At 36.7% G+C, this 41,137-nt stretch carries 44 protein-coding genes (1 of these 44 running past the window's edge); 22 read left to right on the forward strand and 22 right to left on the reverse strand.

Annotation, left to right across the window (positions count from 1 at the left end):
• Positions 1-404 carry the beginning of an MATE family efflux transporter gene (locus tag ACQKEV_RS16610; RefSeq protein ID WP_427447762.1) on the reverse strand. 1,024 nt of this gene lie to the left of the window's left edge, so only the first 404 of its 1,428 coding nucleotides appear in the window; the start codon lies at positions 402-404; the stop codon falls past the left edge of the window.
• A 394-nt stretch (positions 405-798) separates the two neighbouring features.
• Between ACQKEV_RS16610 and ACQKEV_RS16615 the strand changes: the two genes are divergently transcribed.
• The 5 genes from ACQKEV_RS16615 to lgt all read left to right on the forward strand — a co-directional run bounded on the left by ACQKEV_RS16615 (position 799) and on the right by lgt (position 5,428).
• Positions 799-2,160, forward strand: coding sequence for a HAMP domain-containing sensor histidine kinase (locus tag ACQKEV_RS16615; protein ID WP_427447763.1), 1,362 nt, complete (start codon positions 799-801; stop codon positions 2,158-2,160).
• A 15-nt stretch (positions 2,161-2,175) separates the two neighbouring features.
• On the forward strand, positions 2,176-2,853 hold the full coding sequence (locus ACQKEV_RS16620; protein WP_427447764.1) for a response regulator transcription factor: 678 nt from the start codon (positions 2,176-2,178) through the stop codon (positions 2,851-2,853).
• A gap of 13 nt (positions 2,854-2,866) precedes the next feature.
• The gene (locus ACQKEV_RS16625; RefSeq protein WP_427447766.1) at positions 2,867-3,784 is read left to right on the forward strand and encodes a F510_1955 family glycosylhydrolase; all 918 of its coding nucleotides are present in this window, start codon (positions 2,867-2,869) and stop codon (positions 3,782-3,784) included.
• Positions 3,785-3,798: 14 nt separating this feature from the next.
• Positions 3,799-4,533, forward strand: coding sequence for a sulfite exporter TauE/SafE family protein (locus tag ACQKEV_RS16630; RefSeq protein ID WP_427447767.1), 735 nt, complete (start codon positions 3,799-3,801; stop codon positions 4,531-4,533).
• Positions 4,534-4,615: 82 nt separating this feature from the next.
• Positions 4,616-5,428 (forward strand): prolipoprotein diacylglyceryl transferase, encoded by an 813-nt coding sequence (gene lgt, locus ACQKEV_RS16635; protein WP_427447768.1) that lies wholly within the window; start codon positions 4,616-4,618, stop codon positions 5,426-5,428.
• Positions 5,429-5,991: 563 nt separating this feature from the next.
• Here lgt and ACQKEV_RS16640 read toward each other — a convergent pair.
• Positions 5,992-6,576 carry a YdhK family protein gene (locus ACQKEV_RS16640; protein WP_427447771.1) on the reverse strand — a complete coding sequence of 195 codons (585 nt, stop codon included), beginning with the start codon at positions 6,574-6,576 and terminating at the stop codon, positions 5,992-5,994.
• Between the two features lie 1,054 nt (positions 6,577-7,630).
• A complete protein-coding gene (locus tag ACQKEV_RS16645) occupies positions 7,631-7,831 on the reverse strand; it encodes a hypothetical protein (RefSeq protein ID WP_427447772.1) in 201 nt (66 codons plus the stop codon).
• Positions 7,832-8,040: 209 nt separating this feature from the next.
• Between ACQKEV_RS16645 and ACQKEV_RS16650 the strand changes: the two genes are divergently transcribed.
• The 3 genes from ACQKEV_RS16650 to ACQKEV_RS16660 all read left to right on the forward strand — a co-directional run bounded on the left by ACQKEV_RS16650 (position 8,041) and on the right by ACQKEV_RS16660 (position 10,407).
• The gene (locus ACQKEV_RS16650) at positions 8,041-8,370 is read left to right on the forward strand and encodes a four-helix bundle copper-binding protein (RefSeq protein ID WP_427447774.1); all 330 of its coding nucleotides are present in this window, start codon (positions 8,041-8,043) and stop codon (positions 8,368-8,370) included.
• 277 nt (positions 8,371-8,647) lie between these two features.
• Positions 8,648-9,148, forward strand: coding sequence for a C40 family peptidase (locus ACQKEV_RS16655; RefSeq protein WP_427447775.1), 501 nt, complete (start codon positions 8,648-8,650; stop codon positions 9,146-9,148).
• 896 nt (positions 9,149-10,044) lie between these two features.
• Positions 10,045-10,407 carry a hypothetical protein gene (locus ACQKEV_RS16660; protein ID WP_427447777.1) on the forward strand — a complete coding sequence of 121 codons (363 nt, stop codon included), beginning with the start codon at positions 10,045-10,047 and terminating at the stop codon, positions 10,405-10,407.
• 91 nt (positions 10,408-10,498) lie between these two features.
• Here ACQKEV_RS16660 and ACQKEV_RS16665 read toward each other — a convergent pair whose 3' ends face one another.
• From ACQKEV_RS16665 to ACQKEV_RS16675, 3 genes are all read right to left on the reverse strand, one after another.
• Positions 10,499-10,984 carry a hypothetical protein gene (locus ACQKEV_RS16665; RefSeq protein ID WP_427447779.1) on the reverse strand — a complete coding sequence of 162 codons (486 nt, stop codon included), beginning with the start codon at positions 10,982-10,984 and terminating at the stop codon, positions 10,499-10,501.
• A gap of 139 nt (positions 10,985-11,123) precedes the next feature.
• Positions 11,124-11,369 carry a hypothetical protein gene (locus tag ACQKEV_RS16670; protein ID WP_427447780.1) on the reverse strand — a complete coding sequence of 82 codons (246 nt, stop codon included), beginning with the start codon at positions 11,367-11,369 and terminating at the stop codon, positions 11,124-11,126.
• Positions 11,370-11,423: 54 nt separating this feature from the next.
• Positions 11,424-11,882 (reverse strand): JAB domain-containing protein, encoded by a 459-nt coding sequence (locus ACQKEV_RS16675; RefSeq protein WP_427447782.1) that lies wholly within the window; start codon positions 11,880-11,882, stop codon positions 11,424-11,426.
• A 627-nt stretch (positions 11,883-12,509) separates the two neighbouring features.
• On the opposite strand from ACQKEV_RS16675, the gene ACQKEV_RS16680 reads away from it, so the two are divergent.
• The 3 genes from ACQKEV_RS16680 to ACQKEV_RS16690 all read left to right on the forward strand — a co-directional run bounded on the left by ACQKEV_RS16680 (position 12,510) and on the right by ACQKEV_RS16690 (position 13,709).
• Positions 12,510-12,866, forward strand: a complete 357-nt coding sequence (locus ACQKEV_RS16680; RefSeq protein WP_427447784.1) for a hypothetical protein — start codon at positions 12,510-12,512, stop codon at positions 12,864-12,866.
• Positions 12,867-12,890: 24 nt separating this feature from the next.
• Positions 12,891-13,235, forward strand: coding sequence for a hypothetical protein (locus ACQKEV_RS16685; RefSeq protein ID WP_427447786.1), 345 nt, complete (start codon positions 12,891-12,893; stop codon positions 13,233-13,235).
• Between the two features lie 99 nt (positions 13,236-13,334).
• A complete protein-coding gene (locus ACQKEV_RS16690) occupies positions 13,335-13,709 on the forward strand; it encodes a transcriptional regulator (RefSeq protein ID WP_427447788.1) in 375 nt (124 codons plus the stop codon).
• A gap of 295 nt (positions 13,710-14,004) precedes the next feature.
• On the opposite strand, the gene ACQKEV_RS16695 is transcribed toward ACQKEV_RS16690, so the two are convergent.
• Positions 14,005-15,447 carry a flavin monoamine oxidase family protein gene (locus ACQKEV_RS16695; RefSeq protein ID WP_427447790.1) on the reverse strand — a complete coding sequence of 481 codons (1,443 nt, stop codon included), beginning with the start codon at positions 15,445-15,447 and terminating at the stop codon, positions 14,005-14,007.
• 242 nt (positions 15,448-15,689) lie between these two features.
• Between ACQKEV_RS16695 and ACQKEV_RS16700 the strand changes: the two genes are divergently transcribed.
• The 6 genes from ACQKEV_RS16700 to ACQKEV_RS16725 all read left to right on the forward strand — a co-directional run bounded on the left by ACQKEV_RS16700 (position 15,690) and on the right by ACQKEV_RS16725 (position 19,960).
• On the forward strand, positions 15,690-16,571 hold the full coding sequence (locus ACQKEV_RS16700) for an EAL domain-containing protein (protein ID WP_427447791.1): 882 nt from the start codon (positions 15,690-15,692) through the stop codon (positions 16,569-16,571).
• A 465-nt stretch (positions 16,572-17,036) separates the two neighbouring features.
• Positions 17,037-17,255 (forward strand): hypothetical protein, encoded by a 219-nt coding sequence (locus tag ACQKEV_RS16705; protein ID WP_427447793.1) that lies wholly within the window; start codon positions 17,037-17,039, stop codon positions 17,253-17,255.
• Between the two features lie 33 nt (positions 17,256-17,288).
• Complete coding sequence (locus tag ACQKEV_RS16710; RefSeq protein WP_427447829.1) at positions 17,289-17,723, forward strand: N-acetylmuramoyl-L-alanine amidase; 435 nt, start codon at positions 17,289-17,291, stop codon at positions 17,721-17,723.
• Between the two features lie 264 nt (positions 17,724-17,987).
• Positions 17,988-18,887 (forward strand): hypothetical protein, encoded by a 900-nt coding sequence (locus ACQKEV_RS16715; protein WP_427447795.1) that lies wholly within the window; start codon positions 17,988-17,990, stop codon positions 18,885-18,887.
• Between the two features lie 11 nt (positions 18,888-18,898).
• Positions 18,899-19,525 carry a hypothetical protein gene (locus ACQKEV_RS16720; RefSeq protein WP_427447797.1) on the forward strand — a complete coding sequence of 209 codons (627 nt, stop codon included), beginning with the start codon at positions 18,899-18,901 and terminating at the stop codon, positions 19,523-19,525.
• A gap of 204 nt (positions 19,526-19,729) precedes the next feature.
• Positions 19,730-19,960: a hypothetical protein gene (locus ACQKEV_RS16725; protein ID WP_427447798.1), complete on the forward strand. Its 231-nt coding sequence runs from the start codon at positions 19,730-19,732 to the stop codon at positions 19,958-19,960.
• A 43-nt stretch (positions 19,961-20,003) separates the two neighbouring features.
• On the opposite strand, the gene ACQKEV_RS16730 is transcribed toward ACQKEV_RS16725, so the two are convergent.
• From ACQKEV_RS16730 to ACQKEV_RS16745, 4 genes are all read right to left on the reverse strand, one after another.
• Entirely contained in the window at positions 20,004-20,087 is an 84-nt protein-coding gene (locus ACQKEV_RS16730; RefSeq protein WP_427447831.1) for an Ltp family lipoprotein, read from the reverse strand.
• Positions 20,088-20,706: 619 nt separating this feature from the next.
• The gene (locus tag ACQKEV_RS16735) at positions 20,707-21,798 is read right to left on the reverse strand and encodes a GGDEF domain-containing protein (protein ID WP_427457984.1); all 1,092 of its coding nucleotides are present in this window, start codon (positions 21,796-21,798) and stop codon (positions 20,707-20,709) included.
• A 371-nt stretch (positions 21,799-22,169) separates the two neighbouring features.
• Complete coding sequence (locus tag ACQKEV_RS16740) at positions 22,170-22,679, reverse strand: DUF3231 family protein (RefSeq protein WP_427447802.1); 510 nt, start codon at positions 22,677-22,679, stop codon at positions 22,170-22,172.
• Positions 22,680-22,913: 234 nt separating this feature from the next.
• Entirely contained in the window at positions 22,914-23,750 is an 837-nt protein-coding gene (locus tag ACQKEV_RS16745; RefSeq protein WP_427447803.1) for an STAS domain-containing protein, read from the reverse strand.
• Between the two features lie 233 nt (positions 23,751-23,983).
• Between ACQKEV_RS16745 and ACQKEV_RS16750 the strand changes: the two genes are divergently transcribed.
• On the forward strand, positions 23,984-24,178 hold the full coding sequence (locus tag ACQKEV_RS16750; protein ID WP_427447805.1) for a DUF378 domain-containing protein: 195 nt from the start codon (positions 23,984-23,986) through the stop codon (positions 24,176-24,178).
• A gap of 224 nt (positions 24,179-24,402) precedes the next feature.
• Here ACQKEV_RS16750 and ACQKEV_RS16755 read toward each other — a convergent pair whose 3' ends face one another.
• From ACQKEV_RS16755 to mobQ, 6 genes are all read right to left on the reverse strand, one after another.
• Positions 24,403-24,555: an aspartyl-phosphate phosphatase Spo0E family protein gene (locus ACQKEV_RS16755; RefSeq protein ID WP_427447807.1), complete on the reverse strand. Its 153-nt coding sequence runs from the start codon at positions 24,553-24,555 to the stop codon at positions 24,403-24,405.
• A 482-nt stretch (positions 24,556-25,037) separates the two neighbouring features.
• Complete coding sequence (locus ACQKEV_RS16760) at positions 25,038-27,020, reverse strand: glycosyltransferase family 4 protein (protein WP_427447809.1); 1,983 nt, start codon at positions 27,018-27,020, stop codon at positions 25,038-25,040.
• A gap of 616 nt (positions 27,021-27,636) precedes the next feature.
• Positions 27,637-29,238 carry an ArdC family protein gene (locus tag ACQKEV_RS16765; protein ID WP_427447811.1) on the reverse strand — a complete coding sequence of 534 codons (1,602 nt, stop codon included), beginning with the start codon at positions 29,236-29,238 and terminating at the stop codon, positions 27,637-27,639.
• Positions 29,228-29,452, reverse strand: coding sequence for a hypothetical protein (locus ACQKEV_RS16770; RefSeq protein WP_394189523.1), 225 nt, complete (start codon positions 29,450-29,452; stop codon positions 29,228-29,230). Before ACQKEV_RS16770 ends, ACQKEV_RS16765 begins: the two co-directional genes overlap by 11 nt.
• A 49-nt stretch (positions 29,453-29,501) precedes the next feature.
• Positions 29,502-31,487: a VirD4-like conjugal transfer protein, CD1115 family gene (locus ACQKEV_RS16775; protein ID WP_427447812.1), complete on the reverse strand. Its 1,986-nt coding sequence runs from the start codon at positions 31,485-31,487 to the stop codon at positions 29,502-29,504.
• A 15-nt stretch (positions 31,488-31,502) separates the two neighbouring features.
• Positions 31,503-33,563 carry a MobQ family relaxase gene (gene mobQ / locus ACQKEV_RS16780; protein ID WP_427447814.1) on the reverse strand — a complete coding sequence of 687 codons (2,061 nt, stop codon included), beginning with the start codon at positions 33,561-33,563 and terminating at the stop codon, positions 31,503-31,505.
• A 222-nt stretch (positions 33,564-33,785) separates the two neighbouring features.
• Between mobQ and ACQKEV_RS16785 the strand changes: the two genes are divergently transcribed.
• The 3 genes from ACQKEV_RS16785 to ACQKEV_RS16795 all read left to right on the forward strand — a co-directional run bounded on the left by ACQKEV_RS16785 (position 33,786) and on the right by ACQKEV_RS16795 (position 35,122).
• Positions 33,786-34,016 carry a hypothetical protein gene (locus ACQKEV_RS16785; RefSeq protein WP_427447815.1) on the forward strand — a complete coding sequence of 77 codons (231 nt, stop codon included), beginning with the start codon at positions 33,786-33,788 and terminating at the stop codon, positions 34,014-34,016.
• Positions 34,006-34,263 (forward strand): hypothetical protein, encoded by a 258-nt coding sequence (locus ACQKEV_RS16790; RefSeq protein WP_427447816.1) that lies wholly within the window; start codon positions 34,006-34,008, stop codon positions 34,261-34,263. The genes ACQKEV_RS16785 and ACQKEV_RS16790 overlap by 11 nt, the downstream gene beginning before the upstream one ends.
• Positions 34,264-34,393: 130 nt before the next feature.
• Complete coding sequence (locus ACQKEV_RS16795) at positions 34,394-35,122, forward strand: Fic family protein (RefSeq protein ID WP_427447818.1); 729 nt, start codon at positions 34,394-34,396, stop codon at positions 35,120-35,122.
• 274 nt (positions 35,123-35,396) lie between these two features.
• Here the strand turns inward: ACQKEV_RS16795 and ACQKEV_RS16800 are convergent, their stop codons facing one another.
• From ACQKEV_RS16800 to ACQKEV_RS16820, 5 genes are all read right to left on the reverse strand, one after another.
• Entirely contained in the window at positions 35,397-36,077 is a 681-nt protein-coding gene (locus ACQKEV_RS16800; protein WP_427457986.1) for a hypothetical protein, read from the reverse strand.
• Between the two features lie 401 nt (positions 36,078-36,478).
• Positions 36,479-36,700, reverse strand: coding sequence for a hypothetical protein (locus tag ACQKEV_RS16805; RefSeq protein ID WP_427447821.1), 222 nt, complete (start codon positions 36,698-36,700; stop codon positions 36,479-36,481).
• A gap of 382 nt (positions 36,701-37,082) precedes the next feature.
• Positions 37,083-38,360, reverse strand: coding sequence for an IS110 family transposase (locus ACQKEV_RS16810; protein ID WP_427447823.1), 1,278 nt, complete (start codon positions 38,358-38,360; stop codon positions 37,083-37,085).
• 295 nt (positions 38,361-38,655) lie between these two features.
• A complete protein-coding gene (locus ACQKEV_RS16815) occupies positions 38,656-39,150 on the reverse strand; it encodes a hypothetical protein (protein WP_427447825.1) in 495 nt (164 codons plus the stop codon).
• A gap of 64 nt (positions 39,151-39,214) precedes the next feature.
• Positions 39,215-39,898 carry a hypothetical protein gene (locus ACQKEV_RS16820; protein WP_427447826.1) on the reverse strand — a complete coding sequence of 228 codons (684 nt, stop codon included), beginning with the start codon at positions 39,896-39,898 and terminating at the stop codon, positions 39,215-39,217.
• Positions 39,899-40,736: 838 nt separating this feature from the next.
• Here ACQKEV_RS16820 and ACQKEV_RS16825 point away from each other — a divergent pair.
• Complete coding sequence (locus ACQKEV_RS16825) at positions 40,737-41,033, forward strand: hypothetical protein (protein WP_427447827.1); 297 nt, start codon at positions 40,737-40,739, stop codon at positions 41,031-41,033.
• The last annotated feature ends 104 nt before the right edge of the window (positions 41,034-41,137 follow it).

Consider the following 41,137-nt stretch of genomic DNA (forward strand, 5'->3'; position numbering starts at 1 on the left):
TCTAAAACGTTGTCTTCTATTCCCATCAACTTTAACAATGGTCCTGCAAAGACCATAGTAATGATTCCTGTCATTAAGCCAATCAAAACGGCCAATATAATTGATTGTTGAGCAATATGGCGGGCTTTTTCTGGCTGTTGTGCTCCTAGATAATTCGCAATCCTAACATTTGCTGCGACACCAACTGCCATAAACAGCGCGAAATAAATGGCAAGAACAGCATTAGTTACACCAACTGCTGAAACTTCAGCAAGGCCAATTTTCGACACAAAGTATGTATCAACAAGGCCAAGCAGTGTCTGAAAAAAATTTTCAATCACCGCCGGTATTGCTAACACTAAAATAATCTTTATCTTATTCTTTGTATTCTCTACATGCTGTATATTTCCTCCATGTCTCTCCACCTTTAATGATAAGCCCTCCTTGCATGCATAATACATATCTTCTTCATTATGCTCTTTGGAATGTGAAGGTATTCTTGCACTTCGAAAATACTATAAGGTGTTGAGTATATTCAGTTGCATAAAATACTATTAAATGAAAATTTTAATTGATTTTAGTTTTCCAACAGTTCTTGTTAGGTTAGGAGTAGGCTGCATTTGGTTTTTTAGATACAATCTAATTTTACAAACTCTATGCATTCTAAGGTTTTATCAATTAGGAGTATTGCGAAAAATGTTATTGTTATCCAAGTTGAATTGATATTACCAAACTATTAAATGATATTATTGTGTCTGCATAATTTCTTCATATTTTTCAAGTATCATTAGATTATGAACAAAGGGATGTGATTTTGTTATGAATAAAATTTCGATTAAGTTGGCTACCTATTTTATTGTGACGGTTCTGATTATGGAATCAATGCTCATGTTGTATCTTCATCAAACGATAGTACATACCAGGATCAATGAAGAATTTTCTCAGCTGATGCTAAAAGGCTCAAATCATCGGGACGTATTGGAAGACAATTTTTCGGAAGATACAATGCGTCATATTGTGTTGATGGAGGATGTTAGTGAACGGCGAGTTGCCATCACGGACGATAGGTTTAAATTAGTAATTAGTTCAGAAGGGAATAGTGCAAATCTAGAAACTTTATTGACCCGTCTATCGAAAGAGAAATTCATTGAAGATCAAATAATTGAAAAAAATTGGGATGATGAAGAGTTTATCTCGAGTATCCATCCATACAAAGTAAAAGATGGCCAATCTGGCTATGTCATTATGTTTCAGAGTACGGAAAACATTCAGTTTCTTGTAAACAAACTGAATTTCCATTTTCTTTTAGCAGGATTGGCAAGTTTAGTTACCTTGTGTATTGCATACCTCATTCTTTCGAGGTACCTAACTCGTCCTTTAATTCGGATGAAAGAAGCTACCAAGAAGTTAAGCAGAGGGGACTTTAATGTTAAACTCCCTCCACAAGGAAAAGATGAGTTGGGGGATTTATCGAACGCTATTCAAAAATTAGCCTCTGATTTAGAACGAATAAAGAAAGACCGTATCGAATTTTTGGCCTCCATTTCCCATGAATTGCGTACGCCGCTAACATATTTATCGGGCTATTCAAAGGTTGCGATGAGATCAGAATTGAATGTAGAGGAACGTCAAAAATACCTTTCAATTATTGATGAGGAATCCATACGATTGGCGGAATTGGTGACGAATCTCTTTGACATGGCCAAGATGGATGAACCTAGTTTTACGGTCTCGAAACAACCGTTCCAAGCATTTCCTTTCTTTTCCCATCTCTATGAGAGAATGCTAGCATCGTTTAACATAAAGGGCATTGAATTGGAAATGAAGTGTGAAGAAAACTTTGAAGTCTATGCGGATCCATTGCGCTTGGAACAAATCGTGATGAACTTACTAGATAATGCACTTAAGTACTCTCCCGAAGGAACAAAAACGATATTGGCCATTACACAAAATAATGAGAAAACGATAATTCAAGTAATCGACCAGGGAATTGGCATTAACGAAAAGGATTTGGAGAATATATTCGACAGATTGTTCAGAGTAGAAAAGTCCCGTTCAAGAGAGTATGGAGGATCCGGGCTGGGTCTTTCCATTGTGAAAGAACTGACAGAAGCTCATGGGGGCAGAATTGAAGTGGAAAGTGAACTAGGAAAAGGAAGCAAATTCACTATCGTCCTGTAGGAAGGAGTAATGATGATGACGACAATTTTATTGGTGGATGACGAGCAGAGAATGTTGGATTTACTTGAGTTATTTTTAATGCCAAATGACTACAAATGTCTAAAAGCCAAAAGTGGAGAAGAAGCATTAAAATTACTTGCATCAAAAGAGATTCATCTCGTTGTCCTGGATGTCATGATGCCCGGCATGGATGGATGGAAGACGTGTGAGGAAATACGAAAAAGATCCGCTGTTCCAATTCTTATGTTAACAGCGAGGACTGAAAAATCGGATGTGGTAAAAGGATTGAACGTTGGGGCTGATGATTATTTAACAAAACCTTTTGATGATCAGGAATTACTTGCCAGGGTGAATGCATTACTAAGAAGATTACCTGCGGTAAAACCCGATTTAAAAGTAATAAAATGCGATGAATATGAATTGGATACCAAGTCTTATACGTTACATTTCCGAGAAAATCAAGTTGGTCTGACCATGAAAGAATATAAAATTATTGAAGCTTTAATCAGCAATCCATTGCGTACGTATACAAGAGAACAATTACTTTTAGTCGGATGGGATTATCATTCATCTACGGATATTCGAACAGTGGATTCTCATATACGAAATTTGAGGGACAAGCTTAAGAATTCAGGTTTTCCAACTGATCAATTTTTAAATACGGTATGGGGAATCGGCTATAAATGGAAATGACGGAGGTTTAAACATGTATAAGAAAATAGGTTTGATAATAGTTGGTTTGACCTTGTTCTTAAGTGCCTGTAATTCAAAAGACCAGGAAACTTACACTTTTGAAGAAGTGAAAGATGAAAAAATTGATCATATGCACGGTCTCGGATATACGAATGGGAAAGACACGGTAGTGATTGCTACTCATGGAGGGCTATACGAATACGATGGAAAATGGAAGGCTGCGACTAGCAGAAAACATGATTACATGGGATTTTCCGCTGTTAATGAGGGGTTTTATTCCAGTGGACATCCAGAGCCAAACTCTGATTTAAAAAACCCTTTAGGGATTATTAAAAGTGAAGACAAAGGAGCCAGTTTTAAACAATTGGCTTTTTACGGGGAAGCTGATTTTCATTACATGACGGCTGGCTATAAAACGAATACGATTTATTTAATCAATGAAACGTCGAATGAGAATCTTGATTTTGGATTGCATTATTCAAAAGACGAAGGGCAAAGTTGGACAATGTCCAAGATGGAAGGGTTTAAATCCAAGTATATATCTAATCTTGCAGCACATCCAACACTTAGTTCACAACTGGTCATTGGAAGCCAAGAGGGATTGTACCTTTCCACAGACTATGGGAATACATTTACCCGTTTAGGGTCACCTACCGTAATTACGTACGTTACTTTGACTGAAAAAGCTGGGATATATGCAAGTATTGAAAAAGAAAAAGTAAAATTAATGAATTTGAATTTGGATAATAATGATTTAGAAGAAATGAATGTACCTGATTTCAGTCAGAACAATCCAATTGTCCAAATTGCCTTGAATCCGACAAATGAACAGGAAATTACAATTGCGACGTATGAAAATGATATTTATCAAACAAAAAACCAAGGGGTAACTTGGAAAATGATTGCTGAAAAAGGGACATTGCAAGAATAGGAAGGGAATTAAATATGTACAGTTTTTTGTCAAAAATCAGCTCGACATTAAGTGAACCTTTTAGCATCTTTGCTCATTCCTTTTCCGAATATCCGATTTTGGTAGCGATATTTCTTGGAATCGTGGGAGCAGTAGCCCCCTGTCAATTGACGGGGAATATAAGTGCGATTACATATTATGGAAATCGGACCATTCAACACCGAACCGAATGGCTCGATGTTCTTTCATTCATTCTCGGAAAAATTGTCGTGTTCAGCACTTTAGGTCTTCTCGTTTGGCTCTTTGGTCAATCGTTTGAAAAGAACATGATCACGTATTTTCCTTCTTTAAGAAAGATTGTAGGTCCGTTAATCGTTTTTGTAGGACTGGTATTGCTAGGAATTTTCAAGCTTAATGTGATCAATAGGATTACAAGTAGGATTCCACTTAGGCTAAGAAAAGGAAAATTGGGTTCTTTCTTGATGGGTGTCAGTTTCTCAATTGCTTTTTGTCCAACCATGTTTGTTCTTTTCTTTGTTTCGCTGATGCCTTTGGTTTTAACAACTCCTTATGGTTTGGTACTACCAGCCATCTTTGGAATCGCAACATCCTTGCCTATATTGCTTGTACTGGCAGCCATGTGGTTCCTTGAACTAGACAAACGTACATTCAATAAAAGTAAAAAAATTGGGGCAATTATTCAAAAGTACGCTGGTGTATTACTGATTATTATTGGGGTATTTGATACGATTACTTACTGGAGTATCTAACATGGGGATAAATTAACATAAAAACATACCGCTAAAGTAAGGTGCTTCTAATGCAGCTATGTGGTAATGGGAGGAAACAAACATGAATTTATTGCTAGGCGCTATCGATCCGATCGCTTTTTCTCTCGGACCAGTAGAAGTACGATGGTACGGCGTCATTATCGCTTTGGGTATTGTTATAGCTTTTATTGTGGCTCAAAAAGAGCTGGTGAAACTTGGTTTTCATCAGGATTTCTTAACCGATTTATTAGTATGGGCTGTACCGCTCGCCATCTTGGGTGCACGGTTGTACTATGTTCTGTTTAAATGGGAGTACTATATTGAAAACCCAGGTCAAATCCTTCAGGTATGGGAAGGTGGTCTGGCGATACATGGAGCATTAATTGCATCGTTCATCGTTGCGTATCTTTTTACGAGAAAGCGCAATGCATCGTTTTTAAAAGTAGCTGATATAGTTGCACCAAGTATATTAATTGGCCAAACAATTGGCCGGTGGGGAAATTTTATGAATCAAGAAGCCCATGGTGGACCAGTTTTAAGGGGCTTTCTGGAGAATATGTTTCTACCGAATTGGATTATTGAACAAATGAAAATTGATGGTGTCTATTATCATCCAACATTCTTATATGAATCGTTGTGGAACTTTACAGGTGTTGTTCTCCTGATTTTACTTCGTCGTGTGAATTTACGTCGCGGGGAAATGTTCTTAACTTATGTCATTTGGTATTCAATTGGTCGTTTCTATATTGAAGGGATGAGAACTGATAGCCTTTATTTGGTTGGAGAACTCCGTGCGGCTCAAGTCGTATCTCTCATGGCGATAGTAGTTGCAATCATATTCTTTGTGTATAGAAGGGTTATGATGAAGAAGTCTTTACGATACCAGGATGCCTAAGGTGTTATAAATGAACTGCTGTTTCCTAGTTGAGAGCAGTGTGGTAGAGAAAAAATGATAAATGTTCAATAATTGCTAAGCAATTTGAAATCTATAATGGCTGACCCGAAAACTCTAATAATTAGAGTTAGGGTTAGCTTTTTTTCTTGCCAAGCACATTAGCCATTAATAAAACAAACCGCAATTCTTCTAATACCTTTTACCATTTAGAAGTCTTGTAAGGAGAATGGGATATTAAAAATTGCAGCTGTTTCGTTATGAGGCGTCCTGTTTTCACTCATATAATTTAGTACGTATAGTTTATACTTACTGGTCTAGTTTGTATATGATTTAAAAAGTCCTTCCACTCCAGTGTACTCGTATTGTAAAACCCATTTATTTATCGTAGATGCGAACGTTTTAAATGATTCGGCTATTGAAGAATAACCACCATGCCCATCTAAGAACCTTTGTTTTGTATCCAACTTTTTCGCTATCGTAAATTTCGTCAAAAAAAACTGCATCTCCAAATGTTAGTTTTGTCTAACATTTGGGGTGCAGTTCATTAAGGATAAGCTCTTTTCTTATTCAGCGGACAGTTCACTATCTGTAACCCATTTATGATTGGTCACTTTTTCTCCACCGTTAGTCGGTGTGTAATCGATCATATATACTGTTGTTTGTTCAGCAGAATCAATTTCTGCAGTTGCACCTTTCATGCCGTCCATATGGTTTGCCTCAACCGTAACTTCCTCACCAGGTTCGAATGGTTCTTTCTCAGCATCTTTTATCTCTTCATGGATAACCCATTCATGATTTTCCACTCGCTCTCCTCCAGTAGTCGGAGTATACGAAATGGTATATACCGTAGTCTCAAATGCCCCAACGATTGTTGCTTCGGCACCTTTCATGCCTTCCATGTGATCGGCTTGGAGCACAGCTGTGCTGCCAACCTCATAAGTAGGTTTTTCTGCCTCTGCCAACCCTTCAGGAATTTCTCCTGAGCCGGAATGGTCCATACCCTCCATACTGTTTTCAGAACTTGAATCCTTCATATTTTCGTGATCCATGTCTTCCATGTTATCTTTTTCGGGAGAGGAGTCTGAGCATGCACTTAGGGTAAGCGCTAGAGCAGGGACAAGAATTAATTTTTTGTACGAATGTTTCATCTGTAAATCACTCCTTAAGCGTTATGAAGAGAGTATACCCTCAAATTATGCAAAAAAAATGCAGAACCCTCATTTTCTAAACTATTTCTTGGAAATTTCTAGACCCCTCAGACAAGAGTAAGGTGGTATCAAGCAAAGTAACAGGTAATGACAAGTTCGCATTTCGCCATCATGAACCTCCCTAACTATATCCATAGGGCACCGGGTTGAGGAGTGAGAACTCATGATGGTGAATGGATGAACATAATTGGATTACTATTCTTACTCAGATCTCCTACGATATATATATTCTCTTTTAAAAAGTGATGCCAAAACCATTACACTAACTAAAGTGAACAATATTAAGGGTAATTGTAAATTAAAGGATTTCATTAGTCCGTTTATGATTGCGATCTCAATTAGCACAGAAGGGATTTTTCCAATGGTACTTACCATCATAAACTTCCATTTTCCAATTGAAGTGAACGCAGCCCCAGCAGTTACCAGCCCAGAGGGAACAAAAGGGAGGATACGAAAAAAATAATGGTTATAAATACAACACGATTGGAACTACTTTGTATCCTAGTCCAATATGAATGGGCTCTCCAAGTCGGTTTTATCTTTGAAGCTCCCATTTTATATAAGCCAAATCCAATTTGTGTGCCGATAATCTCTCCCAGTAAGGATAAGGATGTACCTAATACGATACCGAACGTCGAAAGGTTAATTGCAGTAAGGAAAGCACTAGGGATAAAGCCGAGAGCATTGAAAATGCAATTAAAAAAGAGTAAGACTGAAAATTTAACGAAACTATGAGAGTTATCTAACATTTCTATGTAGTCCTGCATGAATTTTCTCCTGTTATACAGACAGAACTTTATTAAGGTTGTCCTTTTTAAAAATAATGTTCTGTGACTGCGGCCGCATCAAAATGATTTTTGGATTCTCGTTTTGTTTCGTTATAAAACCCTTCTCTAAATGGTGGGAAGAGTATCCCCGCCATTTATACAGAAAATTATTTTTTCCAGAACATAAAAAACAGGACTAAGAGAAGTCTTAAATCCTGCGGTTATTATTAAAAAATGATTTCAATTGATTTTAGCTCCCCCACAGTCCTTTTTAACATAGGCTTAGATGGCCTTTCAATCTCACCTTCAAAGCCAGAGCTTTCCAATGCTTGTAGCATGAAGTTAATCTGTTCTGCGTTCAAAGAAACATCGAGATCCCAGACATCATTATCTTTAAAATTGTAAATCAACTTATATTCTTTCTTCATGAAATCACCCCCTTTGATAAGAACTCAATACTTTCTATTATGTAAGAGTAGTGTTTTTGTATATAAACAGAATACATAAGAAATATGGAGAAATTATGCAGAAGTAAATATATTTTCGTGAAAATGCAAAAACTATTAGATGTATGACAATTTCGTAATTGGGAAACATGAAGGTTGACTAAATGAAAACCAATTTAAGGAGGAATAGCATGACGAATCATCAGCATGAAGAATGCCTTAGAGCCTGTTTAGAATGTCTAGAAGCTTGCAACACATGCTTTACTGCTTGTCTGAAGGAAGATCATAGTAGCATGTTGAGCGATTGCATTAAACTGGACAGGGAGTGTGCAGATATATGCAACCTTGCGATTACTGCTATGCAGACTGAGAGCCGACATATGAAAGAGATTTGTACTCTTTGTGCCTTGATATGTAGATCATGTGCTGAAGAATGTGCCAAGCATGATCATGAACACTGTCAAAAATGTGCCGAGGCTTGCCGTAAATGTGCAGAAGCCTGTGAAAAAATGGCTGGATAAAAATATAATTAATTAAAAGTAAATAGAAGTCCCCTTTTCAAATGAAAAGGGGACTTCTGTTTTTTATGAAATTAAAATACTGTTCGATATCAAAAATGTGTTGTTTAAAACACTTATAAGCAGAATATTACGAATATTATAATAAATAATAAAATTGTAATATCATTGTTACGTAAATGTAAAATTAAATAGGTTTATATCGTGGTAGACTGTGGTTAAGTTAATTTTTCAGAAAATAATTCAGCCTAGAGCTAAATATCGGGGGATTTTACTTTATATGAAATTACAGTCACGGTTGCTTAAGGGCATTTCAATATTTACATTAGCATCATTCATCTTTATAGCTCCATTTGCAAATCAAGCAGAAGCTGCTTCAAGTATAAACGCAACACAAATCGTAACAACTGCAAACCAAGTAATGGGTACCAAGTATGTATGGGGTGGTACTACAACAACAGGCTTTGACTGCTCAGGATTTATTGGGTACGTATATAAAAAAGCTGGTGTTGCCTTACCAAGAACAACTGCTGGGATGATAACTGTTGGTACTACAGTTTCAAAAAATAACCTTAAAGCCGGCGATTTGGTATTCTTCAATACTTCAGGTAAAGGTGTATCTCATGCAGGAATTTACATTGGAAACGGCAAGTTCGCACATTCTTCATCCAGTAAAGGTGTTTCTGTATCAAAATTAAACGATCCTTACTACTGGGGTGCTAAATATATGGGTGCTAAGCGTGTAGCAAAAGTATCTCAAGTAGCTTCATCAAAAAAATAAACTCACATTTCTAAACGTCTTACTGCAGACTATCATGCAGTAAGACGTTTATTAGTTTATGTACTGAACACTTTTTCTATGTTTTTACACTAATGTTTCTAGTAATATAGAGAAATTCAATCTACTGAAAGACGGGAAATAAATAAACCATATTTTTTTACTTTATTTTTTAAATGATTTAATTGTTCAACATACAACTATCGTTCTATCTATTAACAGTGGTTTTATGTTGAACAGTTTCAACTGTTTCTTCCTCATTCATAAGTTCATCCAAGAGATTTATATTGTGTTTCATGCTAAGTAAAACTATATAACAGGCACATATATTTAATGCAGGTGATAAAATTTTGGATAAGGAAATATCTTGGGAAAATATAAAAAAGTACACCGTGGCAAAACAGAATATTACAATTGATATCATAAAAAAGATTCTCGCGATTATTATATTCCCCTTTGGCGCTATAACTGTAGCGACATACACACTTGTAAAGACTCCCAAAAAATCTATTATAAATATCATTAAATAAACATAATTATCGGATGAATGCCAAGCATATTCCAAAAAATAGTACGAAAGATAAGAAATGTAACCAATGGGCAAGAAGAAAATCCATCTAAATAGTTTTACCTCCCATACCCAAGACCACATTATCTTCATGTTGTTCAACGCAATCCACCTCACTTAATAGTAAAAAGCCAATGACTCCTTTTAATAGAATGTACTTTTTGACAAGCAAGAATAGAATAAGATATTTGAATTTAGCATTAAAGTATATTTTTAGAAATCTAGTTTTATAGGCAATCAATTTTATAAATAAAGTAATAAAATTAGGAAATCTTTCAATAGAATAAAAAATAAACATAACTTTTATGAAAAATATTAATGGGGGAGTGCCATGAAATACATTATTATCTTATTAATTTCATCATCATTGTTATTACCCGGTTGTTCAAAAAGAACTGATACTGAAAGGGTACATGAAGATTTAATTGATATGATAGCAATTAATGATGTATACCTTTATTACAGCGAAGAAGAAACGAAAAGCTTTAATCAAAGTGAAATTGACATTTTAATAGGTGAAGTTTTATTTACAGTAAAAGGGAATGAAAAAGGTGGTTATAAGCCGAAAAACGGGGATGCAACATTTTTAGATGTAGGAACTAAAATTTACTCTGTAGTGGGTTATAGCAGCATTGAAAGAGTATACGCAAATGGTAAATTGTATGGACCGTATAGTTTTCTACAAAAACATTAACTTTTAACCAAGCAATGATGCGACTTGGTATTGATTTCACAAAGAAACCCTCACAATAAAAACATTCCCATTGTGAGGGTTTCAAATTTGTCTAGTGAGCACCTTTGTTTTTTTTCGGTGAATCATGGATATAGTTTTCAATCTCTTCTTTTAACCAGTAAGGTTTCCCTCCAATTAAGGCTGTTTCATTGGGCAGTTTCCCTCTCTTTCGTAACATGTGAATTTTCTTGGTATCCATGTTTCTTCCATGCTCATTCATCAACTCGCCAATATCTTTCTGGCTTAATAAGTCATTTGGATTCTTAATAATCAGCGGTTTAAATAATTTTGTATGATAAGTGTCGGAATAAAAGTAAGTGAATACTCGATTCATCGCGAATTCAATCCAATCAGAATCCAGTTCTTTAAAGATGAGATTCAAATCAAACGATTCTTCGTATTCAAAGAAACGTGCAAGTGCTACGAGCACTTGTTCATTTTGATTTAATGATTTCAAGTCTTGCTGCTGTTCTTTTGTTTCTACATAAGACCTAAGATTCTGGCATTTCGCCAGAATTTCCATAGTTGCCTTTTTCAAGTGAATTCCCTCCTTTGTTGAATCATTCAACATTTTACTTAGTGTATCAAGTTTTGTTGAATGATTCAACAAACTTCCTTTATCGCGTTTTTAATGACTACAATCCCCCCAGTAAAAAGCGAATTACTGGGGGGAAATATCATCTGCCTATCTTTACATCACCAAAAGCTGTGTTTTGTGAAGCTGCATAGATTACACGATTTTGAATGGCAAATGGGATATTCAGTTTGTCGCATGATTGGAACGCAAACAAAATAGCTTTTCTGCTCTTGGTGCACTCGATGACATCTTGATGGATGGATGCGACACACAAATTTCTTCGCCAAAAGTGAAGGCTACGAAGTGCACTTATCTGTGTATCATTTAATGGATACTTTTCAGTCATGGGTATTCCTCCTTTCTAGGATAAAAACAAAAGGGGAGACATCCCCTTTTGCATTTAAAGCACTCCTTTTTCTTTCAGTGAAATTCCGTCTTCATGACTCACAATAATGGAATCTAATACCTCAATGCCCATAATCTCACCGGCTTCCATCAGTCGTTTACTAACTTCAATATCCTCCGGTGAATACTGACAGTTGCCGGATGGATGGTTATGAGCCACTAAAATACTCCCTGCATTATTGAGAATGGCGGATTTGAACACTTCTCTCGGATGCACAATGCTGGCATTTAAGCTCCCAACATGACTTTTATGAACGGCGGTGACCTGGTTTTTTACATTGACGCAAAGTACCAAAAACACCTCTCGGTCCTCTTCTGCTATCATGGCTTTAATGAATTCGATGGCATCTTTTGGTGAACGGATTTGTTTAGGCATTAAGCTCGTATAGGCTTCTTCCACCTCTCGGATTTCTTGTTTAATACGTACGATTTCAATCACTTTGTTTAATGTCATGATTTGTTTAGCTCCTTTTTTGTGTTGTTCTCCGGGCGGTAAATGTCCCAAAAGGGATTATTTTTTGCCTTTTGACACGAAGGACGAACAGATCCAATAGCCGACCAGTCAAGGGTCACAGCGTAAAAAGTTTTTCTGCGCAAGCGTGATGTGAAAAAGTTTTTCGCCCCTTGACTGTTGTTTTGGTGGTTAGTCGGCTCCTGTCTTTGTCCGAAACAGAGGGAGGGCGAACGCCTAGGAATCTGCCTTTGTTTCGGACTTAGACAGGCTGGGAATCTGTACGATCCGGAGGACAAAAGCAAAAAATACAACAACAAAAGGCAGCCACTTGGCTGCCCTCCATTTCTTCATTTCTTTTATTTGATTATCTTTTCAGCTCGTTTCCTCGTAAAGAAAAGAACAGGAACCTACGATATGTAGGCGAAGCCGTACAGCTCGTGGTTATCGGGCTTTTTAGAGGAAAGCGACACGTTAGAGCATCTTTCAAAGCGTTTGCTGCTTTGTTAGGAGCTATCGTGCTGCCGCCATGAAGGTATTTGATTCTATAAGGTCTAGTTTTAGAAGGAATCCTCTGATAAATGGAGAATACTGTAAAAGTGTGATAAAACTCATGTAAGAGGAGGACCAATGAAGAATATAAAAACAGTGGATGCCGCAAAAAAAGAAATCCAGGTGCTTGAAGATTTTGTGTCTCTCGTAGAAAACTATCAAGCGACAACCTTAGTGCAAAAGATAGTAAAGGCTTATGCCTATTCAGGAAGCATAGCCAAAGTCGTTGCATACATAAACAATGAATTTGGTCCTGACACGATTGATAAAACATACGTTACTGATCTGCTCAAAAGCAAACCTCAAGATGAATTACATAAGCACATGAAAGGATACTACTTAACTAAAACACGCCACACAAGGAAAAAGCCGAGTAAATCACCTACTCACACAACATTTCAGCACATTGAACACAATGACATAGGTAAAAGATAGTTAGATATGGGAGGAATAGACACGATGAATCATGAAGCTGTAAACATATTTGTGCCGAAGGATTTCGAGGATGAGATGGAGGTTCTTACGACGATATTCAACCCTACAAATGATATTGGACTCGCAATTGCCGGGGAAAACATGCACCCAACTTCAAAGTGTCCGATTTTAAGAATATTTATGTTAGAAACTGTCGATCACGGATGGACTTTTAAAGAAGAACTACAGGCGTTTACCTTCTCGAATTTTGATGACGCCCAAACTTTCCTAGAAAACCTTCCTCAAATGTCTGCGCTAGAAATGCTCATCATTATGAACGGTCAAAAAGGGTTAGGAGAAATAGAGTCCGAAATTGGCCTGCTCTCTTAGCATGATACTTGATCCCAGCTAGTAGGTTACCCACTCACTCAATTACTATGAAAGTTCGGTCTACTTTTGCATATAGTAATAAAAATGGGGGGTGCTAGCTTGGACGAGAAGAGAAGAAAAGATAGTTGGACGGAAGAAGATGATAAGATTCTAGCAGACACAGTCTTAACCTTTGTGCGTGAAGGGAAAACACAACTACAAGCTTTTGTAGAAGCCGCAACAATCCTTGGCCGTACAAGGCAGGCATGTGGGTTCCGGTGGAATAAAACATTACGCAAACATTACAATATACAAAAAGTGAACCGAATCAAACCCAATGAAGTTCACAGTCATCTACAACAAGCCATGACATCTTATGATGAATTGGCAAAAGCATACGAAAGACTAAAACGGGACTATGAACAGCTACAGTCCGAACACCAAAAGGTAAAGACATGGCTTATTAATGGAAAAGAGTTATTACGAATTGAATAGATTGTTGGAGAGAGCATTAAACATTAATGCTCTCTTTTAATTGTTACGAATGGAATATTGGAATTAGAAAGTGATTTGACTGTAGTACTTTCATAACAACAAAGAATTACCTTTTAGAGAAGGATTTCTTCCGAAAATCCTATACAAAAAATTCGGGTCGGCATAAATTATTTTATGCTCATTATTAATTAAATAAGTTTCATACTCCTGTTTCCTTATTATGATAGTGTCGAGCAATTGACAGACTCTCCATTTCCCCGGAGGGTCTTTTTTAGTAGATTTATTTTCATTGATATCAATAAGGTAAATTATTGACTTCATTTGCAACACGGATACCAGATTCGATTGCACTTTGAATCCAACCATGAGGTTGTGATGTGTGTTCGCCGGCAAAGTGTACTCTCCCCTCAAATGCAGAGATAGACTGGGATAGTTCTGTTTCTTGTTCAGGTTTAAATAGTGCAAAAGCGCCTCCTGAATAAGGATTTTGACTCCAACTGAAGGAGCTTCCAGTGATGAACTCATCATATACTTGTTGACCGTGAATGATTGCTAAATTCTTTAAAGCTTGTTGAATTCTTTCATCCTCGCGTAAACTGTCCCATGGAACGGTATCATCCTCCCATGTATAACTAACAATAATCAGACCTGATTCGTTACTCCCAATTCCATGACTAGGATAATAAGTAAATCGGATAGGCAAATCCGATACCGTTTGCCCGCCTTGTATGCCTATTTCTTCCCAGAAACGATGTTTAAATTGGAGGCCAATCTTTGTGGAAGTGACGTAATGAAGTTCTCGAATAGCTTTCCATTTATTATGCGAAAAAGAATCGTGGGGTTCGATTTCTATAAATTGCATAATGGAGAATGGAACGGTCATGATGCAAATATCACACGTCATCAGTCCAGGATGATTTAATTCTGTATTCTTCGACCAAATCTTCACTTGATTGTTCTCTTGAACAATCTTGACAACTTGATGATTATAAAGAATTTCGTCCTCAAGTTGTGGGAGAAAAGCTTTAGGGAGTTGATCATTTCCTCCCGTTATTTCATAGAACTCTATAGATGGATTGAAGAGAATCATAAATTCACGTAATAAATCAAGAAACGCAAGTTCAGCGAGTCCTTCCATGGAGAGAAACACCTTTATCATTTCAATTGCCGCGGGCGATAAATGCACGCCGTTTGGATTGTATCGCAAAAAGCTGTCCATGGAGTATCTGTCATACTCCTTGATTACCCAATTCCAATTCTCTGCAGGGTTAAGGTTAATAAAATCAATGACTGGTTGAATCACCATTTGTGCAAGTTCTTTAGCGGTTTTGCCTTTCTCGTTGGGGGCAACAGGATAGCCGAGAATATCGGGATTCTGTTCATAAATGTATTTGCGTGTTGTCATTCCGTTAACATGAATCAAATCGTTCGGCGAACTATTAATAAATGGATTAATTGGGAGACTAAATTTTTTAATATATGCCAATGTCAAAGCATGAGTATTTGGAATTCGCATGGCACCAGCTTCCATATACAAACCATCTACAAAAGGTGAACGCATTGTAAAAACCCGTCCCCCCACCCTGTCGGAGGCTTCCAATATCGTTACTTCATGTCCGGCTTCCTTTAACAAGGAGGCTGCAACAAGTCCTGCCATACCAGCACCAACGATGACTACTTTTTTAGGAGAAGTAGTTTTATTTAAACCGAATTCAATCAGAGAGATTTTCTGATTCATCGATAGTGATTCCACATTCGTCAGGTCTATACATCCTTTCAATTCTAATGGCTCTCAAAATAAGTTACTCTAAAACATTGACAAAGATGCCTTCTGGCATTAAATGGGTTAATGTGAAAATCACATTAGAACCGCAGGAGTTTGCAAAATATAGAAGGAGGAGGTTTTACAAATATTTAACACTGGGGAAATAATTGGAACGTATACTTGAAGAGAAATGAAGTAAGTTTGAAGGAGTTCCAATGAAAATTAATCAACTAACGACATTATTTAAGTACTTTAAGTTTCTACATACACATCATAATTATCTCACCCAAGAATTTGTAAAGAATGAAGAGTTTAAAGGATTAATTCATAAACAAAAAATAACAACGGTATTTCAACCCATTTTATCCTTAACAGAAAATGAAACCCTGGGATTTGAAATTTTAAATCGCCCAGAACCTACGCTCAGTTTTCCGACGACAGACAAGTTTTATGACTACGTTGGGCAAAGCGAAACGGTGTTTATAGTCGAAGCTTTTTTACGGGATCTTTCGTTAGAAAGATATTCTGAACAGATAATACATACGCACAATCATAAAAATCAATTGGTATTTCTTAATATTCAACCTCAAGTTTTAGCTGATTCAGCCTATCGAAGTGGAAAAACATTGGAACTATTAAGTAAATACAACCTTTCACCGAGTCAAATTGTTTTAGAATTAACCGAAAAAGAGGCGGTGCTTGACTATAATCGATTTGAAAAGATTATCGATAACTATCGTCAGCAAGGATTTAGAGTGGCAGTTGATGATGCTGGTACCGGATACAATAGCTTAAAGACTCTCGTATACTTAAAATCAGAATTTATCAAGATTGATAAATCGCTAATTCGAAACATTCACAGTAACCCTGCGCAGCAGCATCTCGTCGAGTTGTTATTGGAATTTGCAGCGCAATCCAAAACAAGTGTGATTGCAGAAGGAATTGAAACCTTGTCAGAACTAAGATTTCTACAACGTTTGGGTGTTCCCTATGGACAAGGATATGCACTAGGTAAACCAAACTCATTGTTATGTAATGGACAGTTACCGGCGTCACCTATTATCACCACTACGTCTTTGAATCGAGCTATTTTATAATACCAACAAAAAATTGTGATGAAATCTAAGAATTTCAGAAAACCCATCTCGTTACTCAAATTGTTGAGAAACAAGATGGGTTGTTTTTTAAAGTTATACTCCCATTATATAGAAGACTATTAATCTAATAGCACTACTGTGATACAGTTAAATAGTATCTAATTCAAACCGCTGTAAGTTCTTTAGTGGATTCGCTTTGCAAGAATTCTACATAATCAAACCTGAATAAAACCTGTTGTGAAAATAAAAAATATGGAGGTATTTGTGTGATTTCCTATATCGGAGATATTGCTAAAGAGACGCCCATCGTATCTTTTGAAACACCATGTAATCAAATTGATCAAATTTTTCAAGATAACCAAAGTTTACAGGCATCGTTTTAATAGATAAGAAACTTGGGGTCGGCATAATTACTCGCACCTATTTCTACCAAAAATAGGAAATTGTTATGAGTATAATCTGTATATGATGAAATCTATAGATGTTTTAGCAAATAAACAACCGTTGATTGTGGACTATTTCACATCAATCATTGAAGTAAGCAAACTAGCCATGAATAGACCAGAAGAAGAGATATACGATGATATCATCATCGTAATGGACCATACCATTATAGGGGTAGTTAGTATAAAGAATTTACTCATGAAAGTGTCCGATACACAGGTGGAGTTTACTGTATATTGATTTAGATCGGTTCAAAGCTTACAACAAAAGTCTATACATTCATTAGTAGTTCGCGCTATGAGACTCAAAGATCGTGGATTAAAAAAGCAAAACTTTCATGTCTTACGTGAGGAGAGTATGCCGGCAATCCTAATTGAGGGAGGGTATATGGATTCCATAATTGACATGGAATCTCTTCGTGATGACTCCAAGTTGAAATCGCAAGGAGAAGCAATTGCTGAGGGACTTGTAAAGTTTTACAAACTTCAAAAAAGATTTAATGAATCTGAAGTGAAAGGAGTGAGCAAAATGGAAGAATATAATAAAGATGCACAACCGTCTAAGTCTCAAGTTGTTGAATTTAAAGCAGCAGTAGCAGCTGGAATTACTGACGGGACATATCCCCAACGTCCAGCTAGCCGAGAAGAGGTAGCAGTTACGATTTATCGAGTGACAAAGAATAGAGTGGGGCTTTTTTATGGATATTAGATCTAAACAAATAAAAATGTGTAAAATTCTCTGTCCCTAAGCTGGTGTTGTCTAATATCAGCTTGTCAATACTTAAAATGTGGAAAACTTTTTTTGTTTTAGTTAAAAAAATAAACATTTTTAAATAAAGTTTCCCAATTTTATTTTCAAGAAATTCCCTTTAGTTCCATATATAATTAATCTTGCAGGTGAATTTAAAGAGAGGAAAATATCACTAATCATCTATAGGGACAAATTACTAAAAAGTAAATGAGGATGAGTTCAATGGGGATTTTAAAGAAAGTATTACTCTTATCAATTTTATTAAGTTTATTAAACACTACCATCTCCTATGCGGATGTTGGTACAATAACTAATGATCCAGATTCTTTTGATGAAAATAGTTTTAATCCTGATGGTTATATAGATGAAAGCTTTATTCCACCAAGCGAAAATAATTTGTATGATCATTCCGAATTTAATAGTGAGAACGATTTATTAAATTCAGTGCGAGTTTATGAACAGCCAAGTATTGTATATAAAAATAATGATGTAATCACTCCTCCAGTAGAAATTATGGGAGTTAAACCGATTAAAGAATCCTCAATTGCAATTGAATCTAGAGAAGTATCTACCATGGCAATTGAACCAATGGCGGTTGCACCGATTAATGGTGATGCTAAAATCTTACCTTATACTGATTATGGAACCAAAATTTATACCTATGAGAAACAATCGGGAACAATGACTGCGAAAAAGTATGTAGTGATGAAAATATTAGGAAAAACTTTAGGAACAGTGGAAATGATAGTGTTAGAGTTAGTAGAATCAGCTCTAAGCACAATTGATTATGGGAAAATCACACAAGCAGAAACTAGATACTCATTCACGTATCCGGGTAAACAAGTTAGCATATATTCCAACAGAATCTGGCAAAAACGATATGAAGAAATATCACGCTATACCTGGGCACATACTTGGGGATATTGGACTCCCAAAAATTCCAATTATCCAAAGCAGTATACAATAAGTAAAACACCAAACAACGGATATAAAACACCTTTTAAATCTGAATTCTCACCGAACTTTACTACAGATTCAACTTTAATTAAGAGAGGTCGAGAAAATTATTATATGTATGATGGTTACTGGAAATATCCACTATATTGGAATGGGATGAACTGAAAGGTAGTAAAATGAAATTATTTAAAAAAATTTTCTTATTATATTTTACTTCGATTATAATTGCTGGATGTGCCAATGAGAATATTAAATTAGAAGAAACGATAAAGAATAGTCCTCCAATTAAAAACGAAACAGTAGAATCGAGTTCTCCCATTCAATTGGAGCATCATGAACTGTTTAAAAGAATAAAAGAATTGGAAAGTATGGAAATTAAATTTACGGAAAAGTCTCTTGAAATTAAGGGACAAGTAACAGCGACTGAGATTAAAAATGAATTGTTTCTCAGCATAGACATTGTATTTGATAAACCTCAGAAAATCTTGAAAAATACATTAGTATTAGCTGTTTTTGATAAATCATTACAAAATTATGCAATTGCTGATTATCCGTATGTAACTAATTTTCAGGGACAAGAAATTACAATTTCACCTAGTAAAGATCCCAAAGGCTTTTCAGTGGGTAGAGCAATAGCACTAAAAAAAGATCTTACTAATGAGAAGGAATTTGTTAAAGTATTTCAGAGTGTAAAATTTATGTTAGTTTACGAAGACGATTCAGGGAATTTGCAAAGAGAATATTTTATCTCGAATATTAACGATTTTACTATATCACCAGAGTTACTAAAGCTAATCAAATGATTTTGGAACTTAAGATTATCTTATATTTAGAAAAGACTGTCTAAGGGCATTTTTATTATTTTGGTGATAATAAAAATTGGTAACCGTTCATGCGACTTTACATTAGAGCAAAACTCACAGACTGAGGGTCAAGAAGTGGACGACTTTTAATGTTACCCGGCATATATTTAAGAATTAAGACTAGCTGATGCTTATTATGATAAAGTGCACAACCACAAACTCGAGGAATTTGAATTACAGAGTCTACAAGAGGAAGTGCAGCGAGCATTAGATAGTCGTTTTGAAACCCGGATTACATCCTGGAAGGATGTTCATTTTAATAATCATCGAGGAATTGTACATGAAGTTAGCACTCAATATTTACGGTATGAGGATTCGTTCGGAAAACATGAAATTCAAATCCATGAAATTGTAGCTGCCATGATATTGGAATGAAAAATGCCCAACCACGTTTGTGGAAGGGCTTGTTTTTATTTAACTATAAATTATCTATCGCGTATTGCGCTTCTTCCGGAGTGAATTTTTCCCCGTATTCCGAAATCAATATAGCCAAAGGAATCATACAACATTCTAAAGATAATGATTGTCGGTTTCAAATAGTCTTAATTTTTTCTAATGCTTGAATAAAAAAACCCCAAAGGGAATTCTAGTGACCAAAGTTATTTGAGTAACTTCTCAATTGCGGATGCCGCAAATTCAATATCATCATAGCAAGCAATCTCTTTTCCACCATTATCGGAAATTTGAAATAGTTTTTGATTCTCGACGTGTTTTAGGTGTACTGAAAAAGAGTCGAGAGAGTTAGAGAATGTGTGGGTAATATTACAATCAGTGTAGTATATTAACTCGGTTAACATCTTCTTTATTTTAAGAGATTGCATTTTTTGCTCCTCCCTAAAAGTATCCAGAGTTTGTCTACTACTATAGTATACACGAAGCTCCGTTATAGATGTTATATCAAAAAAATTACCAGGAAGTATAGAAAGTATAAATACTTTAATGATGGACAATCTACTATTTAAAGAGGTGTCATATGGAAAGCTATTTAAAAACAATACTGCTCGTGTTTGGAATATCTATAGTCGTATTCTCTGTTTTTGTGCTCATTGCTTATTTTTATGATGACATCAGTTTTTTTCTATTCATTATAATATCTCATGTAAATTAAGCAAGTTGCTCAGTTAAATACCCGAACCATATTCTGTGATTTGATTTCTTCCGACTTTTTTTGATGTATATAATGCATCATCAGCTTCTTTGATTAGTTGTTCTAATGTCTTATTTTTGGATGTTGAACTGATGCCAATAGAAATAGTCAACCTCTTGTCCGGTTGATGTTCCTCCCCTTCAAAAGTGTAAACTTCGATTGCTTTCCTTATGCGTTCTACGATGTCATACACCGCTGTCTGATTAACTTCATTTGAAAAACAAATAATGAATTCTTCTCCACCATATCGTGCGACAAAGTCATCGACTCTTACATTTTCTTTTAAAATGAGACCCACGGTTTTTAGAATATGATCCCCTTTTTGATGACCATGCGTATCATTGTAGTTTTTAAAGTAGTCTACATCAACCATAGAAATCGTCACAGTTGATTGCTTGGCCATAAGGGTCTCAACATTCTTCTTAAAGTAACGGATATTTGGTAGTTGAGTCAAAGGATCATGATTTGAAAGAATTTCTAATTCTTTTCGCAAACTAATATTCTGATGGTTATCGTTCACCATTAATCCCATGGCGAGGACAGCTATGGACGCAAAGAAAAACATCGCCAGGATAAGTGGGATGGTAATCGGTGTAGTCAAATATAGCCCGATAAACTTAACAATTTCAAATATGGTACATCCAATCATCATCTCAGGAATCTTGATGATGATTGGATGTTTAAAGACCGTTTTCAAGTGAAATAAGCTTCCAAGTAGCACCGGAAGGAGAATAGAAAGCCCTATGCCTTGCACAACGGTAGGTCCACCGAGAAGAAAACGGTAAAAAAGAGGAAGAACACTTGAAATAACTCCCCATTTCCATCCGCCAATATAAGAAATAAAAAAGAGAGGTACCTCTCTTAAATCAAGCAGCATGCCTTCAAATTCTAACTGATTATACATAACAGAAAAAGATAGAAACCCAAAGAAAAGTGAAATTAACCACATCGAATAATTGGACTCTTTCTTTTCAAAAAGAGTCAACTCTTTCACTTTCAATGCGATAAACATCAAAGCAATTATTAGTGTCATATTCTCAAAAAAGAAAAAAATCATGGAATGCATGTCAAAACCCCTAGTAACTTATCAAAGTATAGTCTACCAATAATAGGGATAAAATACATACTTAATTCTCGATTTACCGAAATTATTTGAAGAAGTGGGCGAGAATCTCACCGTAAATAGCAATCTTGTGAGCTCAAGAGATATTAAATTCTGCGAAAGAAATAACATCTCATAGAAAACCAAGAAGTCATCAGTGTAATGATTATTATGCTCACTTAAAGCATTTAAGTTTGCGTTTGAAACTTAGCCGAGAACTGGATATTAAAAACGAGAATATAAAATGAAGAAAATCAGGAATGCCCATACTCAGACATTCCTGATTATTTTGGTGTGAAATTGCAGTTGAAGTTCATTCTAGTGATGAACCATTACTATTTTTGGGGAATATTTAAATGTAAAGGAGGAGGAATTAACCATCCTTTTGTCTTATTAAGCTTTAACATTTTCGCCCCAAATAGCGCCTTCTTCATATGAAATTGCCCGTACATCATGGCAACATCTTCACGAATGGACTGCCCCATTACTTGACTGCATGCAACTAACCCTTTCGCAACGTCTAAAGACAGGGCTGCACTAATCTCAGGATCGGAGAACCGAGCACCTACAGGTATCTCCTCTAAGTTTGCCTGTGGACGTTCCGGTGGTGCAGGTGGAAGACCGATACCATTAGTTTTAAATAATTTTTCTAACTGAAGATTCTCTTCTTTCATGCCTTGAATGGACTCGTCAATGTGCTTCTTTAAATCAACATCACCAACATGGTTGGAAAATGTTTGATACGCTGCGATTAGGCCATTGTTGGTTAATAAGTGTGTCCATATCCCAAATACTTCACCAAAATGTAACGGTTCATCCTCTGGTTTGCCTGATAAAATACCCACAATTCCACTCCTTCGTTCGTTATAAATTTTGCACGAGCAAATTTATTATGTGAGTAATTAAATTTGCTATGCACAATTACAAAGATGTGTAAAAGAGTTTAACGGAAAGAATTTTAAAAGCCCCACACAGTGAAGTGAGAGGCTGAACAAATAGAATATAATTCAACTAGGGTAAAGCGAACACTAAGAAATTGAAATAATTCGTGTTTTTACTTTAAAAATTCCACGGATTCTTTAGTTTATATGAACTCCATGAATATGTAATACCTGTTTAAGTGAGCCGAAAGTTTGGATCTCTTTGAAATCTATTCCCAAACTGAGCATTGCAACAGCATTTTCTGGTCGTATACCTGTAATGACTGGTGTCACACCAATTAATTTAAGTGAGCTTGTCAGCATGAATAATTTATTTGCGACAAAGGTGTCGATCATTGGCACCCCAGATAAATCCACGATTAATACTGTATTTCCTAGTTCTGAACACTTGTTCAGAGCAGACTCTAATAAGATTTCCGCTCGATCTATGTCTATCTCACCAATTAAAGGTAAAATGGCAATGTTTTGAGATAAAGAAACTATCGGTGTAGAAATTGCTAGCTTTTCTTTATTCGCTAGCTTAAGCGTTTGTTTATGATGTTCCACGAACGTGATACCAAATATATGAGAAGTGAGGTCTAGAACAGAATCAGTAACTTGGCCAATCATTAATAAGTCATCACGATTTTCATTTTGATACATCGTGTTTTCCTTGATAAAGTCCCAAACGGCTTTACGGTAATACTTGGTTGTCATCAATAATTGATCAATGGATACACCGTAATTGACAGCTGCTATACTAGTAGTGCGTGCCCATTCAGTTACTTTGTCTATTACAGGATCTATACTCGAATTAGTTAAAGCCTCCCCCATATAGTGAATTAACTGAGCTCTCCACTGAGTAACTGATTCGTCTTCTAACTTACTTTCCTGAAGAAAAGATGTGTATCTCTTATCCAAAGCCTTGCTAATTCCTCTAGATAACTCTAGTTGATTATCCACAATTAATTGGCCTGTCGAGTAAACAAAACTCATCTCTACACCTCCAACTTGAGTCCACAAACCCGAACTCATTTCTTCTTATTGTATACCATTTAACTGTTTATTGTTTTAATATATTATGTTTGCAAAATTCTCCAATGGATATGTTTTTTATTCCATAAAAAACCCTTATCATGCCACTTAGGATGGTTTGTTGTTGAAAGGTTTAGAATTACCAAACAATGGTATACACTACATATACTTGTATTAAAAAAGGAGATAGAAAGATGAAAAGTTTAAACGTAATTGCACTTTTATTAGTCATTATTGGTGGGTTAAATTGGTTGCTGTTTGGTTTGTTCCAGTGGGATTTAGTTGGTGGATTATTTGGCGGAATGGACAGCGCAATCGCTCGAGTAGTTTATGTATTAGTCGGTTTAGCTGCAATTTATTGTTTATCATTATTTAAAAAAGTAACATAAAGTTGTCAACTTAATTGTAATACATTATGAACTAAGCTAAGGTTGGGTATACAATTGAATGTCTCGGAAGGAAATGGATTTATGATGATCAAGCTATCAAGTGAACCATACAATCTTCATTTATACCATAGAATGGTTATCTTGAACCCCCTCAGACAAGGTAAAAAACCACCGTCATTAATCTGACGGTGGTTTTCCTTTTCGGAATCAAGTTAAGCGAGCGATCATTGGATTTCTTGGTATTGATTGAGTAACACATCGAGTTCTTGACTGCATGCTACTACACTTGAGTGCGTAAAACCAAAATGCTTAGCTCTATGGTACATAACTTTCTTTTTCAATATAATTTGCCCTAATAAGAACATTTTACTTTGCATATATTTATTCCTCTTTCTCAAAACGATTATTGTAATTCCCAGAGAACGTGCCATATCTTATCAATCTACTAAATAATGAATACTTTTATTAACTATAATACCATATTTTAGTTATATTCGGTAATGATTTTGCACCATAGTTGACATTACAACCGGGTGAGGAAGTATTCGGCCCTGTAAAGGTAGCCAATCAGTCTGTTTAGACCGGAATGGATATCGAAGACCACCCGGTCACACTACGGGGCTCTCCTTACAATCGTTTAACAAAATAAAGTCGGGAACACCATTTATTTTGGTTAAAATTTCTCTAATATTACCATCATCGTGCCATAAAATTAAATTCGATATTTTTGCCAATTCTTGTGCCAATAAAACGAATCTTTAATACGTTATGGCTACAATCGAGGGTAATAAATAAGATGGTTAATTTTTTTTTTCAAAGTTTGAATCCTCCAATTGTTTAGTAAAAACATACTCTAAAACTAGTGGGATAATAAAGATGAAGTCCAATTTAAGTAGGACAGAATATTTACATCAAGGTTATTCTTTAAGCAAACGGCATTTCGTGCTTCTTTCCCAATTTCTTTGCGTAACTTGTCGTCTGCTAAAAGTTCAAGAATGTGCAAAACACCAATATGATCATTGGTAACAGGGAACGTAAACCCGGTCAGTTTATCTTTGACAATTTCTTTGCTGCCTTCAATGTCTGTGCAGACAATTGGACATTCACATGCTTGTGCTTCTAGTAAATTTAAAGGATAGCCTTCAGAGAAAGAAGTTGATAGAACCACTCCTCCAGATTGAGCTATTAAGGAGTAATACGATGGCATTTTTTCATAGGGGACATTTGGAAGCAAAATAATGTCTTCCAACAGATTGCATTGAAGGGCTTTTTCATAGAATAGATGTACATCTGGGCTTGTGGTGATGTCACTTACAATGGCTAATTTAACACGAGGATTTTTTAATTTTATTTCAAAGAACATACTTAATAGTTTCTCCCAATTCTTGTTAGGATCAAGTCTGCCAACCCACCCAATGATAGGCACGTTTTTCCATTGTTGAAGTTTTGGAAAACTATCAACTATTACATCAGATGAATGATTGTAAAAAACAGATGTATTTATTGAATTTAATGCAATAAAAATAGGTATATCCTTTCTATTTGTTAAATTGGCTCGGGCAACTTCTGCTACATAACTACTTGGTACCACGATTGCATTTATAATGCCATTATCCTCACCATGGTTTATCTTAAATAGTTCCTGCAAGATGCTTGAATTGCAACCGTGAAATTCAAAAATGACTTTTCCTTGATAGTTAATTCGTTTTAATTCTTCAATGTTATATATCGTATTTATATACGTCACTATGTCAAATTGATGCTTTTGAATATACGTCCCTAAAGCTTCTTTTTGAGAAGAAATATGATGGGGAATGTCTTTATAAAGTGGCACTCCTGCGCCTCCGTAATAAAAATAAGCATGTGCATTAGCACCAGTTGATAATAACGTACTTAGACGGTTAAAAAGGACGACTTCCACCCCACCTTGATAACAACCCCAGCTAATTGTTAGAGATTTAGTTTGTTTAGGATATTTTGGAGATTTCAGAGGGTTTGAGGATTTTAAAAATTCGGGGATTTTAGTGATATTTTTGAGTTTTTCTGAAAATTTCAGAAATCTTGTAACTAGTTTCAATTGCTCTGTAAGGCATTGTCTGGCGGGGTCATCTATTCGTCGATCAATCGGATGAACAAAATAAACATTTCTTTTCGTTTGGGCTAAATGAATCTGTTTAACCGTTAGTGGAATCCAGCCCACAAATTCAGCACATTCACTCGGATAAGGTCTGTGTTTCCCTCCACAACGGACTGCAAGAGTCGCATATAGCATCTCTTCAAGTGCATATATTTCCGAGGATACAAATAGCGTTTCAAGTTTGAGTATATCTAAGTCTACGAGTAGTTTTGTAACAATTTCATGACGGTATACCTGCATGGAATTCAAACATCCACAAAAATAATCTGTGCCAAAAAAGGGTTGCCAGCTTGCCCATTCATTCCACATGTTCAGTCCTGGGAACCAATGGGGGGCATCACTTGGTGAATGTTGGATACCCATATTAATTCCCATACAATCATAGCCTTCCATATGTTCATTTAAATATTCTTCATACCCTCTTTTAGTAAACATGACATCTGAATCCAAATTAACTAGGTAGTCATACTCTTCTTTTCTTTCTTCAAGCCAAGTCATGATATCTAAAAAAAATCGGCCTAATCTTTCTTTTTTCAAAGGTCTGCTTTTTGGGCAAATCGGAATATTGGCATTTAACGCAAATGTGGAATCCTTTCCTCCGTTATAGAGAACTACCTTACAACCTGGGTTGTAATACTTAATATTTTTAATTTGGTTAATGAGCACTTTTTCATTCTCATGAGCTAGTATGGCAAAACATATCAATATATTTCCTCCTGTATACAAATTTCTATTTTTGGCTAATTAGAATATCAACATATTCTATTCAATCATTTGCAAGTAATATAGGTTCGTGACCGTGATTATCGAAAATAGTACAAGACAAAAAGCCCTAAATTCGAATAAGAAAGCCGTCTTGTAAAGGCAGCCGATGGTTGTAGCCTATCCATTTGAAACAATACTTTCTACAAGAAAGGACTGTTCCCGGTAAAGAGAACAGCCCTTAATATAGTCTTTTATAACAGGTTGTCCCAATCCTTCGGAAAACCCAAATACGAGATGTCAATAAACTCTTCATATTCGTCAATAAGTGCTTTTAAAGAGGTAGAAAGGGTTAATCGGGGTCCTCTTTGTCTTTCTTAAAATATTATTGTGGGTAAGTTCTGGTACAGGAGGAACCAGAACTTACTCCAGTAATACTAATGCGACTCTAACTAGTGTATTCCTAATGACAACATTAGTTCATACCTTTGGTCTTTAATTTTTTCTTCTGATTCTTCACCGATTGATCAACGGATTTTCCTAAATGAAGAAGAAATTCAGCGCATGAAATTCAGGGATGAAAGAGAAAGTGGGTTCATTCCCACTTTCTCTAATTGGTTCATTTCTCTAATTCTTGTTGTTTTTCTTTCGAGCTTATCGCGTCTTTTAATTCTTTGGTGTGACTTTGGTGAGGATTTAAGGACTCGATGTTTTTCTCTAATGCCTCTTGGGATTGCAATAATGGATTTTTCATTAAATGCCAGCCTAACGTAATATTGTGTTGATGTTCGACTTTAAAATTTTTCGCTTTAATATATTTTCCGACTCGTTCATTTAACTGTTTTTCGTTTTTGTTCTGTAGATGATTTATTTCTTTCACGGAAGTGACAGATAGAAATCGTTCGGTGTTTAAGGACTGGGCGATCGCTGTCTTCTGAATGAACTTTTGTCCTTCAATTTTCTTCGCAAATGTTCGTTCACTCGTTTTTCCACCCTCAAGTGTCACCGCATATTTTCCATCGTCGATTTTGGTGACCTTCATGAAGTCTTCCACTTTTTTAACCTCTTTTGAGATCTTATTCTTGTTTTCCAATACGTTAATGACATGATAACGACTCTCCAAGTCACTTAACGGCACCAATCGATTGGTATTAGTACGCAGGATAAGTTGGTTGTCACGTGTATTTTCTTCCACTTTCGCAAATAAGACCAATCCGTTCTTTGGATCTACTAACTGCATGGTCGGATAATCATTTAAATCAATTTGAAGTTTTTCCTCCAACTCAGATCTTACTCTAGACGGATTGATGGATTGGTAAAACTCATTGATTTTTTCACTTTGTAAGGAATTGATTTGTTCAATCATCTGATTGGATACTTGCTGCACTTCTCGAATCGCTTGTTTGGCGATATTCAAGTCCTGAGCCCAGGTCGCAATGTAGCCCGTAGAAGTCAGGTTGGTATCTAGCCCATAGTACTTTGACACAATGTAGGCTGCGGATTCTGCCTGTGCTTCCTTATGACCACGGGCATATTGATTCATCTCATTATCTTTGTTGTGAAGAAGCCCGTGTGCATATTCATGAATGACTACTCTGAATTTAGCATCTGTGGTATTGGAAACTGCTGTATTGATGACAATCTCGTCGGTCGAACGATTATAAAAACCACCGTAGGATTCAAGCTCGTGGTGAGCTTCTTGGATGGATAACGGATTCTTCTCGTCTGTGTTTACGTTCTGTACAAAACGGTCATACAGCTCACTCAAGGATTCTTCCGACTGCAAATCATTCTGGACGAAATCTCGAACATTGGGAAGGTCTCGGCCACTTGTCTGAGAGACATCAAACACCTTGCCAAACACATAACCACTGATGGTTTCTTTTACATTCACTTGTGGGTCGCCATGTTCATCCTCAAGGATACGAACGGTTTCTTTGTCTACGGTCTGTTCCACTTCTTTTTGAAAGGTAGGCACAAGAATTTCAATACTCTTTTCGCCTTTAAGGACGTGACGTCCGAGCGCTTGCCATTGTTTGAAACCGCGGATCATCGTCGCATCCGGATATTGAGAAGCAATCAGTAACGCGTTATGGAAAGAATAGTTGTGTCCTGAAGCCATAACATTCAACAAGTCCTGGAATCGGTCATTTTTGAATAAATCTTCTAAGCTCGTCTCTAACCGTTTGGATACTTCAGTTAAATCTACTTTACTCGACATATTCAATCACGTCCTTTCGTACATACCAAGCCTCATATAAAGGCTCTAACCTGCCTTCAATACGAATGGGTGTGTAACAAGTCACCGTGTAATCTGCGATGTTTTCCTCTAAATCGAGAACACCATCATATGTAAGTGCCTCAAAGGGCACAGGGTCATAAAAACTTAAGATCCGTTTGTCCGTTGCGAGAATTTCACTAATGGTCAAATACATCCAGTTCACTCCTTTTGGTGTGTGGGTTTAATCAAATCTCAACCTGGAATTAAAAGAAGTTTTGAATGGTCACTTCTTTTTCTTTTAATCGCTTTTGAATGTCCTCTTTTTCAAGAGCATCCTCTTCTTCGGTAAGCGACTCATTTTGTTCCAGCTCGGACTCATCAAAATCTAGGTCCAGATGTTCCGATTGATTCCATTCTTCTTCAATTACTCTAGTGGTGGTGCCGCCACTAATAGATGGAGGAGAGGCAACTAGTGGCTCCTCTTCTTCTGTTGCAGCAATTTGTGTATCTACGACTCGCTCTACTTCCTCTACTTGATGAGCGTGATGGAACTGTTCGAGATAGTTTCCAAACACTTCGGATTGCCAAGCCTTTTCAAGTTTCATTGGGAACATGCCACTGACAAATAAGTAGCTGGTATCCTTTGAAATATTAGATAAGTCCCCTTCGGGGATTAAGGGTTTTTTCACATACTGTTCCGATTGACTGGAACTAGCACTCGATTTGCCACTCATAAAGCCGCCACTTTGACTGGTGGAACCGGTTTGAACTTTTGCTGTTGTTTCGCCAGCGAGTTGAGAGAAGTACTTGATGGTTTCCATGTCCTTACTACGTAAATATAAGAGCGTGTCATGGTTGGACAAAATAGAACGAGCCATTTCTTTGCCATACATCGCTTCAATCTGTCCGTTATCCTGAACAATCGTATTCATAGATAACCCTAACCCTCGACAAGTGGCCAAAACGCGACCGTATTTCTCGATTTTTCCGATGTTCGCAAATTCATCTAATAAGAAAATCGTGGGGATTTTCAACTTGCCGCGATTTTCATCGGCCATTTTATAAAATTGAGAGATCAATTGGTCGAAAAAGACGGATGTTAAGGCCATGAATGGATTGTCATCCATGGGCAGCTTTACGTATAAGATGCTCTTTTGTTCCTGGAACGCTCGGAAGTTAAAATCGCTCGTGCTCGTCATCTTGCTGATCTTATTCAGCGTAAAAATGCTCACCTGTGATGCAAATGACGATGTTACGCTTGCACGCGTGTTGCCTCCAAGAGTCGTTAATCCTTTTAATATTTGATACGCTGGATGATCTTGACCTAATTCATCTTCTACCCAGTCACGGAATTCATCTTCATCGGGTGCCACTTTTTCATTAAACGTCGCAATGACGTCTTTCATACTGGCATTCTGTTTTTCCGTTTTGCAGTAAACTATCAATCCAGCTAACATTTTCTGCGCACGTTCCATGAAAAAGTCTTCTTTTCCATCTTTCGTGGAGTTTTTAGCTATGGTTAGAGAGACACTTTGCGCATCCTGATCGTCAAGAACGTAATCTAGTAAATTGTATCGGTCTTCATTAAAGTTAATGAAATCAACTTGATAGACTTGATACCCTTGCTCACGCTTAATTTGGGCTGTTTCATGAAAAAGTTCGCCTTTAGGATCCGTGACGATAATCGATTCTTCTCGATTGTTTAACAAGTTCGGCAGTACATAGGATTGTCCTTTCCCACTCCCACTGGATCCGACCACATACACGTTTCGGTTGTCGATGGACGTTTCTCGAGGGATGATGAGCACTTGTTTTTTATCCGGAACCTTCCCTACAATCAAGCCGTTTTCAAGCGACTCAAACGTTTTAGTGGGATTCGTTTTGTGATACTTGTTGCGTTTAGCTAACTGTTTTCCATTCATGACTTCATGTGGCAGCGTAAAGCGTGCCGAGCCATGGACACCGTAATCATGTGCATCTTCATAGGTTTTTTCAATCAAGTTCATCTTGGAAATAAACCAAAAGAAGAAGACGCCCATTAATAGAAGAATTAATAGTTTGGTTTGATTGTCAGCATCATTCAGTACGTAATCAAGGGTACCAGATACATCGAGTAATCGATTGTTGAGCTCGCCTTTTAACTTCAATAACGTAAACAATCCAGATAAAACATACCCAATCAGAAGAGTTAATAGGAATGTCATCGCTATTCGTACTCCGGCACCTTTTCGGAATTTTCGTTTCGCCATTCTTCCTCCACCCTTCTATAAGTCGACTTCTAAATCTAATTGCTGACGGATGCGTTGATTTTTGGTTTTTCTCTTTAGTTTGGATGACAACTGTGTACTGTGCTTTGGTCCGTGAGAAGAATTAGATTGATGGATCAATTGCTCAAGCAGTTCGCTGGATGCTCGTCCCCCAATAAAGTGAGAGATGTCTCGCTGCGCGGTTGATAAGCGATTGAAAAAGGGATGAGCTTGCGTTTTTTCATAGGCTTGCTGCTTGGCTGTTCGTTCAGTTTCCTGGACTGCAGCGAATCGCACACAGGCTTTTAAATTTGGCATGAATCCATCCTTTAACTCCTCTTTGTAATAACGCATGATGTCAGCTTTAACTTGAAGAGGCAACGCATCGATTTGTTTAAGTGTGCTTTCTTTTTCATCTGCAAACGTATGACGAATCAGCACCCCTAGTTGTTCGTTTACCAATTCAGCTTTACGACTGCTTTGGATGAGAAGTTGTTGCATCGTATTCAACTTAATAGAGAGCGAATACACTTTCTCAGGTTCCCCGCGCATTTTAAGGAGCGCATCCTTTTCTTTACCCAATTTATTACGAGTTAGCGATTGAATCCGAACAGTATTGCTTAACGTATCGCTTTTTTCGACCAGTTGCTCGATTTCAGCAATTGCTAATACTTCTGACACGTCTTCAGGAGTTGGAACTTGATTTAATCGATTTTGTTTAAGTGCTTCAAGTATGTCAGATTTAGCGAGAAGAACACGATCGTTCCATGTAAACTCTTCCGCAACATTCGGGTATATCTGATTGAATGTGCGATGTGTAATGAGTGAGCAGACGTTGTAAACTCGTTCGGTATGTTCCAGTAACATGTCTTGCGTTTGCGCTTCTTTTTCTCGCGCACCATCTTGATCTTCGTATGCTTCAAGTCGAGGCACAAATTGTTCATAGAAGCGATCCAATGAAAAACCTTGGGACTGCATGAATGCTTGGTTTTGTGTGTGATACGCCTTGTTGACAGCGTCAAGCAAGCCATGCGTAACGGTCATTTCTGTTTCTTTCGGTTCGAGTGTACGCTCTCTCCAACGATACAATCCGTCTAAGTGCTGACGTACATTGGTGAATTGTACGTCTTGTTTTAAACGGCCTTGTAAAAAATGAATACTCTTCTGGTATTCAGGTTCGAGTTGGCTCATCACGAGACTCGTTTCCTGGTGCAGAACTTTCTCAATCGATGGGGTAGATTGATGTGCAGCAAGCGAAACGATTTTGGAATTTAGACGGGCTATTTCTTGATTGGTTTGGCGGATTTCTTGATTGAGTTGATGATAAAAAGTGGCAGCTTCTTTTCCTTGCGCTGCCAATCGTTTAACGAACTGATATTCGTTACGTTCCAAACGAACTTCGGCGATTTTCTCCAATCCTTGTTCCTCAAAAGAGAGCGCTGAAACGCTTTCGTTAATCCCGTTCTCTAAGAAAGAGTCGTTGATGGCTTCTGCATAAGCAAGTCTCCACTTCACCAATGTGTCTCGTTCATTCCAATCCGTTGAAGATTCCGTCTGGAAAATTTTCTTCCCATCATCTGTTCGTTTGATTTCCCCGTGTTCATCTCGTTTATACACTCTTCGCTTCTTATCTCCCCATGTCCCATCTTCTTTAAAGGGACGAACCGTTAGTAAAATATGTGCGTGTGGATTGTGTTCTTTATCTCGATGAATGGCGACATCCGCCACCATGCCTTCATTGACAAAGTGTGTTTGAACAAATGTTTTGACGAGATTCTTTTGTTGATCGTGATTGAGTTCGAGTGGCAAAGCAATCAGAATCTCACGAGCTAGTTGTGCATTCCATGCTTTTTCTTTTGTCTCAACTTCATTCCATAACTTTTCACGATCAAGCGTCCATTCAGGGGCGTGATCAGGTTTTAAGATGAATGCTTCCGGGGCTACCCCACGAGTTCCAAAGCTTTTGGTTTCTTCATCACGTTTTGAATACAAAGGCATGCCACTACGATAGCTGGCACTGGCTACTACGGACTGTGTTTTTTTACTAATCACGTTCGCTCGCAGCATGTAATAACTCATCTTAATTCCCTCCCCTCTTTTTCCTTTATCTTTTTCATATCCGAAGGCGACAAACTTTTTGACCGAAGGCAAAACCCAGGGCACCACTTTAGTGGTGTATAAATGGGCACTCGTCTTTCAGTCCTCGGATTTATTGTACCATAATTTTTCCTTTTTTATAGATTATTTTTATTTATATGTTAATATTTTTATATATAAAACAAAAAAAGGAGTGAAAGATCAATGGCGAATAACTTTGAAAAGATTTTAACGATCGAACAACAAATTGAGAAATTAAAGGAGAAACAAAAACGATTAGAGGAACAAATGCAGCTGAATATTGGACGTGAATTATTAAAGGTGTGGAATGTAGATTCAGAGGAAGAAGCTTTGACATGGATTCAAGATCTGGCTGTTCAAGTGAATGGGGAGAATGATACGCGAGAAATCGAAATGATGCACCATGAAGGATAATCGGCTGCAACAAGCGAATGAGTTACAAGAAAAAGTGAAGGCGCTGCAACAAAAGAAAAAACGGTTGGAAAATGAAGCCCTGCGTAAAATCAATTGGGAAAAGAGAAAAGCCCGGACCAAACGGTTAATTGAGACCGGTGCCCTTGCGGAAAAGTATTTTGATCTAGGAGAAGATACGATGGAACAAAGGGAAAAAGTCTTCCAGACATTTTCTGAATTTGTGAAGAAAAATAAATTGAAGAGCTAGGAAGTAAAAATAAATAGAAGACAAGAATGAAATGAAAGGAATTCAACAGTCCCTTCGAAGGAAATGATAGAATGAATGCAGGATAATACAACATTAATTTGTTGCGGACGGATGAGGACGGTGAGGTACATTGAACTTTCAAGAAATAGACGTAAAGAAAAGTAAATTAGATAAAGCGAGACCCTTACCAGCCAATTCAGTGAAGTCACTGCTCAATCATGTGTTAATTGACTGGACCTACAATTCAAATGCCATTGAAGGAAATACATTGACCATTTCCGAAACGAAAGTGGTTCTCGAAGGCATGACTGTGGGTGGCAAAACGATGCGCGAACATCTCGAGGTGATTAATCATCGAGATGCTATTACGTACTTGGAAGAGATCGTTCAAAAGCATGAGCGTTTGACAGAATGGACCATTAAATCGATTCATCGTCTGGTGTTAAAAGGAATACAAGATGACAATGCCGGTGTGTATCGAAAAGAGAATGTATTAATTGGTGGGGCGTCTCATCGGCCACCAGACCATGTAGCTGTTCAAGAATTGATGGAGCGCTTTGTGGAGACGGCTGAAAATGAATGGTCAACGATTCATCCAGTGGAACGTGCTGCAAGGGTTCACGCGGAGTTTGTGAAAATTCACCCGTTCATTGATGGTAACGGAAGAACTTCTCGCTTGTTAATGAACTATGAATTGATGAAAGCCGGCTTTCCCCCCGCTGTCATTAAAGCCATCGATCGTGCTCGATATTACGACGCTTTGGATCTTGCGCACACGACTGGCGATCATGAACCGTTTATTCAGTTAGTTAGTGATTCTGTAGATGAAAGTCTAAACCTGTGGCTCAGTGTTATTTAATCAAGTAAGAAATGCTGAGTTACTCTTCAATAAAAATTGAAAATGCGAGCCCTATTCACATATGAATGGGACTCGTTTTCTTTTTGTTTCGATAAATTTTGTACAAATAAATGCACTTGGAAATGTATCTCCAAGTGCATTTATTTGAATGTCTTCTTTAACTAAAGCACCCGTTAGTTTAAGTGTGAATTAATATTCATAAAGCAATAGTTAGAAAAAGGTAATCTTATTTCACCTATTTTATTAACTAACATCTATGCAATATGGAATACGCTTAAAGAAAAGGACGGTAAACCACAAAATAGACTATGGAAGATACAGCGACAATTGTCATTATATAAATCAATTTATTATTTACTTTTTTATAAAACCAACAGCCTAATATTATCAGACTCAGGAAATCAAAAATCAATTGAAATAAAAAAGTATGATTATTATACAAATAGATACTTAAACCAATTGTTTCCGCAGCTAATCCGCTTACTGGTAATGCGTACAAAAAGTTGCTCAGTTTGTTCTCTTTGTTCCAGTAGTAAAGCACATAACTAATAGCACTACATACTAAGGCAATTACATTATATAGTATAAAAAGATTCCATTGAAATCCTTCATCGTAGAATCTTGGAATAAAAAAGCCGAGTACATATTTCAAAAAGTAAAAACTAAAATTCATACTTAGTAGGTACAATAGAACATTCATTGCGGCATTTTTATTTGATGAACTAAAATAGATAATTAATGTTACCGTTAACATCCAAAAGCCAAATAAAGTCGCTATTGAGCTGAAACTCCAAAGGTCATCATATGGAAAAAAATCCGTCAACCTTGTTATTATACCTACCAATAAACCTAGTCCAATCACCAAAGAACTGGACTTAAAGCTCCCATCTAACATCTTTGAGTGCACTAACACAAACAATCCCTCTCCAGTCAGATTAATTAATTTGTTTAACAAAGCTTATTCAACTAACCTGCTTCGTTAGTTTAAGTGCAATGGTTCACAATATTTTTATTTAGTGTGTTCCAGCATAACAGTACATTAGAGCAAAGATAAAAATAAAAGTTAAGACTGCTCCTAAAACATTTTGGTTATGAGTGCTTTTTCCATTCTTTAAGTTCTTCAAAAAAGTAGTAAAATTTAAGAACCATAAAACTCCTAATAAAGGTACGACAAGCCAAAGCATAAATAACATAAATTAGTCCTCTCCTTCTCATTTACAAAATCTTATTTCAACAAAACTGCCACGTTAGTTGAAGAAGAAAAAGAGCTGCACACGCAGCTCCCTGACTTTGCCTAAAGCACCCGTTAGTTCAACAACTTCTATATAACCAAAGTAATGGATACATTATTCATCATTAGAAAAGATTTACTTTAGTAAATAGGTTATAAAATGAATATAAAAGGGCTAAGACCCCAACTATTTTACTGAAGTTTTTTTGCTTACTTTCTTTGTCCATTATAAAGAAAATGCCAGTACAAAAGAACCCAATAAACCACCCGATTTCGTATTGTAAAAAGGCCAAAACAAACCCTAAAAGACCAATAGTTTGAAGTATTATGGGTAAGTTTTTTTTCATAATAACCACTCCCTCTATAAATGTTGATGTATCAACGGCTTGAGCCGTTTATCGGAGTGTCAAAAAATATTTTTCGACACATCTTAATACAAGATTTTTATCTTTAGTAAATACTTGTAAAATCCATGGTGCGCTTCGCTAAAACCAATACCATTTATTGGTTTTAATCCGTTATGTCATGCACGCTGGATCTCTGCGAAACTTATGACGACTTACCCTCCCATGTCTCTGGGCATCATGTGCCAACATTCCTTCGTTCGGTCTGTTCATAAGGCAGAGGCTAGCGAAGCTCCTATAGGGACTCTATTGGTCGAATGGATTAAATAATGCCAGCTTCTCCGTGTCACGCTTATGTGGGTCAAACTCTGGTTAGTTGTTAACGTTACGCTGCCTCTTGGAGGCAAGAGATGTCTGCCTTCATTTTTGTCCCGTTAAATTTAACTTGCTTCACACAAATTGTGTGTAGGATTTTTAATAATTTCCCACACAACACAACGATTGATTGTTTCTTGCGTAATGGATTTTTCGTACGGGTTGTGTAGTATTCATGTAGCGCTCGAAATGCATCATTAAATCGAAGAATAGGCATCATCACTCTAAATAAAAGTGCACGCAATTTACGTCTGCCACGCTTTGAAATTCTTTTTTGTCCCTGCATTTTTCCAGAGGAGTTCTCTTGAAGAGTAAGACCCGCTAATTTCAATAATTGGCGTGCATCTTTATAGTTCGAAAAGCTCCCGATTTCAGAGAGTAAGTCCACAATTGTGGCGTCACCCATACCTGGTACTGATGATAAAATTTCATACTCTACTGATGATTGAATAAGTGTCGTTAGTTCAGAAGTGACCACCTCTAAATCGGTCTCTACTTGATGGTAATTACGAAGGAGTGTGGCTAATTCCATACGGGCCATCGCTGTTCCTTCTGTAACGCCGATTGAGCTAGCAGCTACTTCCATTAATTTCTTTGTTTTTGGCAATTGTGGGGACTTCAGTCCATCTACCTCACGGTAGAGAGAAAGCAGTTCTTCTGATGATTTCCCAACAACTTCCGATGGAAAGGGTGTACATTCAAGGACTGCCAACGCCATTTTCCCGAAAGAAGGAAAGACCTGGCGGAACTCTGGGAAGTATCGATCTAACCATCGAATTAGGCGGTTTTTAATCGCCCCCAGTTCCTCTGTCAGATTAGCACGATGAGTAGACCCCACACGCAATTCCGCATCGACATCTTTTAAGATACGTGGATAACTAAATCGACCGTCCTTGATTAATCTTGCGATAACCAGAGAGTCTTTCTTATCGTTTTTTGTTTGTAGATTGTCATCAAGCTCTTTTGATCTTTTCACATGTAGTGGATTTACCATAACAAGTGGGATGCCTAAATCGGCTAAATAATACGCTAAATTCATCCAATAATGGCCGGTAGGCTCAATGCCTACAATGACCTCGGTTTTTTCTGTTTCGCGTAAGAGTTTGCGAATTTGAGCGTAAAGATACTCGAATCCAGCATGTGATTGTTTAATCGGCGTGACTTTCGCGAGAGCACGTCCTCGTTCATCCACAAAACTTGCGTAGTGAGTTTCTTTGGCAATATCCATCCCTACAACGAGGGTTTTTTCAGTTACTTGATTAATTTTGTCATTCACTTTAAAATTCAAAGTGGAGTCCTCCTTGGTATCTAAATTAGGGGTCAATTCGTTCGAGTATTGACACCCCGCATCATACCAAGAGGGCTTTTTCTGTTCAAGTCCCCGGAAATCCTCATAACAGGAATGCTCCTAGTTTTTATTTCTTTTTTGGAATTTCAACAATTGTATCGTTCTTCAACTAACGCGTTAGTTCAATAAGAAAGAAGAGATGCCAAAGTTTTCTCATGATCTTACACCAGAGCACACGTTAGCATAATAACCGTTAGTGTTTATATATTAATATCAAGAATTTTATTAGATAAATTTATTGATGCCACTCAAATGTATACAATTTATTATCATGTTGTTTAAATAAAGCAATGAAATAATCATAGCCACCATTTTCTTCTTTATAAAAGTAAAAATCACCTAATTGAGGTTCAATTGAATATTGTACAAATGCTTCTTTTGCCTGTTCCAACTCATTATCATATCTCATTGAAATTGTAGTTTTTATAAAGTGTTCAATTTTATTTGTAGCTTCATCAACATTATCTGTCGTTAGTACAATCATGCCACTATTTTCAATAGATATTTTTTGATTAGAGTATTGAAGAACATTGAACCATTCTCCATCTCCATGGAAACTTGTTTCGGAACCCCATACCTCTATCCTTTCATCTGGCATCGGAAGATTAATTCCCCATTCCGTTTTGAACGAGTTAACAATCCCAAGTGGATTTATTAATTCGGTTTTGTTCCAGATGAAAAATAGTGTAACTGCAAAAAAACAAAGCATTATTACTATCCCTTTTTTCACAACATCACCCCTCTTAGAGGACGAATCTGCCCACAAACAGTTTCCATATAATGTGGTTAACGAGTTACCACGTCACATTTTCAAACTGGTTTTTGACATACGTCCTAATAAAGTTGTCTCTTTTCAGGAGATCTTCTTCCTTACGGAAAAAGCCTACTTTTTTCACCTTCTGCTCTATCGGCAGCTGGTTCCATTCGGCAATCGCTTTTTCTTCTAATTCATAACGCTTTCGGACTGAAGAAATCATGAGGTCTGTTTTTTCAGCTCTAATTTCTTGATCTGTTTTTGGGATTGGCAATCTATTTAACAATTGTTGTTCTAATTCCTTTTTCTTTAAATCCAGTTCAAAAAACAATCTTTCTTCCAACTCTTTCTGCATTTTTTCAAATTTACGAGCCATTTCCACCATCACTTGTGCCTCACTCAACCCTAGTGGTTCATCATGACTTAAATCAGGAAAGGGCCTAACTTCTAGATGGGCTGAAAGAACGTTAGAAATCGCATCTAAACTCCATTTTTGCGATCTTTTTTTCATGATAAAGATGGCGATCGCAATGTCCAAATCATCATACACCTTTTTGTCTGCGACTCTTTGAATATAATGAATTCCTTTGTTCTCAAGATCTTTAAACCATTTATCGACGGTATTGTAATGAACAGAATCTTTAACAGTGGTTTCTTCTTCATATCGTCTTTGTATTTCTTCAGTGAAGTCACTTATTTGCCAAACTGCCTCTTTTATCTCCATATACATACCGCCTTCTTATTCATAGTAAGAGTGAGCCACGACTGCTTTGTGTCCCACAAATGAACCAACATACATGAATCCAACAACCAAAGTGGTGCATCATTCATCGAGCATTACTAAATCATTAACCACTCATAGGACATTCAAGATTTATACATAAACTTCACTTGTAAATCACTCATCACTCATTGACCACACAGCATTGGTATATAGGTGGAATAGAGCCCTCGATAATGTCTCAGCGAACCAACTTAACGACACATAATGAGCCATTCCTAGAACACTAATGGACCCACAACCACTGGTTGTTCATTAGGAAAGTGGATTTCTAATCACTTGTAGACCACTGTCCACCAATCGACCACACATCTATATCTTTGTTGTCACCATTTGTGCATCACGAACCACTCATAGGACAAGAAAGAAACCTGATTTGTAGCATTGGTGAACCACTAACTACTTGTAGAGCACTTGAATAATTTTCATAGCATTCTAAATGCTATTATTTCGACATACATGGTAAATTCCCTTTAATTTCAAGGGCATAGACCGTATTATTTTGTGTTGCAGTGATAGTGTAAATATTGAATATGTGAAAGGAAGGGGTTGATAAATATAAAGAATAAGGAGGATGATTTCCTTAATATCAATATCCATAATGGATATTGATGTTAAAATCAATATTATATTGTGAAGGCTTTCACTTAAACTGACGGGGAGGTTAGTTCAATAAGAAAAAAGGAAAAATTACCCACTAGAAAAAGGATTTTTTTCTGTTAAAATTACCTCGAAGAAAGAATGTTTAATTGATTTTATTAGAAGAGGAGATAAAACAGTTGTGGACTTCTTTGAATTGATTTTTTTTCCTTTTGTCGGAATAATCGTACCTCTTATATATATCATCTTTTCTAAAAATAATAAGAGGTTAAAAATACTTGTTTTTAGTGTAATTCTCGGGGTTTACTGTGTTTACTATTTTATAGGCTACCTGTTTGATACAAATATTTTAAATGCTATAACTTTCCGTAAACACGGTTTCTCAATCAATATTATTGGTTTTGTTGCATTAGTCGCTACATCAGTTTTAGTTCTATCTCTTATCCAAAAATATATAGACAAAAGAAAAGATAAGTAAACCTTGTTTAACGGGTGCTTTAGTTGAACAATAGGAGATCGTCAGAGACGGTCTTTTTTGTTTGCCTAAACCCCAAGACAGATTGGATATTTATTCATCGTAGG

It is taken from the genome of Paenisporosarcina sp. NPDC076907 (genome assembly GCF_050269735.1).
Lineage (GTDB): Bacteria > Bacillota > Bacilli > Bacillales_A > Planococcaceae > Paenisporosarcina.

Bases quoted from the DNA above. Each gene is read 5' to 3' on its own strand.
- mobQ (WP_427447814.1), bottom strand. From the start codon at position 33,563: ATGAGTTATTACATGCTGCGAGCGAACGTGATTAGTAAAAAAACACAG.
- ACQKEV_RS16720 (WP_427447797.1), top strand. From the start codon at position 18,899: ATGAAATTATTTAAAAAAATTTTCTTATTATATTTTACTTCGATTATA.
- ACQKEV_RS16770 (WP_394189523.1), bottom strand. From the start codon at position 29,452: ATGTATTTGACCATTAGTGAAATTCTCGCAACGGACAAACGGATCTTA.
- ACQKEV_RS16750 (WP_427447805.1), top strand. From the start codon at position 23,984: ATGAAAAGTTTAAACGTAATTGCACTTTTATTAGTCATTATTGGTGGG.
- ACQKEV_RS16820 (WP_427447826.1), bottom strand. From the start codon at position 39,898: ATGGAGATAAAAGAGGCAGTTTGGCAAATAAGTGACTTCACTGAAGAA.
- ACQKEV_RS16685 (WP_427447786.1), top strand. From the start codon at position 12,891: ATGAATCATGAAGCTGTAAACATATTTGTGCCGAAGGATTTCGAGGAT.
- ACQKEV_RS16705 (WP_427447793.1), top strand. From the start codon at position 17,037: ATGATGAAATCTATAGATGTTTTAGCAAATAAACAACCGTTGATTGTG.
- ACQKEV_RS16790 (WP_427447816.1), top strand. From the start codon at position 34,006: ATGAAGGATAATCGGCTGCAACAAGCGAATGAGTTACAAGAAAAAGTG.
- ACQKEV_RS16615 (WP_427447763.1), top strand. From the start codon at position 799: ATGAATAAAATTTCGATTAAGTTGGCTACCTATTTTATTGTGACGGTT.
- ACQKEV_RS16620 (WP_427447764.1), top strand. From the start codon at position 2,176: ATGACGACAATTTTATTGGTGGATGACGAGCAGAGAATGTTGGATTTA.
- ACQKEV_RS16730 (WP_427447831.1), bottom strand. From the start codon at position 20,087: ATGATTCCTTTGGCTATATTGATTTCGGAATACGGGGAAAAATTCACT.
- lgt (WP_427447768.1), top strand. From the start codon at position 4,616: ATGAATTTATTGCTAGGCGCTATCGATCCGATCGCTTTTTCTCTCGGA.
- ACQKEV_RS16755 (WP_427447807.1), bottom strand. From the start codon at position 24,555: ATGCAAAGTAAAATGTTCTTATTAGGGCAAATTATATTGAAAAAGAAA.
- ACQKEV_RS16785 (WP_427447815.1), top strand. From the start codon at position 33,786: ATGGCGAATAACTTTGAAAAGATTTTAACGATCGAACAACAAATTGAG.
- ACQKEV_RS16745 (WP_427447803.1), bottom strand. From the start codon at position 23,750: ATGAGTTTTGTTTACTCGACAGGCCAATTAATTGTGGATAATCAACTA.
- ACQKEV_RS16765 (WP_427447811.1), bottom strand. From the start codon at position 29,238: ATGTCGAGTAAAGTAGATTTAACTGAAGTATCCAAACGGTTAGAGACG.
- ACQKEV_RS16650 (WP_427447774.1), top strand. From the start codon at position 8,041: ATGACGAATCATCAGCATGAAGAATGCCTTAGAGCCTGTTTAGAATGT.
- ACQKEV_RS16805 (WP_427447821.1), bottom strand. From the start codon at position 36,700: ATGAAAAAAAACTTACCCATAATACTTCAAACTATTGGTCTTTTAGGG.
- ACQKEV_RS16625 (WP_427447766.1), top strand. From the start codon at position 2,867: ATGTATAAGAAAATAGGTTTGATAATAGTTGGTTTGACCTTGTTCTTA.
- ACQKEV_RS16675 (WP_427447782.1), bottom strand. From the start codon at position 11,882: ATGACATTAAACAAAGTGATTGAAATCGTACGTATTAAACAAGAAATC.
- ACQKEV_RS16630 (WP_427447767.1), top strand. From the start codon at position 3,799: ATGTACAGTTTTTTGTCAAAAATCAGCTCGACATTAAGTGAACCTTTT.
- ACQKEV_RS16660 (WP_427447777.1), top strand. From the start codon at position 10,045: ATGAAATACATTATTATCTTATTAATTTCATCATCATTGTTATTACCC.
- ACQKEV_RS16735 (WP_427457984.1), bottom strand. From the start codon at position 21,798: ATGCATTCCATGATTTTTTTCTTTTTTGAGAATATGACACTAATAATT.
- ACQKEV_RS16715 (WP_427447795.1), top strand. From the start codon at position 17,988: ATGGGGATTTTAAAGAAAGTATTACTCTTATCAATTTTATTAAGTTTA.
- ACQKEV_RS16680 (WP_427447784.1), top strand. From the start codon at position 12,510: ATGAAGAATATAAAAACAGTGGATGCCGCAAAAAAAGAAATCCAGGTG.
- ACQKEV_RS16640 (WP_427447771.1), bottom strand. From the start codon at position 6,576: ATGAAACATTCGTACAAAAAATTAATTCTTGTCCCTGCTCTAGCGCTT.
- ACQKEV_RS16695 (WP_427447790.1), bottom strand. From the start codon at position 15,447: ATGAATCAGAAAATCTCTCTGATTGAATTCGGTTTAAATAAAACTACT.
- ACQKEV_RS16655 (WP_427447775.1), top strand. From the start codon at position 8,648: ATGAAATTACAGTCACGGTTGCTTAAGGGCATTTCAATATTTACATTA.
- ACQKEV_RS16700 (WP_427447791.1), top strand. From the start codon at position 15,690: ATGAAAATTAATCAACTAACGACATTATTTAAGTACTTTAAGTTTCTA.
- ACQKEV_RS16775 (WP_427447812.1), bottom strand. From the start codon at position 31,487: ATGGCGAAACGAAAATTCCGAAAAGGTGCCGGAGTACGAATAGCGATG.
- ACQKEV_RS16670 (WP_427447780.1), bottom strand. From the start codon at position 11,369: ATGACTGAAAAGTATCCATTAAATGATACACAGATAAGTGCACTTCGT.
- ACQKEV_RS16645 (WP_427447772.1), bottom strand. From the start codon at position 7,831: ATGAAGAAAGAATATAAGTTGATTTACAATTTTAAAGATAATGATGTC.